Annotated in this window: 45 protein-coding genes (2 of these 45 running past the window's edge); 14 read left to right on the top strand and 31 right to left on the bottom strand. The window is 39.7% G+C overall.

Translation table 11 applies throughout. The features are described from left to right. A protein-coding gene (locus AAEU30_RS01175; RefSeq protein ID WP_421959035.1) for a TonB-dependent receptor domain-containing protein crosses the window boundary here: on the top strand, positions 1 to 471 show its final stretch. It extends 2232 nt beyond the left edge of the window; 471 of the gene's 2703 nt are visible here — the last part of the coding sequence; the start codon falls outside the window, past its left edge; it ends in the stop codon at positions 469 to 471. Between the two features lie 189 nt (positions 472 to 660). Here AAEU30_RS01175 and AAEU30_RS01170 read toward each other — a convergent pair whose 3' ends face one another. The 5 genes from AAEU30_RS01170 to AAEU30_RS01150 all read right to left on the bottom strand — a co-directional run bounded on the left by AAEU30_RS01170 (position 661) and on the right by AAEU30_RS01150 (position 6818). Beyond that, complete coding sequence (locus AAEU30_RS01170) at positions 661 to 2175, bottom strand: glycoside hydrolase family 10-like protein (RefSeq protein ID WP_421958916.1); 1515 nt, start codon at positions 2173 to 2175, stop codon at positions 661 to 663. Between the two features lie 72 nt (positions 2176 to 2247). Then, positions 2248 to 4902, bottom strand: a complete 2655-nt coding sequence (locus tag AAEU30_RS01165; RefSeq protein ID WP_421958915.1) for a TonB-dependent receptor — start codon at positions 4900 to 4902, stop codon at positions 2248 to 2250. A gap of 345 nt (positions 4903 to 5247) precedes the next feature. Then, positions 5248 to 5454: a YdeI/OmpD-associated family protein gene (locus AAEU30_RS01160; protein WP_421958914.1), complete on the bottom strand. Its 207-nt coding sequence runs from the start codon at positions 5452 to 5454 to the stop codon at positions 5248 to 5250. Positions 5455 to 5551: 97 nt separating this feature from the next. Next, positions 5552 to 6391 carry an SMP-30/gluconolactonase/LRE family protein gene (locus tag AAEU30_RS01155; RefSeq protein ID WP_421958913.1) on the bottom strand — a complete coding sequence of 280 codons (840 nt, stop codon included), beginning with the start codon at positions 6389 to 6391 and terminating at the stop codon, positions 5552 to 5554. Positions 6392 to 6398: 7 nt separating this feature from the next. After that, positions 6399 to 6818: a hypothetical protein gene (locus AAEU30_RS01150; protein ID WP_421958912.1), complete on the bottom strand. Its 420-nt coding sequence runs from the start codon at positions 6816 to 6818 to the stop codon at positions 6399 to 6401. Between the two features lie 210 nt (positions 6819 to 7028). Here AAEU30_RS01150 and curA point away from each other — a divergent pair, with 210 nt between their 5' ends. The 3 genes from curA (at position 7029) to AAEU30_RS01135 (ending at position 10559) form a co-directional block, all read left to right on the top strand. After that, positions 7029 to 8060, top strand: a complete 1032-nt coding sequence (curA, locus tag AAEU30_RS01145) for an NADPH-dependent curcumin/dihydrocurcumin reductase (protein WP_421958911.1) — start codon at positions 7029 to 7031, stop codon at positions 8058 to 8060. Positions 8061 to 8099: 39 nt separating this feature from the next. After that, entirely contained in the window at positions 8100 to 8717 is a 618-nt protein-coding gene (locus tag AAEU30_RS01140; protein WP_421958910.1) for a glutathione S-transferase family protein, read from the top strand. Between the two features lie 219 nt (positions 8718 to 8936). Then, the gene (locus AAEU30_RS01135; protein WP_421958909.1) at positions 8937 to 10559 is read left to right on the top strand and encodes a methyl-accepting chemotaxis protein; all 1623 of its coding nucleotides are present in this window, start codon (positions 8937 to 8939) and stop codon (positions 10557 to 10559) included. Positions 10560 to 10896: 337 nt separating this feature from the next. Here the strand turns inward: AAEU30_RS01135 and AAEU30_RS01130 are convergent, their stop codons facing one another. Together AAEU30_RS01130 and AAEU30_RS01125 are read right to left on the bottom strand one after the other, a co-directional pair. Beyond that, positions 10897 to 11217, bottom strand: coding sequence for a YkgJ family cysteine cluster protein (locus AAEU30_RS01130; RefSeq protein ID WP_087534574.1), 321 nt, complete (start codon positions 11215 to 11217; stop codon positions 10897 to 10899). 45 nt (positions 11218 to 11262) lie between these two features. Then, on the bottom strand, positions 11263 to 13209 hold the full coding sequence (locus tag AAEU30_RS01125) for a RecQ family ATP-dependent DNA helicase (protein WP_421958908.1): 1947 nt from the start codon (positions 13207 to 13209) through the stop codon (positions 11263 to 11265). 223 nt (positions 13210 to 13432) lie between these two features. On the opposite strand from AAEU30_RS01125, the gene AAEU30_RS01120 reads away from it, so the two are divergent. Next, positions 13433 to 14737, top strand: a complete 1305-nt coding sequence (locus tag AAEU30_RS01120; protein WP_421958907.1) for an NAD(P)/FAD-dependent oxidoreductase — start codon at positions 13433 to 13435, stop codon at positions 14735 to 14737. A gap of 314 nt (positions 14738 to 15051) precedes the next feature. On the opposite strand, the gene AAEU30_RS01115 is transcribed toward AAEU30_RS01120, so the two are convergent. Then, a complete protein-coding gene (locus AAEU30_RS01115) occupies positions 15052 to 16026 on the bottom strand; it encodes a transposase (RefSeq protein WP_421958906.1) in 975 nt (324 codons plus the stop codon). Between the two features lie 445 nt (positions 16027 to 16471). On the opposite strand from AAEU30_RS01115, the gene AAEU30_RS01110 reads away from it, so the two are divergent. Next, positions 16472 to 17977, top strand: a complete 1506-nt coding sequence (locus AAEU30_RS01110) for a phospholipase effector Tle1 domain-containing protein (RefSeq protein ID WP_421958905.1) — start codon at positions 16472 to 16474, stop codon at positions 17975 to 17977. 16 nt (positions 17978 to 17993) lie between these two features. On the opposite strand, the gene AAEU30_RS01105 is transcribed toward AAEU30_RS01110, so the two are convergent. The 11 genes from AAEU30_RS01105 to AAEU30_RS01055 all read right to left on the bottom strand — a co-directional run bounded on the left by AAEU30_RS01105 (position 17994) and on the right by AAEU30_RS01055 (position 33895). Then, entirely contained in the window at positions 17994 to 18719 is a 726-nt protein-coding gene (locus AAEU30_RS01105) for a substrate-binding periplasmic protein (protein WP_421958904.1), read from the bottom strand. A gap of 156 nt (positions 18720 to 18875) precedes the next feature. Beyond that, positions 18876 to 21503 (bottom strand): glycosyl hydrolase family 18 protein, encoded by a 2628-nt coding sequence (locus tag AAEU30_RS01100; RefSeq protein ID WP_421958903.1) that lies wholly within the window; start codon positions 21501 to 21503, stop codon positions 18876 to 18878. A 67-nt stretch (positions 21504 to 21570) separates the two neighbouring features. Further along, positions 21571 to 23184, bottom strand: a complete 1614-nt coding sequence (locus AAEU30_RS01095) for a lytic polysaccharide monooxygenase (protein WP_421958902.1) — start codon at positions 23182 to 23184, stop codon at positions 21571 to 21573. Positions 23185 to 23245: 61 nt separating this feature from the next. Continuing rightward, entirely contained in the window at positions 23246 to 26422 is a 3177-nt protein-coding gene (locus AAEU30_RS01090) for a glycosyl hydrolase family 18 protein (protein WP_421958901.1), read from the bottom strand. Positions 26423 to 26846: 424 nt separating this feature from the next. Further along, on the bottom strand, positions 26847 to 27047 hold the full coding sequence (locus AAEU30_RS01085; protein ID WP_421958900.1) for an alternative ribosome-rescue factor A: 201 nt from the start codon (positions 27045 to 27047) through the stop codon (positions 26847 to 26849). A 121-nt stretch (positions 27048 to 27168) separates the two neighbouring features. Continuing rightward, positions 27169 to 27609: an azurin gene (gene azu / locus AAEU30_RS01080; RefSeq protein ID WP_421958899.1), complete on the bottom strand. Its 441-nt coding sequence runs from the start codon at positions 27607 to 27609 to the stop codon at positions 27169 to 27171. Positions 27610 to 27693: 84 nt separating this feature from the next. After that, positions 27694 to 30231, bottom strand: a complete 2538-nt coding sequence (locus AAEU30_RS01075; RefSeq protein WP_421958898.1) for a TonB-dependent receptor plug domain-containing protein — start codon at positions 30229 to 30231, stop codon at positions 27694 to 27696. 296 nt (positions 30232 to 30527) lie between these two features. Continuing rightward, the gene (locus AAEU30_RS01070) at positions 30528 to 31178 is read right to left on the bottom strand and encodes a UPF0149 family protein (protein ID WP_421958897.1); all 651 of its coding nucleotides are present in this window, start codon (positions 31176 to 31178) and stop codon (positions 30528 to 30530) included. Between the two features lie 104 nt (positions 31179 to 31282). Further along, positions 31283 to 32236 (bottom strand): sensor histidine kinase, encoded by a 954-nt coding sequence (locus AAEU30_RS01065; protein WP_421958896.1) that lies wholly within the window; start codon positions 32234 to 32236, stop codon positions 31283 to 31285. Beyond that, the gene (locus AAEU30_RS01060; protein ID WP_421958895.1) at positions 32229 to 32786 is read right to left on the bottom strand and encodes a heme NO-binding domain-containing protein; all 558 of its coding nucleotides are present in this window, start codon (positions 32784 to 32786) and stop codon (positions 32229 to 32231) included. Before AAEU30_RS01060 ends, AAEU30_RS01065 begins: the two co-directional genes overlap by 8 nt. Further along, complete coding sequence (locus AAEU30_RS01055) at positions 32786 to 33895, bottom strand: HDOD domain-containing protein (protein ID WP_421958894.1); 1110 nt, start codon at positions 33893 to 33895, stop codon at positions 32786 to 32788. The genes AAEU30_RS01060 and AAEU30_RS01055 overlap by 1 nt, the downstream gene beginning before the upstream one ends. A 110-nt stretch (positions 33896 to 34005) precedes the next feature. On the opposite strand from AAEU30_RS01055, the gene nosR reads away from it, so the two are divergent. Then, a complete protein-coding gene (nosR, locus tag AAEU30_RS01050; protein WP_421958893.1) occupies positions 34006 to 35307 on the top strand; it encodes a response regulator c-di-GMP phosphodiesterase, NosR family in 1302 nt (433 codons plus the stop codon). Positions 35308 to 35405: 98 nt separating this feature from the next. After that, positions 35406 to 36425 (top strand): ferrochelatase, encoded by a 1020-nt coding sequence (hemH, locus tag AAEU30_RS01045; protein WP_421958892.1) that lies wholly within the window; start codon positions 35406 to 35408, stop codon positions 36423 to 36425. 1 nt (position 36426) lies between these two features. On the opposite strand, the gene arfB is transcribed toward hemH, so the two are convergent. Then, positions 36427 to 36840 (bottom strand): alternative ribosome rescue aminoacyl-tRNA hydrolase ArfB, encoded by a 414-nt coding sequence (gene arfB, locus AAEU30_RS01040; protein WP_421958891.1) that lies wholly within the window; start codon positions 36838 to 36840, stop codon positions 36427 to 36429. A 123-nt stretch (positions 36841 to 36963) separates the two neighbouring features. On the opposite strand from arfB, the gene AAEU30_RS01035 reads away from it, so the two are divergent. Then, positions 36964 to 37518 carry a short-chain dehydrogenase gene (locus AAEU30_RS01035; RefSeq protein ID WP_421958890.1) on the top strand — a complete coding sequence of 185 codons (555 nt, stop codon included), beginning with the start codon at positions 36964 to 36966 and terminating at the stop codon, positions 37516 to 37518. A 105-nt stretch (positions 37519 to 37623) separates the two neighbouring features. Then, on the top strand, positions 37624 to 41670 hold the full coding sequence (locus AAEU30_RS01030) for a DEAD/DEAH box helicase (RefSeq protein WP_421958889.1): 4047 nt from the start codon (positions 37624 to 37626) through the stop codon (positions 41668 to 41670). A 14-nt stretch (positions 41671 to 41684) separates the two neighbouring features. Here the strand turns inward: AAEU30_RS01030 and AAEU30_RS01025 are convergent, their stop codons facing one another. The 7 genes from AAEU30_RS01025 to AAEU30_RS00995 all read right to left on the bottom strand — a co-directional run bounded on the left by AAEU30_RS01025 (position 41685) and on the right by AAEU30_RS00995 (position 48237). Continuing rightward, positions 41685 to 42437 carry a phytanoyl-CoA dioxygenase family protein gene (locus AAEU30_RS01025; protein ID WP_421958888.1) on the bottom strand — a complete coding sequence of 251 codons (753 nt, stop codon included), beginning with the start codon at positions 42435 to 42437 and terminating at the stop codon, positions 41685 to 41687. Positions 42438 to 42440: 3 nt separating this feature from the next. After that, complete coding sequence (locus tag AAEU30_RS01020; protein ID WP_421958887.1) at positions 42441 to 43031, bottom strand: uracil-DNA glycosylase family protein; 591 nt, start codon at positions 43029 to 43031, stop codon at positions 42441 to 42443. Beyond that, positions 43018 to 43392, bottom strand: coding sequence for a VOC family protein (locus AAEU30_RS01015; RefSeq protein ID WP_421958886.1), 375 nt, complete (start codon positions 43390 to 43392; stop codon positions 43018 to 43020). The genes AAEU30_RS01020 and AAEU30_RS01015 overlap by 14 nt, the downstream gene beginning before the upstream one ends. Before the next feature lie 122 nt (positions 43393 to 43514). Then, positions 43515 to 44441, bottom strand: a complete 927-nt coding sequence (gene yddG, locus AAEU30_RS01010; RefSeq protein ID WP_421958885.1) for an aromatic amino acid DMT transporter YddG — start codon at positions 44439 to 44441, stop codon at positions 43515 to 43517. A gap of 704 nt (positions 44442 to 45145) precedes the next feature. Then, the gene (locus AAEU30_RS01005; RefSeq protein ID WP_421958884.1) at positions 45146 to 46534 is read right to left on the bottom strand and encodes a HipA domain-containing protein; all 1389 of its coding nucleotides are present in this window, start codon (positions 46532 to 46534) and stop codon (positions 45146 to 45148) included. Beyond that, on the bottom strand, positions 46518 to 46838 hold the full coding sequence (locus AAEU30_RS01000) for a helix-turn-helix domain-containing protein (protein ID WP_421958883.1): 321 nt from the start codon (positions 46836 to 46838) through the stop codon (positions 46518 to 46520). The genes AAEU30_RS01005 and AAEU30_RS01000 overlap by 17 nt, the downstream gene beginning before the upstream one ends. Positions 46839 to 47529: 691 nt before the next feature. Beyond that, complete coding sequence (locus AAEU30_RS00995) at positions 47530 to 48237, bottom strand: hypothetical protein (protein WP_421958882.1); 708 nt, start codon at positions 48235 to 48237, stop codon at positions 47530 to 47532. A 366-nt stretch (positions 48238 to 48603) separates the two neighbouring features. Here AAEU30_RS00995 and AAEU30_RS00990 point away from each other — a divergent pair, with 366 nt between their 5' ends. The 4 genes from AAEU30_RS00990 (at position 48604) to AAEU30_RS00975 (ending at position 52061) form a co-directional block, all read left to right on the top strand. Next, positions 48604 to 48882 (top strand): helix-turn-helix transcriptional regulator, encoded by a 279-nt coding sequence (locus AAEU30_RS00990; protein WP_421958881.1) that lies wholly within the window; start codon positions 48604 to 48606, stop codon positions 48880 to 48882. Between the two features lie 137 nt (positions 48883 to 49019). Beyond that, positions 49020 to 49184, top strand: a complete 165-nt coding sequence (locus AAEU30_RS00985; RefSeq protein ID WP_421958880.1) for a hypothetical protein — start codon at positions 49020 to 49022, stop codon at positions 49182 to 49184. Further along, on the top strand, positions 49185 to 50021 hold the full coding sequence (locus AAEU30_RS00980) for a DUF6997 domain-containing protein (protein ID WP_421958879.1): 837 nt from the start codon (positions 49185 to 49187) through the stop codon (positions 50019 to 50021). A 3-nt stretch (positions 50022 to 50024) separates the two neighbouring features. Then, a complete protein-coding gene (locus AAEU30_RS00975) occupies positions 50025 to 52061 on the top strand; it encodes a DNA phosphorothioation-associated putative methyltransferase (RefSeq protein WP_421958878.1) in 2037 nt (678 codons plus the stop codon). Positions 52062 to 52086: 25 nt separating this feature from the next. Here AAEU30_RS00975 and AAEU30_RS00970 read toward each other — a convergent pair whose 3' ends face one another. The 4 genes in view from AAEU30_RS00970 to AAEU30_RS00955 are tightly spaced (each overlapping or abutting the next) and all read right to left on the bottom strand, a layout consistent with a single transcriptional unit that may run on beyond the window. Next, entirely contained in the window at positions 52087 to 54471 is a 2385-nt protein-coding gene (locus tag AAEU30_RS00970) for a GmrSD restriction endonuclease domain-containing protein (protein ID WP_421958877.1), read from the bottom strand. Continuing rightward, positions 54458 to 55396: a phospholipase D-like domain-containing protein gene (locus AAEU30_RS00965; RefSeq protein ID WP_421958876.1), complete on the bottom strand. Its 939-nt coding sequence runs from the start codon at positions 55394 to 55396 to the stop codon at positions 54458 to 54460. The genes AAEU30_RS00970 and AAEU30_RS00965 overlap by 14 nt, the downstream gene beginning before the upstream one ends. Beyond that, entirely contained in the window at positions 55396 to 57204 is a 1809-nt protein-coding gene (locus AAEU30_RS00960; protein WP_421958875.1) for an ATP-binding protein, read from the bottom strand. Before AAEU30_RS00960 ends, AAEU30_RS00965 begins: the two co-directional genes overlap by 1 nt. Further along, positions 57204 to 57671, bottom strand: the 3' end of a protein-coding gene (locus AAEU30_RS00955; RefSeq protein WP_421958874.1) for a DEAD/DEAH box helicase. 1179 nt of this gene lie beyond the right edge of the window; 468 of the gene's 1647 nt are visible here — the last part of the coding sequence; its start codon lies off the right edge, out of view — the gene reads right to left on this strand; it ends in the stop codon at positions 57204 to 57206. Before AAEU30_RS00955 ends, AAEU30_RS00960 begins: the two co-directional genes overlap by 1 nt.

The raw sequence follows: 57671 nt of genomic DNA, 5'->3' as shown, positions 1-57671 counted from the left end.
TTTGATGCACCAATGGACTTAGGTGGCCGCTTTAGGTTGTCGTATCAAGCAAACTTTGTTACAAAACAAACTCGCCAAAATAACAGCACCGTAGCAACGATGGATTGTAAAGGTACATACGGCAGTGCTTGTTCTGGCGATTTTGCCAGTATATTACAGGCTGATTATAAACATCGTGCCACATTTGATTGGCAGTTAGATACCATGAATTTCCAATTAGGCTGGCGCAGAATTGGTGAAGTAGACTACGCTGTAGATAGAAGTGAAACAATTGATGCACAAGATTACATGGACTTTGCCGCATCATGGCAAGCAACCGACACTATTGCACTCAACTTTGGTATTGATAACCTATTTGATAAAGCTCCACCAACACCAGAAATCGGCGCAAATCACTTTAACGCAGTGAGTGATTATAGCGTTATTGGTCGTACCTTAGGTGTTGCAGTGCGTTATTCACCTGAGTTCTGATCCAGTTGCACATGCTGCACAGGATACCCCAAGCGCGCCCTGCCCGGCGCGCTTTTTCTTGGTTTAATATTTATCAAGCTTATGCTGCGATAGAAATTTTTAATTTAACTGCTAACTAAGACAGCTCATTGCTAGGACAAGGTTTACACTAGTCATTGTTATCTGTCACTTAGCTTGTTAAACACGGCATTACTCAAGTTGTATTTCCATTGCTTCACTAAGCACTTCATCACGGCTTACTGCAACAACTCGGACATGGGTAAGTGGATGTCCGTTGTTATTATTTGCCACTGTGATTGAACGCATCATTGATGGGTAAATTTTATATTGCCAATCATCACCATATTTAAGGTAGACAAGAGTTTTAAATACCAGCTTAGATTGTGCGTGATGCCAACTCAATTTTGTGTCCTGTGCATACTGGTTATAGCTCACTGTCGGTTTACTAACTTCCTTAGCCGGCAGCCAACTTGATAGCGGCAATAATGCTTGATGTTGAAACACGCCTTTTTCTATCACCTGTGAGAAATCAGCGTTATCGAGTGATTTTACATTCCAAAATACAACGCCTGGCGAGTTATTAAGCATTGCTCGATTGATCATAATTTGGTTAACGACTTCGTCTACTCCAGCATCCGTATTTGCTATCAATGTATTGATACCAGGCCATAAGTGACGATGTTGAGTATTTTGCGATTGCCACCACGCAACGAGTAATGGATAGCTTTGCGAGTATTGGTTGATCGGCCAATATAATTGCGGGGTAAAATAATCAAGCCAGCCTTCATTTAGCCACAGCTTGGCATCTGCAAAGAGCTTTTCATACTGATCTAAACCACGGATAGTGGCCGGTTGTTTAGGACGATAGATACCAAAAGGACTAATACCCACTTGTACATGTGGCTTGAGTTGTTTTACCTGCTCGTAGAGCGTTTTAGTAAATTGATTTACCGCTGCTCGGCGCCAATCGCCTTTACTTAATTTGCCTCCTTGCCTTTGGTAATCTAGATATTGGCTTTGATCTGGAAAGTCTTCACCTTCGTTGTATGACGGATAAGGATAAAAATAATCATCATAATGAAGCCCGTCAATGTCATAGTTTTCTACCAATTCTAATAACGTCGCAATACTATAATCAATAACAGACTGATTAGTTGGAATAAACCAGTGCATACCATTTTTAAGTTGTACGACATCTTCAGCCATTTGCACACTCATTGACTGCTCACTGACACTTCCACCCGATGGGTGATGAACGCGATAAGGGTTGAACCACGCATGCAGCTTTAAACCCCGTTTGTGCGCTTGTTCAATCCAAAATTGCAACGGATCATAAAAAGGTTCCGGAGCTTGCCCTTGCCTCCCCATTAAATAGTAAGACCATGGCTCAGTAGAGCTTTGATAAAGTGCATCAGCTTGTGGCCGAACTTGAAAGATAACTGTATTAAAATTATTCGTTTGCAGCGTATCTAATATTTTTATTGCTTGACGTTTTTGCTCTTCAATTGGCATGCCTGGTTGCTGCGGCCAGTTAATATTCGCAACAGTCGCAACCCATGCGGCGCGAAATTCACGAACAACATCTTCGGTATGAATAGTTGCAAGCAGCGGGTTAGGTTGTTGTTTAGTAGGTGTTAAAGGAGCTGACTGACAAGCGATTAAAGTAACAGATATGAGCACAGAGAAAATTACTCGGATCATCATTGATTTCCTAACAAGTGAAAAAATATAGCCGATAGTGAGGACTCTCGGCTATTTATATCGTATATGGGGGAATTAAAATTTATACTGGGCGCCGAGTAAGAATCTACGGCCATAATTATGAATAGCAAGTGGACGATTGCCATCTGACATACCAGTGCTGTTACTTGACATTGAACGCTGGTCTTCATCGGTTAAATTAATGGCTTGAAATACCACATTCAGATTATCGGTAACATTGTAGCTAAGATTCAAATCATACTGACCAAAGTCATCAATGTACTGGTTGAGCCCTAAATAAGTTGTATAAAAGTATTCAGAACGATAAGTATATGAAACCCTTGCACTAAAGCCCATATTCTCGTAATACACTGTGGCATTAAAGGTATCTTCTGAATTATTAGGCAGAACGGCTTCTTCTCCTGCTGCGACCTGCTCAGCTGTTTGATCTAACTCGGCATCTGAGTAAGTATAATTAGTTTGAATGCCAAATCCATAACCTAGCTTTTGCGTATAATTAACTTCGAAGCCTGAGTTTTCGCCACCTAAACCATTTAATGGCTGAGTGATTAAGAAAGTCCGTAGCTCTTCAACGCCGGTATCTGGATCTGTCCACAGCCACTCTTTATCAACGGTGCTATTTGTAATGTATGAATCGATATCTTTATAAAAATAAGCTAACGATAAAATAGATGATTCATTAAAATACCATTCCGCTGATAAATCATATTGCGAAGCGCGATATGGTTTTAAATCAGGATTTCCTTCATTGCCCTTACAACCCGTTGCCTCGGTACAGTAACCACTTTTACGCGCTGATAAAAAGTCATAATCTGGACGTGACATCACTTTTGCTGCTGCAAAACGCAGGATGATTTCATCACTGTAATCATAAGCGATATTTAAACTCGGTAAGAAGTCGTTATAACTAGTAGAAAAGTCAACTTCTTCGATATTTTGCGGATCAAAACTACGTCCAGTGTATTGCATAGACTGCGAATCAACATTGGTTTTGACAGCTCGAACACCTAAGTTACCGCGAAAATCACTAAATGAAAACAATGCTTTAACGTAACCTGCAGTAATGCTTTCTTGTAGGTCGTAGGTGTAATCTAGATGTTCATAAGGCGCTGTTGATGGCTCGGTAGAAGCAATCCAATTACTATAAGCCGCATTATCAAATTGCCATAGAATGGCGTTCTCACCGCCCATAAAATCATTAACGGTGGTAGTTGCAAACTGACCTAAATTATTCGTACTGCCATCAGCTCCCTTTTTAGGATAATTTGCTTTAATTAAGTTTGCGGCTTTACTGTGTTCACGGTATTTAACCCCGGTTTTTATCGCCGTAAAGTAATCATTATCGAGTTGGTACTCAAAATCAAATTGCACATATTTCTCATCGGAATCATTCGCTATATCATTTTTATGATTGTAGTCTAAGCGATAATCGGCAGGCGTAAGAGAATCTGATAATACAACTTCAGGCATACCATTTTCGATGCTGTACGAAGCGTCAGTGTTTGCATAGTACTCTGAATATACGTCACTTACAGCGCCTTCAGCTTTACTATAGCCAAACTGTGTTGTCAGAGTGTAGTTATCTTTTGAATAGGTAATTTTAATATCGTGAGCTTGAGTTTTAAATTCACCTTGGTATCCGGCATTTCCGTAATAGCCTAAATTATTATGGGCAGGTAAAGTTCCAGCGACCACTGTCCCATCAACAATATCGGCTTGCTCAATATTGCCAATATTTTGTAATATAAAGCCACTGGAATAAGTACCGTATGACTCATGCTCAGATTTTGAATACAAGTTATTAAATACGATATCTAAGTTTGCTGAAGGCGCGTATTGCAAGGTAGCCGTCACTGTATTTAAATCAGAATCACTGGCATAGCGATTATAACCTACCGCCCCAGGGTAATACTCATTATTGCCATCACCATTGGCATCTGTACTACGGTAACCAAATCTTACCTCTTTACTGTCTCTTTGGGTTGCGAGCTCTTTGCGCACAAAGCCCACATTAAAACCAAAGTCTTCTGCTTCATTTTTCCAAGAATATAAACCTGAAATATAAGGTTTAGTTTCATCGGCATTTTCAAAATGAAATGCTTTCACTGACAATGCGGCATAATTAGATTCACTGTCTAAAGGCTTACGTGTTCTGACCACTACGGTGCCACCAATAGAACCTTCATCAACATCAGCCTCAGCTGACTTAAACACTTCTAAAGTATCAACTAATTCTGCAGGCAAAAGTGAGTAGTTAAAACCACGTGATGGACGAGTAATAGATGCCGATGCTGTCGCTGAAGCAACACTTTGGCCATTTAATAAGGTAATGTTTAAATGAGGCGCTGTACCACGAATACTTACTCGATCACTCTCTCCGCCTAAATCTTTTTCAACTTGTACACCCGGAATGCGCTGCAATGCATCGGCTACGGTTTGATCCGGAAATTTACCTATATCTTCTGCAGATACAGCATCAACAACACTGTTTGCAAATCGTTTCATATTAAGACTCTTTTCAACAGACGCTGCGTAGCCTTTTACTTCTATGCGTTCGATATCTTCTTTCGTTAATTTTTCTTTTGCTAGTTGTTCTTTGCCTAGCTGCTCAGCATCATTAGCAAAAGCCGTACTAGAAGCTGAAATAACTAAAGTGGTGAGTAATGATTTTTTGAATTGAGTTGTAATTGTGTGGAATTTATTATTCATAGTATAAGCATTTAACCTTTTTTATATTTCAAATTACTTGTACAGCGACTACTGGTTTAAAGCTGTCAAACCAAGACCTAAGTTATAATTTATCTTTACAGAGTGTTAACTTAGTCATAAAAACATATCAAGTCAATATAAATTATTCTTGAATAAAAAATACAGGGGAATTTATAATTCCTTTGAATATTGTTTTTTTTGCACGAAAGTAAAATATGAAATCATTTAAAATAGGCAAAACAATCACCTGCGGTTAGCAATAGCAGCGCATTACTCCACCTCTGGCGCACAATAGCGTTGTAAGACTTAACGAACGAAGTTTGTATTGAAAAGAATAAAGCAGTCTTAAGCTGCTTTTACTACGATGGTTTTTGCTGGTTGTCGGGCATCAGTAAATACTTGGCAAGCCGGCGCTCGCGGGTATCTGTTTTTTTTAGCTGAACTCAACGCATAGTAGATAATAAGTTTGTTTGATTTGCTTAATGAGTCAAAAAACATTTGTGTGTCTGGCTTGGAAACTAATGTCTGTAAAAAATCGTCAGGGAATTGCATATCAACTGATAATGAAGGTGACTTTCTTCAAGCCAACTATAAAAGCTCTCTGGAGTTACAAAACACTTAATATTAGAGGGTTTAATATTTGCCATTTTTACAGCTCAATCACCTCTATCGCCCCACGTTTTTGCATGGTGACAAACAGCTTTGTTTGCTCATCGTTAAGCGCCACATTTGTTGGGTGCTGCCCTTTTAAGGTGTAAGTTTGTAATATTTTACCTGTTGGGCTGATTTTTAATACCGCACCTGCGCCGTAACGGGCCACAAACAGGTTGCCCTGATTATCAATGCGCATGCCGTCCATACCATGATCGTCAAATTTAATTAATGGCTGTTTATTAATGATGTTTAGTTCACTATCTAAATCATATTGCCAAATAACTCGCTGCACACTTTCATTCACGTAGAGCTTACTATTATCGCTATTGACCGCCACACCATTGGTAGTACCCATATTGTCTTCGAGTAATTGTGTACTGCCATCAGCATTGATACGCCATAATTTACCTGTGTTGTTTGCCCAGTTTGGGTCGCTTGCAAATAAAGTACCGCGTTTGGTTATAGCAATATCGTTAGGTTGATTCATATCGCTATTATGCGCAAAAACCTCAACACTTTGACTATTCGCTGGCACTTTTAAGATGTTGTGATTGACGTAATCAGCTATATATAAATTACCTTGGCTATCAAACTGCAAACCATTACCAACGCTGTCATTTGGCAGTTTTATAAACAAATTAGTTTTGCCTAGCTTATCTACCTTACCTATGGTGCCCTGTTTAGCAAAGTTAACGGCATATAAATAACCGTTATAAAAAACGGGGCCTTCAACACCTTTTGTAAACGTGTTATCAGTTACAAAATCAGTGCTATTTTTTGCAAGTATTGGCGTTGCGCTAAGACTTAATGCGACAGCTGCTATGAAGTATTTCATTATTATCCTACTTTAAGTTATTGCTAGTATACACAGCTAAAATCGGGTAATCCGACTCACCAAACGAAATGGTAAACGAGCGCTGCTCACCATCTTCTAATTTAACGCCATCAGGAAGTGATAAGGGTGACTTGCGGCCACCATTTGCAAATAACGCCATTAAGTGTTGGTTTTCAATGATACGTGATCCTGATGCATCGTTATGTATTGTTACGACAGCCACTCGATTCCCTTGCTCGCTACTCATTAATACCGTATTAATAACAGTAAAATCACTGTTTTTAGGTTCAATTTTTGCGTCATTATCAAACGCAAATTGCATCCCTTGCAAGGCAACCTGATCAACTGATAACACTTGATTATTTGCACTCAAATTAAAGCTTGCGAGTAAACAGCTTATTAAGCTCAGTGAAAAATAATCTCTCATTTTAAGCCTTAATATTTGTTAGATGCCTATTTTTAACACAATGCGTTCCTCTTTTCGACCTAAATTACTATTGCAGCTGTGCAATAGTAATTACCTGTACAGAAATAAACTTGCGATTGAATTAAAGCCTATGAGCCCTAACCTCTATTTTATACTCGATAAATCGGCTGAGCATTTAGATTTACAGCCACCTATAAACACGGAGATTTTATGCAAACAATTCAAAACAGACAACTCATCCTCGCATCTCGCCCACACGGTACGCCAACAGATGACAACTTTGAGCTAAAAACAGTTCAACTTCCTACCATTGAACAAGGTGAAGTATTATTACGCACTATTTACCTTTCACTTGACCCCTATATGCGTGGCCGTATGAGCGATGCAAAATCGTATGCTGAGCCGGTGGCGATTGATGATGTAATGGTAGGTGCAACAGTCTGTCAAATTGAGCAATCAAATAATGATGAATTCTCAGTAGGTGATTGGGTATTAGCTTATACTGGTTGGCAAGACTATGCCATATCAAATGGTGAAGGCCTAATGCCGTTAGGTAAAGACCCAAGCTTTCCTTCTTATGCACTAGGTATTATGGGTATGCCTGGTTTCACAGCTTATATGGGATTACTTGATATTGGTGCACCTAAAGAAGGTGAAACCGTCGTTGTAGCAGCCGCCACTGGCCCTGTTGGAGCAACTGTAGGCCAAATAGCTAAACTCAAAGGTTGTAAAGTCGTTGGCATTGCAGGCGGAAGCGATAAATGCAAATACGCTGTTGAAAAACTAGGTTTTGATGCATGTATTGATCACAAAGCTGATGATCTTGCAGAACAATTAGCCGCTGCGTGTGACGCTGGAATTGATGTTTATTATGAGAATGTGGGCGGAAAAGTCTTCGACGCCGTATTACCTTTACTAAACACAGCAGCTCGTGTACCGCTATGTGGTTTAGTATCACAATATAACGCGACTGAGTTACCACAAGGCCCAGATAGAATGGGCGCTTTAATGGGGCAAATTCTGACTAAGCGTATAAAAATGCAAGGCTTTATTATATTCGATGACTATGGCCACCGCTATGATGAATTTGCGACTGACATGCAGAAATGGCTCAGTGAAGGGAAAATTCAATATCGTGAGCATTTAGTAACAGGGCTTGAAAATGCGGTATCAGCCTTTAACGACATGCTCAATGGTAAAAACTTCGGTAAAACCGTTGTTCAGGTTAATCAACCACTTTAAATTTACAACGCGCAGCACTTGCTGCGCTTAAGGACAATCATGATTAAATTACACCATCTAAATAAATCGCGTTCAAAACGAATTATTTGGTTACTTGAAGAACTCGATATTGATTATGAAATTATTGCCTATCAACGTGATAGAGAAACATTTTTAGCTCCTGACGAACTTAAACAAATTCATCCTTTAGGCAAAGCCCCTGTTATAGAAGATAACGGCCAAGTTATTGCTGAATCAGGTGCTATTACTGACTACTTAATTACTCAATATGGTAAAGGTAAATTTGCGCCAAGCCCTGATAGTAAAGAACATATCGAGTATCAGCAATGGCTTCATTTTGCTGAGAGCTCAGCAATTTTGCCACTACTTCTGAAAATGTTTGTACAAAAAGATAGCGCAAAAACTCAATTTTTAGAAAATTACGCAGATTCAGAAGCAGCAAAAATACTCGCTTATTTTAACAGCCAGCTAGAAGGTAAACGTTATTTAATTAATGATACTTTGACTGGCGCTGATTTTATGATGTCGTTTATCGTTGAAATTGTAAAAAATGCAGGTCAGCTCAGTCACTTTAAGAATTTAGTAGAATATGATTCGCAACTACAAAGCCATGAAAAATGGCACACTGCTAAAGAACTGGAAGAAAAATACGATTAACTTCATTGAATATAAATTAATAAGGGGCTAATTAGCCCCTACTTTAGATACTCAGAAAAAATTTCATAATCTTTTTAAATTACATATGTAAATTAGATTGGCAATAAATGAAAAAACTATGCGCTTTTTAAAACTAATGAAGCATAATGTAGCTAGGACACCTTTTTATATTTCTAACCTTAGGCTGCTTACAGCTAATCTTGCTCACTGGAATTAATAATGACAATAAACATGCGTTTAGCTACCGGCTTTGGTCTAATACTATCTATGATGTTGATTTTAACTGTCATTGGGATATCTAGAGTAAGTCTTATCAATTCTAATATTACTCATATTACTGATGTAAATTCAGTAAAACAACGTTACGCAATTAACTTTAGAGGCAGTGTTCACGACAGGGCTATAGCTGTGCGCGACGTGGTTTTGATTAATAATCAAAACGACTTAATAGGCGTACTTAATACTATCCGAGAACTTGATTCTTTTTATCAAACTTCAAGTCTTGCGATGGCAAAATTAACGCCTCAGATGAGTAATAAAGAACGAGATTTAATAGAAAAAATCAATCAAATAGAACAGCGTACATTACCTTACATTGAGAAAATCATTGATGCTAAAAGTGCCGGCAATATAAACGAAGCCTCTCGTGTATTACTAAGCGATGCAAGACCTGCATTTACTCAGTGGTTGGATGTAATAAACCAATTTATAAACTTGCAAGAGCAAACAAACCAAATAACCACACAAGAAACTCGCGATGTAGCCAGTTCCTTTGAATTATGGATGATTATACTCACAGCACTAGCAGTGATCATCGGGGCAAGTGTAGCGTATGTGATTAGTTTACGTATCCGCGATTCTGTTGGTGGGGAACCACAAGAAGCAGCACAGTTAATTGCAAAGATTGCGCAGGGGGATCTCACCACAACAATAGACTCATGTTGTCCAAATAGTATGATGGCATCTGTCGCGCTAATGCAAACTAAACTAAAATCTATTGTTGATAGTATTATTGATTCATCAGATGAGTTATCAACTCACTCAGCAAGTGTGGCATCAGGGTCTCAACAAGCCCTAGAAGCTGCTGATGCGCAGGTTGATTATACTAATTCAGCGGTATCAAACCTTGAACAGATGAGTACCAGTATTCGGTCTGTTGCTGACTCAGTGAGACAAACAGAAGATAATTCAAAAGTAACAGCTCAATTATCACAACAAGGCAGCATTGCTGTTAATAAAGTCGCTACAGAAATAGAGCAAATATCAGTTACAGTTAAAGCAACGGTTAATCAAGTAAATGTACTTCAGGAGCATGTTAAACACATTGGCGATATTTTAAGTGTGATCCGCAGCATATCAGATCAAACTAACTTGTTAGCATTAAACGCTGCAATTGAAGCTGCAAGAGCTGGAGAGTCTGGTCGTGGGTTTGCCGTTGTTGCTGACGAGGTAAGGCAACTTGCGCAACGTACTGGAGATGCAACAGGCGATATAGAAAAAATGATTACGCAGGTACAAGAAAATACACAAGCATCTGTAAAAGCAATGGAAACAACTGTTCCGCAAGTTGAAAACGGTTTAACTTTAACGAATGAAGCAAACCAATTATTAAATGAAATTCAGCAACAAGCGAATGATTCTCTTAATAATGTCGTTGAAATAGTTGAAGCTACATCAAATCAAGTGGCAACCGTGACTGAGATTAGCAATGGCGTGGAAGAAATAGCAAAAATGTCTTTAGAGACCAGTGTGTCACTAAAAAATAATGCGCAAGAAGCCGTTGCACTAGCTGGACTTTCTAAAACATTAAAACAATTTATAAATTACTTTAAAGTTAATTAAAGTGTAAAGCTCCTGCTAACCCACATACTATAATTTATGGCACCTTAAACAGTGCCTTTTTTAGCCCTCAACAACGAAGACACCCAATTATTTAATTCAGAAATTAAACTTTAAATGTAGGGCTTCGATCCTAGTAAGTTTAAACTTTGTGATACATTTACTAAATGCTATTTCAAATTCGCGGAATATAAAAAACAACGAAGACACCCATAAAAAATCAGCACCTGTGGTGGCTGTTATTTAAGGGGTTTTATCAATTCACGTTGAGTCTAGAGGCCATAGTAATAACACAGACACCCACTCCAATTAACAAAAGTGTACTTCGTACCGTATCAGCTTAAATCCCAGCGATATCTCGTTCGGTGATGCATTCGTCTGATGCCATTTCAAATTCGCGACAGATAAGCGGACGGTTTTCGTAAATTGAGCACATTAAAGTATTGCGATCGAGGGCTTGGCACCAACCGTCATCGGCACGTTTCATCACTTCGCTGCCCCATTTATCATAATCAATATAATGAAACGGCACGCCAGTATCAGTAAGTATTTGTACTTCTAACTGGCAGCAGCATGCTTGGCAATTGCTGCATGTAATTGCCTCAGTTGAAGCGGTGATCTCTGTGACAGGTATTTGTTCAGGATTAACAATGTGAGGCATAGAGGCTTACTTTTAAGAATAAGCCTCTAGGATACCTGAGTGAGTTTATCGTGCCAGTAATTTCGCTTTTATTTCACTGTAGCGCTGCAGTTCGCACAAGCCAAATCCACTAAGTTGGCGCACTTTATTACGCGCAAATAATGGCACACTCATCCCCGCTAAAAAACGGCACTGCGTTTCAACACCCACATTTTCAATACCTTTACTCATTAGGTGACTCTGTAATTCATCAACCTTTTGGTAGATAACCTCATCCGCTGCAAAATTATGAGTTTGTGAGTATTCAAGCTTAACAGCTTGCCCTCTACACACTGAGCAATGACCGCATTGCTCAGGAGCTTGGGCATCGTCAAAATAACGAGCAAGGTTATAGCTTAAGCAGCTATTTAGTTCAAAAAAGCGGATCAAGGCTGCAATACGTTTTATCTCAGCTTGCTCTTTATCTACAAAGTAATTATGGAGCTGCTGTGCTAGGTCTGATTTATTAATAACCTCGTTATGAACTTCATAAACTTGCGTGATACGTTTGGTTTCAAGGGCTATGAGATTTTTTTCTGCTAAGTAATCAAGCGCTGCAACCACGCGCTTTCTATCAACTTGAGCCGCTTGAGTAAGGGTATCAAAATTTAGTGTTCCCCATATTTTTTTAAATTGGGTATGGCTAAATACCAAGTTCAAAAATGCTTGTCTGTCAGCGTCAAAATGGCCAAGAAGCTGAGTTTTATCCACCAAAAACTTATATTTAAAATCAGCATAATATGCATATAAAGGCGTTATAGCACCTTGCATTTCAAGCTGTACTAATAAGGTTTTAAGTGCAAGCTGGCGAATATTACTATCGCTTGATAGGCTGTACTCTTGCATTTCCCATTGTCTGCTACCACTTTGGTGATCACTATTATGTTGGCGAATATCATTTATTACATGTGTTATCCCGCTGAGCTCTGGCGTATCACCATATACAAAGTTTTCAACAGTATTTAAACCATCTAGATTAGCTAAGGTATAGCAGTTTGATGGCTGACCATCACGCCCTGCTCGGCCAATCTCTTGGCTGTAATTTTCTATTGATTTTGGTAGATCGTAATGAATAACAAAGCGAATATTCGATTTATCAACCCCCATGCCAAAAGCAATGGTCGCCACAACTACATTAATTTTACCTGCCATAAAGTCATCTTGAATACCATAGCGTAAGGTATCTTCAAGCCCTGCATGATAGGCTACAGCTTGTAAGCCTTGGCGGCTTAGTGTGTCAGCAACTTGTTCAGCCGTGTGCTGTAGCGTCACATAAACAATACCAGGCCCTTGTTGTTCACGTACTATATTAGCTAAGGTGTTATCTTTTTCTGCACTTTTTACACTCAACACACTTAAATCTAAATTACTACGATAAAACCCAGTTTGGACAATACACTCAGGGCTAATTGCAAAACGCTCACTCATGTCACGCTTTACTTTTTTTGTAGCTGTGGCAGTTAATAATAAAACCAGCGGGATATTGAGCTCTTCCCGGTATCTAGGCAGCTTTAAATAGTCAGGTCTAAAATTATGGCCCCACTCTGAAATACAGTGCGCTTCGTCGACTACCAGCATTGAAATAGCTACTTGATTAATAAACTCACGAAATCGTTCGTTCTTAAACCGCTCTACAGACACCATTAAGATTTTCACTTTACCTGAGCGTACATCACTCATAATGGTATGACTTTGCTCACTGGTTTGGCTCGAATCAAGGCTCGCGGCGTAAATCCCTTTTTTATTCAGAAAGCTAATTTGATCTTTCATCAAAGCTAATAATGGCGAAACAACCAAGGTAAGATTAGGTAAATGAAGTGCTGTTAATTGATAACACAAAGACTTACCTGAGCCTGTAGGAAAAATGGCCAGTGATGATTGGTTATCTAACAATTGCTCTATGGTTTGTTGTTGACCTGGCCGAAATTGATTAAAGCCAAAATGTTGCTCAAGCGAAGTAATTAAAGCCGTCATGTTATTCCTTTGCATTAAATTCCCTAATAAAGGAAATAATAGCCGTAAATTTAATAAACTGCCATGTTACCTTTTTTGCAGCTTGATTTCTTTGTCTTTATTACTGACAAATAAGGATAAAAGGCGCACAATAAAGTTGTTGCCAAGGTATTGCCCTGATGGGCGCTATACCTAAGTAGTTTGCCCAGACTATTTAGGTATTCTACTTTTTGAGGGCAACGTAATGATAACAACACATCCTAAAATCGTGATTATCGGTGGTGGCGCTGGCGGCTTAGAGCTAGCAACACAATTAGGACACAAACTAGGGAAGAAAAAACACGCAGATATTTTACTAATTGATAAAAACCGCACTCATATTTGGAAACCACTACTTCATGAAGTGGCTACAGGTTCTATTGACGCTGATTTAGATGGTGTTGTTTACTCTGCTCATGCTGCAAAGCATCATTATAATTTTCAACTCGGCACTTTTTGTGGCCTAAATAATACCAATAAAACCATTACCCTAAGCGCGTTCAATGATGAGCTTGGTCATCAGATATTACCTCAGCGCACAGTGCATTATGATTACTTAGTCATTGCAATAGGCAGTGTAAGTAATGATTTCAATACTCCAGGTATTAAAGATCATTGTTTTTATCTTGATTCAAACCAACAAGCAGAGCGCTTTCAACACGCATTACTTGATAACTTTACTCGCCTACATCAAGATGATGACCCACAGCATGCATTAGATATAGCCATAGTTGGCGGTGGAGCAACAGGGGTCGAACTCTCTGCTGAGCTATATCATGTATCTGATCTACTCAAGCTTTACGGGCTTACTAATATGTCTGCAAAACGCTTGCATATCCACTTAATTGAAGCTGGACCAAGAATATTACCAGCCCTACCTGAACGAATAGCCATCTCAGCTAAGCGTGAATTATTAAAATTAGGTGTCACTGTGCGCGAAGAAACCCAGGTAAAACAAGCGGCAGCAACAGGGTTTATAACACAAGACGATGAACACATTGATGCCGATATTATGGTGTGGGCCGCCGGTGTTAAAGCCCCTGATTTTGTAAAAGAGCTAGGTAGTTTTGACCTTACTCGTAGTAACCAAATCAAGGTTAATGATTACCTACAAAGCAGTACTGATGAAAGCATTTATGTGCTTGGCGATTGCTGTGCATTTACCCAAGAAGATGGAAAACTTGTACCTCCGCGCGCGCAATCAGCACACCAAATGGCGCAATGTGTTGAAAAGAACATCATCGCGACACTACGCCAACAACCACTCAATAAATTTGAGTATAACGATCATGGCTCATTAGTTAATTTGTCGCGCTATAGCACTGTAGGCAGCTTGATGGGTAATCTGACTAGCAGCAGCTTTTTTATTGAGGGGCGAATAGCACGTTTTATGTATATTTCGTTGTATAGAATGCACCAACGCGCCATACATGGTAGTGCTAAAACGTTTGCGCTATGGATAAGCGAAAAAGTACTACGTGTCGTAAGGCCAAAAATGAAACTGCATTAATAAGTAACTATTTTTAAGTGAAGCATTCGCTTCACTTTTCAAGCTAACGTTGTAAATTAGCAGCAATTTATATTTTAAATAATAAATGGACATCCACTTTAAACTGGATACGAAAGAAGAAAGACGAAAATAAAAAAACACCCACTTAAAAAATATGACGATTACCTCTCCAAATAAGAATATCACAAGCTCAACATATTTATAATTTTCGATAAAATTTAGTAACGTGATTATAGGTAAGACAGAAGTAAACTTTAGAGGCTTCTTTAACCAATGTAGATAAAACAGACATTATTAGGGGAAAGCAACAAAAGTTACGCCAATAACTTTTCACAATTAGTAAGATTGGAACGGCGTTTAAAATGCTGGTGTTCACAAAATAAACTCAACGATTCAGCTCTTCCAACAGGCCCATGGAAAACGGTTGTAAACTTACTTGTGAGTTTTAACCAATTTTCAGCCGTTAAATTTAATCGTTCAAGTATTGGAGTAAGATTATTAGATATATAGCCTTTTTTATCAGCTCGTAAACATCGGCCTGTCGCTTCAACTAAAGTTAAATATGAAGTCAATTCAAAAGGCAACCCTTTAGCCACCTGTGCCGAGGTCATTCCTGAAAAGCGTAATAAAAACTGAGGCTGCTTACCATTTGAGGCTGAGAAAATTCGACTTTTTACACTGGTAAAATCCGAGGTTTCCGGAGAATTTGCAACACCAGCACGCACAGGGTTTAAATCTACATATGCCATGCACGCGATTAATGCTGGTTCATCAAGTAGGGCTTGTGATTTAAAACGACCTTCCCAAAACCTTCCTTTGCAGTTGTCTTCTTTATTAGCCTTGCGTGCAATAAACTCGTTCAACGAACGCATGAACCAGCTAATATCCATTAATCTTGCTCGATACTGCTTTGTAAATCCTAGAGTAATCTCTAATTCACTAGGTGACAATGTATCTCCTTTCGCAAAACGCCGGGTAAGCTCTGATCCTTTAAAAATTTTATGCCAGCGTATGGCGATTGCTCTGTCATTTAAGCGCTCAGCCTTTTTATTATCAACATGCAATACCATATGCGTGTGGTTACTCATGACTGCATATGCACAAACGTCAATAAAAAACATAGAGGCCAACGAAATCAATTTATCTTCGACCCACTTTCTACGATGTTCATATGATTGCCCAGTGTATTTATCTATGCCACATAGGTAAGCTCTTCTCACACAGCGAGAAACACAGTGGTAATAGCGAGTGTCAACTAAACTTATTTGTCGGTGCCTTGCTGTAGCCATAAATACCTCGAAATATCGTTCCCTTATTAATACTAGACATTAATACCGATACTGCAAATGTAATGTGCCATTATCCAAGCTGCACATTAGTGTATATCTAATGCATCAATATATGATTTGAATTCTAATTTAGGATGGGTGTCAATTAAGTTCAATTAACTTGGCTGGGTGTCTTCATAAAAATTCTAGACATTAATACCGATACTACAAATGTAATGTGCCATTATCCAAGCTGCACATTAGTGTATATATAATGCATCAATATATGATTTGAATTCTAATTTAGGATGGGTGTCAATTAAGTTGATTCAGGCAGTAAACTTGGTTGGGTGTCTTCATAATAAAAATTCCTGAAAACGCGGCTTATAAGTTAAACTTTAAAGGCTGTCTTTAATTTTTAATATTTACTGTGTAAAGTGATATAAACCACATAAGGAATGATGCTATGACGGCTAAAACGCTGATTTTCAACTTTGATGGCACGGGCAACGAGCCTCGTGATGCAGAGCAATTTAGTTCTGATCACTTTAAAGAAGACGCCAGTATTTCAAATATCCTTAAGCTACACCTTTTCCTCGGTGGCACTTTAAATAACGAACCCACTACCCGCTTTGGCAACCAGCTCAGTTTCTACTTTCAAGGCATTGGTACTAAGGGAAGCCGTTTAAAGCGTTTATTGAATCAATCCCTTGCACCACGAGATGATGATGTAGCCAGTATTTTAAATCATGCCTTCAGAGATTTTAAAGCGTATTACCAAGCTGGAGATACTATTTTACTAACAGGGTTTAGCCGTGGAGCGGCCCTTGCCAGGCGGTTTGCAAAATGTTTAGAGCCTTTTGTAAGTGACAGTGTTTACCTGTGTGTGTTTGATACGGTTGCATCCATTGGTCTGTCAAAAGTAACCAAAGCAACCCGTGGGGCCGAGCATGTTATTTTCGAAAACCATACTATTTCGAGTAACGTAGAAAACGCTTTGCATTGTGTTGCCTTAGATGAAAAGCGACGTGCCTTTGAACCGACTTTAATGAATCACCAGTCTAATGTATTAGAGCTTTGGTTTGCTGGCGCTCACTCGGATATTGGAGGTGGGTATTACCGTGATGGCTTAGCCGATATATGCCTGCGCTTTGCAATTGAATGGCTACTGGAGCAGCCTTTCTCTATCTCCTTTGTCACAAGTGCACAGATTGATTACCAATCACTATTCCCAAGTGATCACCAAGCGCTTATTGCGCAAGATGATATGACAGTCACCCCAGATCCACTTGCATTAAGCCACCAGCAAAATTACTTTTGGTTTAATCCTTTTTTCAAACTGGTTGATCGTCAGTGCTGTGTGTTAGTTGATGAAGAACAAAGTGATATTAAGCCTCTAATACATCATAGTGTTGCCACACGAGTTCATAACCTTACCAGCTATCGACCTGAATCATTAAAAAGCCTGACTTATCAATTAATCTATGCTGATAAGAGTACGCTCGACTTTACTGGCCTCAGTGCTCATATCGCGCTGCTAAATCAGAACATGTCGGTCTTACAAATTGGAAAAAGCCAAGACGTGGTTATATTTGCAGCTGAGCAATATAACTCAACAGGGCTTATGCTTGAGCAAGGTGCGACTTATCGTTTTACTCCTTACCCTGAACAATACTGGTACGATGATGGCGTAAAGTGCACCTCTTTTGGCTGGAATAGAGACGATGTGCAACTCGGAGTTAAAGAAATTCCAATGACGTTGTTAGAACCATTTCGCCGCCTCCCTCATGCTCAGTGGTTTGCACTTATTGGCGCCATAAATCGCAGTGATGATAACGCTTTTGAGATTGCCGATGGCGGTGAGTTTAAAATTGTACACTCCGGTGAGTTTACTCCTTTTGCTAATGATCTAATGCGATTTTACGGTGCAAATGCAGGGAAAATTAAAGTGCAAGTCACGCGACTCGGTTAGTCGCTAAACAACCGAGTCAATGAGTATAGTCACTGACGATATGAGTTATTTCCCCTTGAAGTTTTACTATTGCATCATCTATTTTCTGACTTTGTGCTGTACTGACCGTTTTATTGCTATACATAAAATGAATCGGATTATCATGCACAACATAAGGGTGTAATGTAATACCTTTAATTTGCTCTTTAGCTATCATATATAAGCCAGACAACTCGTCGTCTATCATAAAATCAACCCGCTTGGCTTGCAGCATATATAGGCGTTGGTTAATCATTTTTACAGGCACAATTAAATCACGGAGATTTGGTTGGTTACTTAGCTGCTCAAACTCCTCACCATAAAAGCCGCCGCTATTGATCACAAAGGTTTTTTTATCAGCCATCAAGTTAGCTAAATCCAACTCAGCCAGCTCACTGTCTTCATACCAAAATAATCGCATTCGCTCTTTTCGATACGCCAACGAAAAGTGGCTATACTGCGCTCTTTGCTTACTAAAGCTTGCCGCAGGTAACACATCAACGGTGCCTTTTTCAAGCTCTGCTAAGCCACGAATTGACGAGGGAAGTGCTATAAATTCAGCGCAATACCCAGCTTCAGCTAATACTTTACGCGTTATTTCTATATCAATACCGCTAAAGTTACTGTTATTAATAACGACAAAAGGCGGCCATGGTTGACCTACCCCTACTTTGAGAGTTTTATCACAAGCAACATTCAGTGCGCTAAATAGTATTAACAGCAAGTACACGTATTTAATAATGCTTATCCATTACTTTTATCTAATAACTACAGTATGGAACATACTGCTTGAAACACAAAAAAAGCAGCTAAAAAGCTGCTTTGAATGGGTAAAGGTACTTTAAATAGCTGCCTAGAAGTAGGCTAAGCAGCATTTACATTAAAGTAATTTCCATACGTCAGCTGAGCCAGGCACATTTCCTTGAGTCCACCACTTAGCTTGGTATTTATTGCCATTATGAGAAACTTCATCACCACTGTTATAAACAGCTGATGATTGCCATACAACACTGCCAGTATCATCTACAGGCTGAGTTGCTGCTTCCCACACACCGCCTAAATCAGGACGGTTACCTTGAGTCCACCATTTCGCTTTGTACTCAACACCATTATAAGTAACTACATCGCCACTTACGTATACAGCGTTTTCATCCCAGCTACCAGTCGGCGGCACAGTTGTATCTGTGTTTGTTACTGTGACTGTAAAACTTTGAGTGGTTGTAAACTCATCATCGCTTACTGCTACAGATACCGTCAGGCTTGTATCTGCATCAACATTACCAGCTTCTAGGCTAACGTTAGCCCCCGTTCCGACCAGTGTTAAACCAGCAGGCACAGTCCAAGTGTATGTTAGTGCATCATCTTGCGCATCGCTCGCTACAACTGTAACAGCGGCAGTGGCGCCTTCTTCAACCGTAACATCAGCAATAGCGTCGACGCTTGGTGCTGTGTTACCACCTGTCGTTGGTGCAATTACATTCACCACAACATCACGGCTAACTGTAGCCTCACCATCCGATACTGCAACCGTTGCTACATATTGCGTATCTACAGTCACTGCCGGTGCTGTAATAGCAACTGAAGCTGTATTTTGACCTGAAAGAGTAAGCGCGCTGTCGGCAGTCCAGCTAAAGCTTAACGGGTCGTTGTCAGCATCCGTTGCCGATGCTGTAACGGTAACACTTTCACCCGAGTTAACCGATACTGTGCTTGAAACTGAAAGCACAGGCTTTTTATTACTTGGCGGGTTAACCACGCCACCTAAACCGTCATGCATCGCATTTAAAATATCACCGTTATCAGCATCAATTTCCCATGCAAACAAGCCGCCTAGGTTATGCTGTTTTACATAAGCACCTTTAGCAATAACTGACTCTGGGCTATCGTAAGTAATCAATTTACCAGTAGAGCGGTTCCAAACATAAGCAGCTTGAGCTTGGCTGTCGTAACCCACTTCAAAACCATTGATACCTGTGCCAGCAGCACCAATCATGTGGGCTTTAACGCCTTTATAATCGATAACACCGTCTTCCCACACACCTTGTGCAGTTGAACCTGTTAATTTGCCATTACCCGGCGCTGTCATTGGGTTACCATCAATTGTGGCATTTTGTGGATAAACACCTTCCCAACCACGGCCATACATAGCGGCACCAACAACAATTTTCTTCGACGGTACATTTTGCGCTAGTAATAGCTGTACTGCGTTATCAGTCGTGTAAGCTGGCCCTTTACGCGGCTCGCCATTTTCGTCAAGGCCAGTACCATTACATTGACCCGCGCTCATGTGCTCACCACAGTAAAGTGCGGTTTGGTGACCTGTTACGTTACTCCATGCGCCATAAAAATCATAAGTCATGGCGAAAATGTAATCCATATACTGACTAGCAGCTTGATAATCAACATCTTCAATTTTGTCGTAACCAGCACCAATTGCTGAGGTTAACTCATACGTACGGCCAGTTTCAGCTTCAAGCTTATCTAGCATGGCACGTAGCTCTTGCATTAGCGCAACATACGCAGGGCCATCATTAATTGGGTCGCCGATATCTGGGTTAGGGCCGTCACCACCTGGGAATTCCCAGTCAATATCAACACCGTCATAAAACTTCCACGTTCTTAAAAACTCTTCCATTGACGCAACAAACGTATCGCGGTTTGCTTTATTGGTAAAACCACCAAATGGGTCTGATAATGTCCAACCACCTACTGAAGGTAGGATTTTTAGATCTGGATAACGCTGTTTGAGAGCCATTAACTGCGAGTAAGTACCACGGATTGGGTCTTTTGCATCAACACCAGGCAGTGCCTTTTGCACAGCAGCCCATGGGTCGTGAATAACCACTTCATAATCAGCAGAGCCTGCACACGCAGTTTCTAATGCACGTTTAGGGCCACCTGTTAACGATGCGTTCTCACCACAAATTGGAATAAAGCCGTATAAAATATGGCTCAGGTTTTGAGCAGGCATATTCGTTACATCGTAATCACGATCGTAAATACCCCACTCAACAAAATAAGCACCCGTTACTAAGCCTTCTTTAGTACCAATATCGCGGTTATTAGGATCAACATCCATAGGGAGTGGCGCTAAATGTCCGCCATCCGTATCGGCAATTACAATTGGTTTACCTGCACTACGTGCACACGTTGTACCGCCTTCACATAATTCAACATACATAGTGTGACGACCCGCTTTATCATACGGGAATGAAATAGTGCCAGTCTTAGAACCTGTACTCAGTGCACCTTCATTAACAAGCATGTCATCAAAGTAAACTTTGTAGCTGTCGCCACCGTCACCACTCCACGCACTCCATTTTATGCTTATGTTTACTTGCTCTACACGGGTAACGAGTTGCTTATATGAACCATTCCCTTCAAGGTCCACTTCAACAAATGAATATTGTTGTGGCTCCCAGCTAATGCTAGGGGTTGAAGGCGCTGCCGTTGCAGCACCTGCAAATAAAGCAACACCAATAGCTGCACTTAATTGTTTAATATTCATATTTCTCTCTTATCCATTATTAATGTAATTATTTAATAAGTTTGAACTACAAAACTTAGGTTTTTAGTTAAAGCTGAGTCCATACATTGGCTTGTCCAGGCGTATCACCCTGAGTCCACCATTTAGCGCGATAGCGCTGTCCTTGATACGTTACTTCTGCATCACCTTGATAGGCTTTACCGCTATTCCAAGTAACCGATGTTTCTGGTTGTGATTGAGACTCCCACGCATTAGAACTGTCAGGTTGCTGATCTTGGTTCCACCATTTAGCGATATACACAATGCCAGCAAAACTTACTTTGTCATTGGCGTTGTAAACTGTTGTGCTGTCCCATGCAGGCACTGTCGGATCAACAGGATCGACTGGATCTACCACGCTAGTATCATTAACGGTAACCTTAAAGCTGATTTGAGTAATTAATTGACCATCAGATACCGACACCGAAACGGTGTAGTCAGTAGTTGCTGATACCTCAGGCGAGGTTAAGTTGATGTTTGCATCGCCACCGGTAAAACTCAATGGTGCAGGCACTGACCAGGTGTAAGTTAATTCACTTTGCTCATCATCAAACGCATGTAGGTGCACCGCTGTATTGGTGTTTTCATCTACAATTAAATCGTCAGGTGTATGAACAATAGGTGCAGTGTTACTAGGCGCACTCTGTACGCTTAAGGTATAACTGTAATTTTCATTACTGCTGTACACTTGATTAGTGAGCACATCACTGGCATTAAAGTGCACATCACCGGCTTGGTTTTGTACCCCAACTTGCACTAAATGGGCATAATCAAGGTTTAGCTTATCAGCCAGTACTTGTTGCCAATTCGCTTGGTTATCGGCACTAATTCTAAGCTGCTGATTTATAACCTCTTGGCCGGTTTCATCAAATAAACGTGCCCAAACAGTATCACCCGCAATAGCATCTTGTCCTTGGCGAACAAAGTAGCCAACACTGGTCCATACATTAGGGTCGGTTGGTCCGGCATCACTGACGATATTGATATCACTACAATTATAAAAGCCTTCTCCCACTATATCATCGCGTTGCCAGCGACTATATAAAATAGCATCACCACTTCTACCTTGAGGAATAGCGACACTCATTTTGTAATAACGTTTACCATCGGTGTCTTTAATAACCTCGATATTACTGTGCTCTTGCACTAACTCAAGATCAGCCCAAGTTAATACGTCTGTTGCCGCATTAAAGCTAGGTTTGGTTAAGTAAAACTGCCAAAAGCTTGGGTTATGTGGCGTTGCTGCAAGGTAACGAATTTGAATATCACCATTGGCATTGGGCACTACATCACTGCGCTGCCAATGAGCTGACGGTAAATCCATACCCCGTTTCGCATTGTCACCACCGGCACATAACGATCCATTTGGCACTGTAGTTTCTACCGCCGTTTGATTGAGGTAGTCAGGAACATTAGCCGAAAACTCAATGTCTTGTACAAACTGCACAGTACCTGATTCTAAAAATGCTGCACGGCACGCTAAATTAGGAATATTCGTGCCATCTTCTGGCCACCAGTAGCCGCCATCCGCTTGGCAAAACGCTTGGCGCGCTTTTGGACTATCCATATAACCATGCGCTTGCACGTTGGTTGGCATAATAACTAGCAACACAGTGCTTGCTACTGCCGATAATGAAAGTGTGTTTAATTTAATTGATGTCATTGTTTTGTCCTTTAAAGACGCAATGTGGGGCAAGTACATGCTTACCCCTTATTGCTATAAATTACAGACTACAACTTTTAGTCCAATCAGCCGTTGTACCTGGCTCAGAACTTGTCCACCACTTGGCCTTATAAACGCCATTGTTATGAACCATTAAGTCACCGCCTGTAGCATGGCTTGGATTGCCCGCCCAATCTGTTTGCGGAAAGTTTGGATAAACCGCAATATCAGCGATTGCTACACCTTCACACGTACCAGAGGTATCTCCACCTGTACCGCCGCCGGTGTCACCACCGCCATTACCTAGCGTAGCATCTGGAAGCATTGGGTATTCCGCTTTGAAAGCGTACACTTTGCCATCTTTTTCAATAGTGAAGTTGCTTGGACCAGTAATTGGCATGTAGTACATCACTTGTGCATTAACCGTTGCACCTGCACTAAAGTCCTTCGGTTGACCACCCCACTCATTGTTCAGTGTGATAGAAAAACGGTGGAACTCGTTCTCGTAACCACCAATATTATTACCCGCTGCATTTGAACCATTTACTTCCACTGCCATGCCCAGTTTTTCTTGTGCATTCCAGTTAGATTTAAAAATAGCCGACGTTGAAACAGGCACATCAAACGAGATTTTCGCACCGCTTAAATCAAGGCTTGAGTTATTTGTAAACGCAAACGTTGGACTAATTGGATAGTTATCATCACCAACTGGGAAGTCTTTCGCTACAAACGTTACATCAACCGCTTCAGCCGGCACAGTAAAGTTAGGGTTACCGCCGTGTACGTCATACGCTACGCCACTTTGATTAAACTTGTCATACGCAAGTGAAGTCAAAGTCGAACCCATGAAGTATTCGCCTTTAGCTGAGTCATAATCAAAATCCCCTGCTAATTCCCAGAACATAATACCGCCAAGACCGTTGTTAATAACGTAATCAACCTTAGTCGCCATCGACTCTTCATCTTCAATTGATAAGAATACTTTTTTATCGGCATTCCATAACCAAGGAGCAACGGCAACGCTGTCATAATGACGTGTATAAGTACCTGTTAGCTGATCATTAACGTCTGTCTCTGGTGTTAAGCCATATACGCCTAGGTACGAACCTACAATGCCATTTTCAAGGTTCTTCACATGCCATAATGGGTTAGAACCTGCAGCCATTTCTTCACCAACATCATTTTTGTCATGCCATAAATTGTCGATACCTACAGCACCATTACCGCATTTGTTCTTTTCACCCACACCAGTGCCTTTAGCACAATCAGCTTGGTTAGGTAATGCAGCTTGGCCCCACAAACCATTCGTACCACCATTTACGTCTTTAAAGCCACGGGTATAATACGGTAAACCAATATTAATACGCCCTGCAGACATAGCACCGCGGAAATAACGTACCGCCCAATCAGTGTTCAGATAGCCAATACCTTCAAACTCTTTAGTACCGTATACATTCCACTGAGCAAGCTCTGAATCTAAGCCAGTATCAAACAAAGCGGCATTGTGGCCAACATGTGAGTTCCACGCACCGTGTAAGTCATAAGACATGATATTTACATAATCGAGGTATTTAACTGTTTGGAATGTTTCCATGCCACGGAGTAAATAACCTGATGACGGAGAAGCAATCGTGAGTAAATAGTGTTTACCAGCAGCTTCACCAGCAATATCTAATTCTTCACGCAACTTTTTCATCAATACTTGATACGATGCATTCAAACCTGCACGACGTGCATTTGAGATAGGAAAATCATCAGGGTGACCTGAATCATTCATTGAAGACGGGTACTCATAATCGATATCAACACCGTCAAAGCCATACTTTTCTATAAACTCAACCGAGCTCTTGGCAAATGCATTAATACCAGCGTGGTTTACTGAGCCATCAGCATTGGTTGTCATGGTATAAAAGCCACCACTTTCTACACGGCCAGTATCATCAAAATAACCACCGGTTTCAGCCCAACCGCCCACAGATACCAAGGTTTTTACATGCGGATGTTGTTTTTTATACTTATTTAATAGATTGAAGTGACCTTTATAGGCAAATTCAGGGTCCATTTCTGCGCCAACCACACCAGGCCATTCCATATTGGTCGCCGGGTTATTTGCAGAATTTGGGTCGCCAATTGACACTTTGTTGTTGGCATCAACATGAGCAAATGCATAGTTGATATGGGTAATTTTATCCCATGGGATATCATTTACTAAGTAGCTTGGTTGACCATTTGCGCCATTTCTCCAGCTAGTGAAGTAACCAATAACACGACGCGGATGATCAACACCCATGATCTCACGACCATCAGCATCATACACTGTACAGTAAGGAGTATTCACACCCGGTGTTTGATACAACCCCTGCGGGCGACAGTCAGTGCCAGTAATAGGGCCAGCATTTTCTTCAACAACAGTCAATACTTTGGTCGTTTGCGCTGTCGCACCTTCATTATCAGTTACCGTCAACGTAAACGTTGCTTGGCCTAACGCCGTTGCTTGCCATGCATAACTACTTGATGCAGAGCTCGCTTGATGAACATCCACCCCATTTGCAGCAAAGTTTAATGCTGTTACTTGTCCATCGCTATCACTCCCTGACAGTGCAAATACCACTTGGGAGCCAACAATAAGTTGATCAGGTAATGTGCTAAATGAAATTGATGCCACAGGCGCTTGATTAACAGGATCAACAATCACCGCATCAGTCACACTTACCGTGTTAATAAACTCAACAGACTGTGCACCTTTGTCATCAGTCGCCACCGCACTGATTTGATGAGTTCCAGCAACAGCGTCCCAGCTTGTGCTAAACGGTGCAGTATTATCAACAGCAATCGAAGTGCCATCTACAAAAAATTCAACACTGATAACTGATCCATCAAGGTCTGTTGCTTGCGCCGATATGACAACGCTGTCTTTATCAGTAAATTGAGAACCATCTGCCGGTGCTAAAGCACTAACTGTTGGGATTCCATTGTCTGTGACAGCGCTGTCACAAACGCCCAATTTTTTCCATTCTTGCCATTGACCAGCATTTTCAACAGGATTTGATTGTGTCCACCACTTTGCTTCATACGCATTACCTTGCGCTTGAACTTGGCTTCCTCCTGTATGGGTTTGACCTGCTTGCCAGGTTGTTAATGCACTACAATCTACAGCTGCATGTGCACTTAAGCCTATCGCACTAAGTGATAAGGCACTTAGTTTGAAGGCATTTTTTATTATATTACGTGAGCTCATTTGCTCCTCCGCCCAGGGGTTAATAAATAACATTTGATTTACAACTATCACCAAAACTAACACAACTTACATATACGTCAACAAAAACGATAAAATAATAAGGTCAATAACGGCAAACAAATAACACAAAAAGACTATTAAAAATAAAAATAGAGGTACTTTAATACTATTTAAAAATCATCTTGTATAAAGAACAGGTAATTTCGCACATTAAAAATGAACGCGCAGTTAACAAGGTGTTAACCCTGAAGAGCGGGTATTTTCAAGGTGTGTAGCCACCTTTACGGGGACGTAAAGTGAGTTAGCTGAACAAAAAGAAGAATTATTGTAGGATATATAACCAAAAAAACCGGCTTAGAAAAAGATTGTCTAAGCCGATTTCAATTTTTGTTATTGTTGAAAGTACTATTTGATCACAACTATTTTAAGCGGCGATTAAATAGGACTCTCGTCCTACATGTTTATTGTTACGTTGATATGACCCTTTGCCTTTTTTAGCTTTAACAATTTGTGGTTTAAATATTTTAGAGGTAACTAATGCCGCTAATGCATTATCACGGATAACACCACGACCGATATCTACCGAGTTATTTTGAGGCTGTTTGCCTCGTTGTTGTTTCTTCATAACGCTTCCAGTTTTATAAATAAAAAATAATAAATAGATAACAAGCACGCTCATCGTGCTTGCTGCGGATTGTAGGGGTAAATAGCTTATTTGCAACTAACTTTTACTAATTTTTTTCAGCTTAAATTAGTTTGAAGTCTCCTTGCATCACAGCAAAATGGCCAGGAAAAGAACAAAAGAATTTATAAGATTGCTCAGCACTTAATTGCTCAATTGAAAACTCAATCGTCGTTGACTCACCGCCGCCCACAACGTTTGTTACGGCTAAAACTCTTGGGTCGTTTGTTGGAACATAACTGTTATCAACACCGGCTTGCATGCCTGCAATGGCAACATCCTTAACGTCTGCACTGGCACTTAATACCCAGTTATGGCCCATAATATTAATTGGTAATTGGCCTGTATGAGTGAGCGTTAATTTAACGCTTTTACAACTTTTATCTACTTCGAGTGATTTACTCGAAAATTGCATTGCATCATTTGCAGAAATGCTCAGATCACAACTCGCACTCGCAGCATACGAGAACACTAAAGAGCCAAATAAGAAGAGAGATTTAAACATAAGCAAACCTTAAATAAGAATAATTACCAATAGACTATACTGATATTAATTCTCATTCAAGGTTTGCGATGTGAAAGTTAATGATTAAAAGCTAAAACTTACTTTTGCATAATAAGTCATACCATCAAAACCATACGGTAGTGCTCTTACAGGGTATTTAAATGCTTGATTAGTTATAAAATCAAGTGCTTCATCTTGGCCTAACTCATCAGGCGTTACATCAAATAAATTATCTACGCCCACGTTCAAGGTAAGGGATTCACTTAATTCATAACCAAAGTTCACATCAACTAATACAGCCGATTCAACAACGCTCGTATCTTTAAACTCTCCCGTTGGCGATAACTCATCAGGTAAACCAATGTGATCATTACCAAAGTACTTCACATCTGTTTTGCCAAAGTAGTTAAAGCGCAGCATGGCACTCATTGCATCACGATCATAATCAAACGTTAACGTACCACGCTCCCCTGGTTGACCATCAGTTAAAAAACTACGTTGGATATCATCAAGGGCAATACTTTCGGGGATACCTTTAGGGGCATTTACATTATCAATTTCAGTTTTGTTTAAGTTACCCGCAAAGGTCGCTGAAAAATTACCGTCATATAAATCGGTGCGGTATGAAGCAATAATGTCCACGCCTTTGGTGGTTGAATCCACAGAGTTTGAAAAATACGCCGCTTGATCAGCACCCGTTTGCTCAAGTGCTATAACAGCTTCAGGGCTAAACGCCACATCACTGGCTGATAAGAAGCTGCCAAGTGTAATACGGTCTTTAATCGCAGTATGATAAAAATCAACAGTAAGTGATAACTCACTACTAACATCATAAACAAAGCCAAAACTTATATTTTCAGAACTTTCTAGCTCTAAGCTTTCAACACCCAATGCTGCGGGAAAATCAGAGCCAGCAGTCGCAATAAATGATTGCTCAAGTACGCCACCTGCACCTAAGTTTGTGGTGTAAGCCGTATAAGCACTTTGTTGTAGTGACGGAGCTCTAAAGCCTGTAGATACTGCTCCCCGAATTGAGAAGTCATCGGTAAACTCAAAACGAGAAGCTAATTTACCAATTAAATCATCTCCCGCATCCGAAAAATCTTCGTAGCGAATTGCTGCGCTAATATTCCACGCATCGGTGATCATGGTTTCTGCATCAGCATAAAAAGCAAAGCTATCGCGGCTTTGTTTATTAGACGCCTCAGGGCGTAAACCGTTGTAAGCTTGAAAGCCGCACTCAGCAAATTGACTCGCATCATTTACTGCTGGATATGATGTATCCATATTCGCTAAACCGCACGCATAAGATGCTTCATCACCCGGCACGATTTGGTAATTTTCTTCACGGTATTCAGCGCCGAATGACAAATAAATAGGTTCACTGCGACCAATATCAATAATGCCATTAATATCGGCATTGACTGTGGTTTGATCAAAACGGAAACCACCTGAATATCCACCATTAGGGCCAGAGTTAGCCGCAATGTCGGCGTCACTGGCATCAGGATTATTAAATACATACTCAGCGGCATAAGAGGCATTTAACGTATTACGTGAAGTAAAGTCATATTGGTTTTCACCATAAACTGTGGATACATCGTATCCCCAATCAGGATTGATCTCCCCTTTAACTCCTACTGCTAATGAAATATCCTCAGCTTCATTATAAATACGCGGTAAAAAACCATCACTGTATATTTGCGTTACATTTTTTGCCGCAGCATCAAAATTACGGTAAAAGCCATTACCCAGTGCCGTTCGCTCAGAATAACCACCAAACGAGTACAACTCGGTGTCACCTATCGGCAAAGACATATTATAAAATAATGAGGTAAATTCACTAGCTGAGTTACCTTGGCCCCAACGCACATCCTCAGATAAGGTGCCAAATGGCACATCTAATGAACCACCAATATCTCGTTCTGCTCGGTTAGTACCATCGGCATCGCGATATTCAAGGGATAAATTAATAAACCCGCCCTCATCGCCTAAATCAAAACCGCGATTTAAACCCATTGATACCGTATCACCATCCCCTTCTGCCGTGCTGCCCATTTGCACATAGCCTGTGGTAATGCCAGTTGAGTCATTTAATGAAAGGTTGATCACACCCGCAATTGCATCTGAACCATAACGCGCAGCGGCACCATCACGTAATACTTCAACACCATTTAATGCAGATAATGGAATGGCATTCATATCAGTACCTGCAGCCCCTGCTCCCACGGTGCCCACAAGGCCAAAAATTGATTGATTATGGCGGCGTTTTCCATTTACTAAAACCAAGGTTTGATCGGGTTGTAACCCTCGTAATGTCGCAGGGCGGAACAGATCCGAGCCATCTGATACTTGAGTGCGAGAAAAGTTAAACGAAGGTGCTGTCGCTTGCAAACTTTGGCCAAGCTCAGTAAAGCCGCCTTTATTTAATGTATCGGCATCAATTAAATCTATGGGTGAAGATGATTCTGTCACGGTACGGTTTGATACCCGAGATCCTAAAACTGATATTTGTTCAATATTTTTATCGGCTTGTATTTGCGCCTCTTGCGCCAATATTGATGGTGCAGTAAACGCGAAGCCAACGGCTACTGCGATAGAGCTAAAACGAAGTGTTGTCATGTGTGTTCGACCCTGTAATTCATCCTTGCTAGTGGATTGCAGCACTGGCAAGTTGATTTAAAATTATTGTTTGGTTCGTTATTTAAAAATTTGCACTTTAAAGTTAAATAACGCCTTGGGAACATCCTAGCAACATCTGTATATAAAAAGAAACACATTTAGCTACGACGATGGTCGAAATATGCATTTTTTATCTAAATATTTCATTAAGGCATCATTTTGATTGAAATTCAGACAAAAAAAAGCATGATTATTCAAATCATGCTTAAGTAAAATTTTATTATAGAACTTAATTATTAACCTTCCTCTTCCCAAAGAGCGAGTTTTTCATCCTCAAGCATCAACGCCATTGATGCAATCGACACAAGGCTTTCATCTAAACCAGCATATAAAACATTAAAACCACTGTTTAATGTTTCTGGCTCAGGGTGTTCTTTTAGCGCGTCTGGCCACATTGCAAAAGTAGCAAGCAGATTTAAGGTCGCTTCAAAGTTATCAATAAATAACTGCCCATCGGTATCCGCTACATTTTGCTGTTTATCAACGTTGAGTAAAAAGTTAAAGTCTTGTTGCCATACTTCTTGGTTTACTAGATAAGCGGCCAAATAGCCACTGCACCATTGCTGTAATGGTTCACTCGGTGCTTGCGCATCAGCGCTATGAGGATATATTTGCTTAAGTATATGAGTTTGCTCAACCTGTGCTTCGGTGACATTGTCCAGCACGGTGATCAACGCTTCACGTTCCTTTGAGTCATTCATCAACAGGTTATATGCTTGCTCATTGTCATCAGCGATATAATTCGCAATTACTGATTCACCATAAAACTCTGAACATGCCAATAAACCACTCATAAAACCTAAAACATGATGAGTATTTACTTGGTTTAACTCAGTATGCTGGCGCAAAAAATCTTCAAGCACCAGAATGCTTTTTTCGTTGATCATAATTTAGTCCTAATTAATTTAACGTAAGCGCTAACTGCTTTACCACACTAATGGCTTAATGGTTTAAATTCAAACAATTTTAAAAATAGTTACCTTATAACGACTTAATTACTAATTACTGGAAATAAACAATTCACCTGAGTGCCTTCATCCTCAGTACTTTTTACCTCTATAGTGCCTTGATGGTCTGTAACCATAGTATAAACCATCGACATCCCCATACCAGTGCCTGTACCGACGGGCTTAGTAGTGAAAAAAGGATTAAAAATCTGCATTTTTACCTCTTCACTCATACCACAGCCAGTATCAGAAACCGTAATACTGATTTTTTCATCTACAAAGCCTACAGATACATGGATATGCCCTTTATCATGCGAAGCCATGTCACAGGCTTGTTTGGCATTAATTAGAAGATTTACCATCACTTGATTTATACTCGCCAAATTACACCAGGTAAGCGGTAAAGGCCGGATATCTGTGCTCACTTTGCAGCTACTCAACTGGTTTTTTAATAATTTAAGCGCATTTTTAACACTGTCACTCATATCCGCGAGCTGCTTTTCGTTATTACTAGGACGGGCAAAGTTAAGTAAGTTACGCACAATTGTATTAATTCGTCGCAGGCCCTCGCTGCTGTCCGCTATTAATTCTTGAACATCCTCACGTATCTGACTAAATGACTGCGGTGTTTGTATTTGTATTAGTGCTGTTTTAAGTTCAGTTTCAGTGAGTTCACCCGCTATAAACTCATGATTTAATTTAAGTAGCTTATCTAAGACTAAACGGGTGCCTTGTAAGCACTCAATATTACTCATTGCATAGGCTAGCGGGTTGTTTATTTCATGGGCGATGCCAGCAGATAGAGTCCCTAATGTGGCCATTTTTTCTGCTTGAATAAATAGCTGCTGTTGATGCTCTAGATCAGCAACTTTTTTCACCAACTCTTGATTCAACGCGTACAAAACACGGCTTTTGTCTTCAACAAGTTGCTCCGCTTGCATTCTCGCTGAGCGCTCTCGTAAGTATGCTTGTTGGTAGTCTTCGTTATTATCAGTCATTTTTTAGCACTGATTTATAAAAAATATCTAACACACACATCTCATCGCCTCGGTGTTGACAGTTAAGATGCTCTATTTTTATTTGCATATTAAAATGCTCACCTGCACCATAAATTAAACCTTCAGCTAAAATACAGAGCCTTCTCAGTGAACGGTAATGCAGTTGAATGTGGCCTGAAGAGATCATAATGCAACTTATCGTCGGTAAATTAGCACCGTAGTGAAGCTTATTCACTTCTTTATGAATCACATTATTAATATTTAAAATTAACGCCTCAAAATGCTGATATTGACTAACGACCACTTGATAGTGCTGCATTAAATAAGTAAACAAGTGCTTGCCAAAAACGCCTAATACAACGGCAGGCTCCATATCTAGCTCTACACAAATATCAGCTACTAAAGCATTTAATTCATTATCGGGGTAATTATTTACCGATATATAGCAGCGCCCTTGTGGTGAGTGTTTAACAAGTAATGCATTCCAAAAAGCCATATTTCGATGTTTTAATACTAAACTCTCTAACGCCTGAAAAATACAACCTTTCATTAGGGGACAAATTCTGGAATCAAATCTGACAAGCCCAATTCAGCCATAGCCTCTAATTCACTCGGTGTAAAATCGATTTTCTGCTCCTCCACATACATTTTTGCCAAAAAGTGCACCGCCATTTCAATACTCGTCACCTGATTTAAATGATCTGGCAGCAACATATTTTTTGTTATTGTTGGCGTAAATCCCCATAAATTAAGAATATATGCTGACACCAACTCTTGGTTTAAGAAGTGTGATTCACTAAACCCCTTTGCAAATACAGTCAATGCCATAGCACCAATGCCACTTAATAAGCCCAATATAAAAACAGTATCTTTTTGTTTCGCGGTTAAACCTAATTTAATGGCAAATTTACGGGCTTGATTTGCTTTAGCAAAAGCATCTAAGGTAATTTTAGCTAGTAGCTGCTCAGCTAATTGGTGTTGATAATGGTTATGTGCTTCAGTATGAATAACCAAAGCATGGCAAGCGGTAGTACCAATTCTTGCCAATGCCAGTTTAAGGTTAACGGTCTCACTAGAAAAACCTAAAAAAGCAGAATTAGCTGTTTGAATCACTCTGCCGCTTAAAACAGGGTCATTGGAAATTAACTCGGCAATAATAGGAATTTCAACAGGGTTCGCTGCAAACGCCTCCATAATTGCTGTTATTTGCTGGCGCATAACTGGCAAGTTTTTCATTTTACCAAGCAGCATTTTTGCTGGTGTATCAATCGGCAATGCTTTGACTTGCGCTGTACAATTTATTACATGTCTTAAATCTGCATGACTATATGGTTTAGCTAAACAAAAATGTATATTGTCATCCAGCTGCCAATTCAACTCTTTTGACGTCACACCTTTTAATAAGCAACGAACAGTCAATGGACTCTGCTGTTGTAAAAAAACGAGCAATGCATGTGTGAATTGTTCATTTTCAACACTTACACTAATAAATGCGACATCAAAATATTTCTCTTTAAATAGTTGCTCATCCAGTTGTTGTTCGCTTATGAGAGTAATCTGCATTGATGAATCAACATTTTGTAATGCTTTACGCAACGCCCTTTGTAATAAAGGGTCGCTTTCAACAACAACAACGGCAATACTGTTTAAGTCCTGCATCTAACTCTTATAAATGATTACTTTTTATAAAATTAGCACACTTTAATTTTTTTTCACGTTTATAAAAACGTTTTCACGCGCTATGTTTAAATAATAGTCTGGAGGTTTATGTGGATAATTCAGCAATTCAAATATTATGTGTAGACGATGACGAAATAGTGCTTCGGGCGCTATCACGACTACTCAAAAGTCAGCATTACAGTGTTCTAACCTTCTCGGAGCCAATAATGGCACTAAAACAAGTTGAACAACACGAGTTTGCCGTCATTATTAGTGATATGCGTATGCCACTAATGAACGGCGCTGAATTTTTTCATCAAGCAAAAACTCTATCACCTGACTCTCAACGAATTTTAGTTACCGGCTTTGCTGACATAGACACCACCCTAGACGCCATTAACAAAGGCCAAATACATGGCTTTATACAAAAGCCTTGGCAAAATAACCTATTATTAAGCACAATTAGTGACAGTGTCGAAAAGTACCAATTAAAAAAGCAAAATCAGCAATTGCAGCTAAAAGTAACCAAGCAGAACAAAGAACTAAAAGAGCTCAATAACTCTTTAGAGCAGCGTGTTGAAAAACGTACCAAACAAATAAAACAAGTACTTAAACAGTTAGAAATTGCTAATGCACATGAAGTAAACGAGCATAGAAGCACTGTAGAGCTGCTATACAACTTTATTAATGCCAATCCCTACCTTGATGGCAATAAAGCACAGAATATTGCCAATACGTGTACCCAAATAGCTAAAGAATTGAATCTACCAGATAAAAATGTCGAAATGGCTTCCATGGCAGGCTACTTAGCGCAAATTGGCTTATTAGCTATGGATCCTGAACTATATAAAAAATCAGTTCATGAACTAAATGAGCAACAAAGAAAAACATTTTACACTCATCCAAGTACCGCCCAGTTAATGCTCATGCCAGCGACCCACTTACACGATGTTTCAGAGGCAATTTACCATCAGTATGAACACTACAACGGCAACGGTATACCAAAAGGCATTAAGGGCAATGAGATCCCATTAAGTGCGATGATTTTGGCGATTTCACGTGATTACTGGGATCACTATGAACACAGTCATTTAGAGAAAAACCAACGCCATCAATACGCGCTTGAGTGTGTAGTAAGATACAGCGGTAATTATTATCACCCTAGAATAGTTGCCGCGCTGCAGCAGTGTCATACCAATTTCATTAAGCAACAGGCTCAAGTAGGCTCAATGCAAATAATCAACGCGCAAAAACTTAAACCTAATATGTTGCTAGGTCATGCACTGCATAGCCATGCTGGCATTATGCTACTACCCAAAGGGCATAAGTTCAGCACTAAATCAATTGAGAAACTACAGCAATTAGAAGCTAAAAAACCGACCCCCTTTAGGATCATGATCAAATCAATGTGATTTAGTGATCTTAATTAGTCTTTCATTCGTTATAATACCCTTATAAAATTAAAGGAATTTATTCCTCATTGACTCAATTTTGCTTGAAGGAGCAGTGCGTGTCACGATTTTCAGCTATTACTGATAACCCACATGATGAACGTTTTAATCAAAAAACAGGCATTCTGTTGACCAACTTAGGCAGCCCGGATGCGCCAACGGCAAGTGCCTTGCGTACTTATTTACGTGAATTTTTATCTGATCCACGCATCGTTGAAATACCACGCCTAATTTGGATGATCATTCTACACGGTATTATTTTACGTGTGAGACCCAAGCGTTCAGCTAAACTCTATGAAAGTATTTGGACTGAAAATGGCTCACCATTAACTCATATCACTTCCCTGCAACGAGACAAACTCGATGCTTTTATAAAAAGCCAAGGTTATACCGATACCGAAGTTGTTATGGCAATGCGTTATGGTAACCCATCGATTGAAGCTGGTTTAGAACAGTTAAGAGACAAAGGCCTTACCCGTATTGTTATCATGCCGTTGTACCCACAATACTCAAGCCCCACTACAGGCTCAACTTTCGATGCTGTATCAAAAGTATTACGTAAATGGCGCTGGGTACCTGAACTGCATTTTATTAATGGTTACCACAAAAATGAGTCATACATTGAATCATTAGCCAATAGCATAAGTGAAGACTTACAAACACACGGAACCCCACAAAAACTTGTTTTTTCATACCATGGTATGCCAAAACGCTTTTTGGAAAGTGGTGATCCCTATTATTGTTTATGTATGCAAACCACCCGCCTTGTAGTCGAAAAACTAGGCCTTAATAAAGATTTAGTTATCAGCACCTTTCAAAGTCGTTTTGGTAAAGCTGAATGGCTAAAGCCCTATACTGACGCAACACTTGAAGCCCTACCAAGCGAAGGCATTAAAGATATTGCAATAATCAGCCCAGCCTTCAGCGCCGATTGTTTAGAAACACTTGAGGAGCTCGAAAGTGAAAACCGCGAAATATTCGAACATGCCGGCGGCGAAAAGTACCGTTACATTGCAGCATTAAATGACCGAGACGATCATATCAATGCCATCTTCGATGTTATAAAACCAATGCTGTAGGCTAGAGTTTTATATTCCCGCGCAGCGCTTTGGTTTGACCATGTTTGGTTTTTTTATCCATGCGTTTGCGCTGAGAGCTGCGGCTAGGCTTGGTTGCACGCCGCGATTTTTGTACCTTTGTTGCACCAACAATCAACTCCTTCAAGCGCCCTAAAGCATCTTCTCTATTAAGTTCTTGCGTTCGGTGGCTTTGTGCTTTGAGTACAATGACACCGTCTTTAGTGATGCGACTATCATTAAGTTTTAACAAGCGTTCTTTATAAAAATCTGGTAACTTAGAGCGCTTTATATCAAAACGAAGATGGATTGCACTAGCCACTTTATTAACGTTTTGTCCACCAGCACCTTGGGAACGAATAGCGGTTAATTCGACTTCCCATTCATCGATCGTTACGGTATTTGAAATAATTAACATTAGGTTCAGCTAGTTTTGTTCAAAATTAGATTGTAACATTTGTTATTAAATCAGCCTATGCATTGGCAAATTATTGATTTTTACACTTCAATTTAACAGAAATATTTAATAAGGAATTTCAACATGAAAAAATTACTAGCTGCAATTGGGTTAATGGCAATGAGCTTTTCTAGCTTAGCACAGGATATTACTGAAAATGATTTACAAAGTTACATCAAAGCACTTCCTGCTGTTGTTGACTGGTCACAAGATCAAAGCGCATTAAATAGCCTTGATTTAGGTAGTATGCTAGGTGGCTCAGAAGCGGGATCAGGTGCGATGGCACTAAGCGCGCTAGGTATGATCAAAGATAATGATTTATACAAAGAGTTTGCTGCTCTGACCAATCAATATGGTTTTACGCCAGAGCAACTAATTTCTGTGGGCTCTGAAGTGTCAATGGCTTACCTTGAAAACATCAAAGGTAATTTATCGCCAGAAAACAAAGAAAAAGTGAATCAACTTATGGGCGGCTTACAAAGCCTGAGCGGCTCTCAAGATAAAAGTGCAACCTCTATGTTAGGTAGCTTAGGTAAGACAGCAAGTGCTGCTGATGCGCCTCAAGTAAGTTCAAACAACTTAGAACTTGTACAAGAATACATGCCACAGCTACAAAAGCTGTTTGCAATGGTGCAATAATTTAAAATCACACTTTTTAAAAGCGACTTTCGGGTCGCTTTTTTATTGCTTGTTATAAACACCTCTTTATACTAAAGCCATTGTGGTACTAACTTTAGCCGTTTTATGTCATTGAATACCCTGCCAAGAGTCCAAACTAAAGATCAACAAAAACAACTCTGCGTGCTACTGGCACAGCTTTTGAGTGCATCATCTTATGGCTATCAAAATTCAACACAGCAAATAGCACAGCGAGTTTATCGCCACCTAAAACCTGGCTACTCATTCTCAAAATCAGATGTAACTAGTTACACTGAGCTATTAGAACAGATGGGGTTACTGTACAAGCTCCCTTACGGCCCACACTATAAAGTATCCGTTGATGCGGTTAGTTATATAGTTATCAACTTACTTGAACAGCTCAAAGACTTAATTCGCCCAATTTTGATTGAAATTAGCAACGTCTACCATCAACAAGACCGAGCGCTTAATTTTATTACCGTATTGCTGCATCACTACGACAATGTAGATAGGGGTTTTGCTAACAGACCAATCAATGCAAGCCAAGAGTTAGACGACCATTTTTTAAATTTAATTGCTCAATCACTCTACGCACAACAACTTTGGCAAGTACTCCCTAAGCAGTGGCAACAAGAGTGCTTGGCGTATTTTATTCGTGGTCAATTTTTTAATTTAACAGTCCAACCTGGGTGGCCTGAGTTAGTAAAATCCTCGCCTTTGCTCGAGCGGGATTTTCGACTTTATTACAATGAAAACTTGGGCGTTTTATTACAAAAGCACAAGTTTGATCAGTTACTTAAAGATAAAACCGACTGGCTGCTAGGCTACTTTTTAGAAGCAAATAATACCGCGATAAATGGCAGTTGCCCTGATGTTGCCATCATGCAATACAAAAGCGCACTGACTCGTTTTAGAAAGTCATTTGGTAAAGGTCGTTATCCAAGCGAAATCACCGGTTTATTGTATACGTTAAGCTTATTTACGAGCGGCGAACCTGCCGACTTAAAGCAGCTCGAAACATGTAAAAAGTGGTATCACAAACATTTGGGCGAGCACAGTTATACCAGTATCGCACTCGACTACTTACTCGATAGTGATCCCATAGCACAGTTTCAAAGCTACCGACTGGTTAAGCGGCTTGAGAATTTAATTGCTAACCCAAGCGCCATTGCTGCGTTATTTTGCTTTTTAATAGCACTGGTGAAATACGCAGAAGATGAACAAATTAATGAATTGAGATCGCAACCAACATTGCTTAAGCAATTGCTCGACGCCACCGCACTTCATCAACATTGGCTTGGTGAACAATGTATGCACTTAGCGAACTGGTTAAATGATGACACTCCATTGCCTACTACAGGTATTTTGCAGCACTTTAAACGCGTACCGCAGTGGCAACGTTGGCTCGAAGAGGTAAGCCAAATAGAGCAGCCACAAACATCTCAGCGGGTAATTTGGCAACTTGATACGACCCATCTCGACCTGCCGTTAATACAAGCAAAAGTGCAACAACTCAATGCCAAAGGTGAGTGGACTAAAGGCCGTAAGGTTGCCGTGCACGACCTAGATGCAAGCCAATATAATGCGGCGCTAACAGCAGCCGATAAAAGCCTCGTACAGGTTCTTTATAATCACGCAGGGTTTGGCTATAAAGAGGTTCAAGCAACGGCAGCTGTATTGCATACGTTAATCGACTATCCCAATTTAGAAGATCACCGAGGCGAGCCACTCACCTTAATAAAAGGTGAGTTTGTTATTGAAATAGCCAAAAATAAGAACGATTGCTACAAGCTAGTATTACAACCCAGTATTGATGATTTTGACGGTGACTTTTTACTCACTCACAGCCATGGCCATACGTATCAAGTATTTGCTGTTGATGAAAAACAACGAAAATTACAACACTTATTTGATCAACAACCCAATAACCTTACACAAGAGCGACTACCACAGCTCAATGCGGCACTAAAAACGTTAGCAAACGAGCACCACATAAGTAGCCAACGCAGCGAATTTGCAGAAGTAAATAACGTACGCCTAGGCGACTTTGAATTTAGTGCTGTGATCAAACTGACTCAACTAGGTATTGACGTTAACTTTTATGTCATGCCCTACACGGTAGATGGCCCATGGTTAGAGCCCGGTGAAGGTGCAACCAACTTAGTCTATAACGACGACACTGATAGCAACAGTGTTGTGATCAAGCGCGATCTAAAAGCTGAAACCCGCCATTTTAAAAAATTACTAAAAAAGCTCAATGGTGTATTTGTAGAGAAAACTCATCAACTCAACTCATCGCTGCAACAATTTTTTATCCCACAAGATATAAGCCAAGCAATCGAAACACTCGAAGAGGCAAACAAAAACAAAGCGCTCATACTAAGCTGGGACGAAAACAGCCAAGGTATGAAACTTGCGAGCAGTAAACACCTGTCACTTAACTTAAACGACGATAATGATTGGCTAAGTATCAGTGGTGATATCTCCCTGCCAAGTGGTGATATTTATGCACTACAAACTCTACTAAAAGCCCCGCGCCGTGGCAGTATTATTAGTTTAGATGAAGACAAATCGTTAGTCCTAGATCAACGTTTAACTAACTTACTTAACCGCCTAGAAGGCATGCAACAAGATAGTGAAGAGTCTGAGCAACTTCGGATAGCCAATGCTCGAGCTTTGCCACTTTATCAAACGGTTGCTGATTTGGGCGATGTGACCTTTGGTGAAAGCTGGCAACAGCGTCTAGCCAAATTTAACCAAACCATTGAGCCGACCATCCCTGCTCATTTAGTTAATACACTACGTGACTATCAAATAGTCGGGGTTAAATGGTTAATGCAATTAGCAAATTGGGGCTTAAATGCCTGTTTGGCTGATGACATGGGACTGGGTAAAACCTTGCAAACGCTCACTGCATTGCAAATTCGCAGCAGCCTAGGTGCCAGCCTAGTCATTGCGCCAAAATCGGTGTGTCATAACTGGGTCGTTGAAGCACAACGCTTTGCTCCTACATTAAACATAAAAACCATTGATAACGCCGGTATGTGTGATGAAATACTTAATAGTGCAACAACCCATGATTTAGTTATTGTCAGCTATGGGCTATTACCTCTAATTGGTGAGCAATTAGCGAGTCACGAATTTGCAAATATTGTGCTCGATGAAGCACAAGCCATTAAAAATCCACTGAGCTTAAGAGCCAAAGCCGCCTTTGCTTTAAATGGTCAGTTTAAAGTTGCGCTCTCAGGCACGCCAATTGAAAATCACTTAGGGGAACTCTGGAGCCTGTTTAACTTTTTAATGCCTGGCTTTTTACACACCCTACCCGTATTTAAAAAACGTTTTAGTAATGCCGACAAAAACCAGCAACAGGCCGATACCTTAAAAACCTTGATCGCCCCATTTATATTGCGTCGTAATAAGCAAACGGTACTCACTGAATTACCTGAAAAAACAGAAATAAATCTAACCTTTGCGCTTAGTGATAAAGAGCAAGCCTTATACCAAGCAACTCGCTTAAATGCACTTGAGCAGGCCAATCAAGAAGACAGCCAATACATCACCATTTTGGCATCACTAACCAAACTACGCCGCGCATGTATTGCCCCACAGCTATTACTTGAAAACAGTAAAATGCCTTCAAGTAAACTTGATACCGCAGAGGCAATAATCGAAGAGCTGCTAGAGAATAATCACCAAGCGCTTATTTTTAGTCAGTTTGTCGATGTGTTAAAACTGGTAGAACAACGCCTGCAAAAACGCGGCATTGATTACTGTTATCTCGATGGCAGCATGAGCACCAACAAGCGTAAGCAGCAAGTTGAAAAGTTTCAAGCAGGTGATGCGCCGCTATTTTTAATTAGCTTAAAAGCTGGCGGAACGGGCCTAAACTTAACCGCTGCAGATTACGTATTACACCTAGATCCATGGTGGAACCCCGCGGTTGAGCAACAAGCCTCAGACAGAGCACATAGATTAGGGCAAACGCGCCCCGTTACTGTATATCGTCTGATCGCACAAAACACCATAGAAGAAAAGATTCTGCAATTACACGAGCACAAACAAGCGCTGGCCGATAAAGTACTCTCTGGCAGTGGAGATGCAGGGCAATTGTCAAAAGACCAACTACTTGCGTTATTACAGCATCAATAACCGTAAAAAAGGCTTTATTGATGCTCAAGCGTTGTCTTAAACGCGCTAGGATCTTCTAAACTTGCCATCATCGTTGGCGTTGGTAGGCAAGTTTTTTGCACAAAATGAAGTACTTCGGGCTGCGGATCAGAAAATAAAATATCAAGAGCTAAACGCTCTTTACCATATAAACCACGGTGGATCATATTAGCCGAAAAAATAAGTAAGTCGCCGGCTTTCATTGCTATTTTATGGCCCGACGCTAAATCATCGCTCGACTTATGCGGCTCACACGCTAAGCGGGTATCCAACTCAACTTGTGTATCCCAGCGTCGGTGTGTGCCTGGCACCAGCTCTATTCCAGGCTCATCTTCAAGTGCAACACGACAATGCAGCACCTCTGGGCCTGTTAACGCCGCTTGTTGTTCGCTTAAATCTAAATGATATTGCATATCACGGTGCCAATAATTAGCCTGCTTTGGGTTCACTGGATTAAAAAATAACTGCGTATTAATAAACGCTGTACCAGATAAAATAGAATCAACTTGAGCCATTAATTTATGACTGGCAATAAACTTAAAAAGCACTAAACGCTGAGCATCATCTAAATAGGTATTGGCCGTTAAATAAGCGCTATTCACCGCTTTACTATTATAAAACTGCTGATTATCGGCTATCCACTGCTGATGAAAACAATCTATGACTTCACGTATTTGGCAAAGCTCCGCAGCACTATAAAACTCCGGCACATGAAAATAACCGGTTTGCTCAAATTGTGTGTTGATCATCAATTACTCTTCCTCATCTGCTAATACAGTTGCAACCCGCTGCGCTAATGCTGGTAATACATCAGTTTCAAACCAAGGGTTTTTACTCAACCAAATATTATTACGTGGACTCGGATGAGGTAGTGGAAGTATAGCAGGCCAGTAGTCACGCCACGATTTTACTAACTCAGTTAACGGTTTATTTTTACTTTGTGGTATATGGTAGACCTGTGCATATTTGCCTACCACGAGCGTTAACTCTATGTTTGGCAATGCATTTAATAACTGTTCTCGCCACGCTGGGGCACACTCTTTACGCGGTGGTAAATCACCTGATTTTCCTTTGCCGGGGTAGCAAAAGCCCATGGGTAAAATAGCTATTTTGCGCTCATCGTAAAACACTTGCTCAGTTAAGCCTAACCAGTCTCGCAGCCGCTTACCGCTGGCATCATCAAACGGTTTACCACTTTGATGAACCTTCAGCCCGGGTGCTTGCCCTGCAATTAAAATGCGAGCATTGGGGTTAAACTGAATAACCGGGCGGGCTCCTAAAGGTAAATGTGGCTCACAGATCACACATTTACTAACTTGCTGTGCTAAATCATGCTGATTCACTATTTTGCCCAATTCGCCACAATACTCCCGATGGGTCATAAATTACAAAATCGGTCATATTCCAAGGCTGTACGCAGGGCTCACTCAGTTCTACTTGGTATTTATCTGCCAACCCCTGCACGGTTAAATGTTGATGCCAAGCAGTCACATCTTCAATTAAAAGGTGCATCATAAAATTATCAGCATGTGCTTTGTTATAAAATTTTTGTAGTAAGAAGCTACAATCACCATGATAAAAGTAAGTCATATCAGCACTTTGCCAGGCAAGCTCAAAACCCATATCAGTATAAAACTCACAACTGCGCGCAAAGTCTTTTGCTGGCACAAACGCTTTTATTTCTTCACATGTTAAATTGGCCAATCAACGCCTCATCTTAGTTAGTAAAATAACGATCTAAATAATTCAATATGTTCAGACCACTGCACATTCATTATCGCTAGGCTCGCATCAATCTAGCCCCCCTTCCAAGCCTAGCTTGTTTTTCAGCCAGCGCCAGAGCACTTTGTACTACGTGCTTTTGGTTTATCTTTTGTCACTAAATAACACATTAACGAACCAAACGTAACCAATGCGACCCCCTGCCAAAACGATACTGGTAACGTGATAGTCAAATAAAACGATGAAAAAATTGCAGAAAACACCGGAATGAAATACGACAATGTTCCTAATAAAATCAAATTCCCGCCCATAAGAGCTTGATTCCATAATGCATAACCGGCTCCCATCACAATACCAGCAAGTAACAGTGTAAAAGTAGAATCAACTGAAAACTCAAAGCCCGTCTCACCACTTAGGGCATATTTAACCCATAAAGCGACGGCTGTAGCTATAAAGAACAAGGTAATTGCATTTTTACCATTACTCAACTGCTTGGTAGTTAGGCAATAAAGAGCCCAAATAAACGCAGCTGAAAAAGCCATAAAATAAGTCGCCGGGTTCTCGGTCATATTTGTAGCTAATACACTAAGAGACAAGCCGCTGTCTCCTGCAATACACCAAGCAACTCCCATAAAAGCAATCGCCACGCTAGGGTAAACCAACCGATTTACTTTTTTCTTACTCAGCATAACGCTTAGTAATATAGTAATTGCAGGCCAGAGATAATTAATTACAGCCATTTCCATTGCTTGATGACGGCTAGTAGACATACCTAAAGATAAAGCTAAACAAATTTCATATAAAACAAATAGTGAACCACCAATTATTAAATAACGTTTAGGGAAGTCGCTGAGTTTCGGCAACCCCATTACCAAAGTTAAAAATAGTGCACTAATGGTATACATCATCGCAGCCCCACCTATAGGGCCAAATAACTCTGAAACATCTCGGATCAAAGCAACAATACAACTCCACAGTATTATTGCAGCCACACCAAAAAGTGTGTATTTGTTCTCACTCAAAAAAGCCATTAAATCTCTTGTTATATAAATAAATTGCACACCCGCAAAGTAACAGTGATTATAATATTAAACAATAACATACATGGAATTTATGGCATCAAGCGACAGGCTTAACGCCTTTAGCTGTGATTGTTTTAAAGCCTATTTCACCACCGAGAACACAGATGCGCTGCACTACACCGAGAAGAAAGGTTATGGCTTCGTGCGGTGGGCGACGAGCTGCGGGCTACGAATCACAGCTTAATATTCCACGTAGGAACAAGCTTTAGCTGTGATTGTTTTAAAACCAAATTTACCACCGAGCACACAGAGGCGCTGCGCTACACCGAGAAGAAAAGTTATGGCTTCGTGCGGTGGGCGACGAGCTACGGGGGTCGAATCACAGCTTAATATCCCACGTAGGAACAAGCTTTAGCTGTGATTGTTTTAAACCAAATTTACCACCGAGGGCACCGAGACGCTTCGCTACACAGGTTTGAGCTACGAGCGACGGGCTGCGGGCTACGAATCACAGCTTAATATTCCACGTAGGAACAAGCTTTAGCTGTGATTGCTTTAAAACCAAATTTACCACCGAGGGCACCGAGACGCTTCGCTATACAGAGAAGACAAAAAAGTCACGGGGTTTGAGCTACGAGCGACGGGCTACGAATTAACCCTAGCACCTAGTCACTTCCCTAAAACCTAGCGTCTTTTACTTACAATGAAGAAGCCTAAATAAACGCTTTCATACTTGGTAACAGCTCAACCTGCTCATCCAGTTCGACAGCTGCTTTTTTAATAATATTAATACATAAACCAATGTGTTCTAGTTCACTATTAGACAAGTTATTTGCAATAGCAGTCGTTTTGGCCATATTTATTGCCCCTAATACGGATTGAATTGTTTGACTCATCAGTAGCTGCATACGCGCAAGAGAAATATCAAACTCATCAGCAAAATCAGCTAACATATAAGCCGTTATTTCATTACTAAAATTACCCGCGCCTTGTGAATTATAGTCACCTAGCGACATTGCATAATTCCTTGAAATAGCTGACTGTGAACCACTTTTTGCACAATCAATGCTCGTCTGTTCGATAATCGCTTCAATGTTTACCAAATCGTAAAACGGTGTGAGCTCTAAACCATTTTTACCAACAAAAAAACTAATATTTTTACCGTGAGCATCATAATTACGCACTAAAATATTAAATGTCATCCAACGAATAAGTTGCGCCTGATACGCTTGCTCATTCGCTGGTTCAATATTAAACAGCTTAGGAAAAGAAACACCATCTCGAATATAAATACCATCACCTTCATCACCGTGCTGACGCTCGTATTTGTAAGAAGGCGGCAAATTAGTCGCTTGGCACCCATCAATAACATGACGACGTAAAACTCGGTTTTGCTCTTTAACAACACGCCTATCAAAACGATCGATAACAAAGGCCCGAATTTCACCATAGCTACGCAATTCAACATCAGGCACATCAAGTCCTGCGCCTTTTGCCAATAACATAGTAAATAGTTCATTCACTGCAATAAAAGGCGCAGCACCCGTTTCAAATTTAAAGATTTTATTAGAGCATAGCTGGCCTTCACCAAACCCTAATCTTCCATCTATTTCGAGTAGATTAAGCTTATCTTGAACCCCAGCAACAGAGAGTCTCGTTCGTCCATCCCACAGTGTAATAGCCTCGCCTGCTTGCTTAAAACGGCTAAGCTTTTGACTTAACTCCTCATTAGTTATTTCGCGAAAAGAGGTTTGCTTTACAGCACTATTACTTGCCTTAAACGACAAAGCACCTGACGTCTCTTCCCCAATTACCTTTATTAAACCAAAAGTATTATTCTTCGAAATGGTCGTGCTACTAATGATCTCTTCAAGCCCTTTTCCTTCAGGTAATAAATTTTGTAGGTAATTGCGCACTGCACGAGAGTCAAAATCGCCATTGAGTGGCAAGTGTGGTGAAACTGCAAAACCCTCGTTGACCCAATTAGCCTCATAAGTAAATGAAATTTCACTTTCAGAGCCTACTGCTAATGTAATCTCAGCCACCTTTTGTGATTGACCAATAAACACATCTAAGCGGTTGGTATTAGTACCACTGTTCATCGCTCACCTCTTCATTGCTGTGAGTTATATCATCGCTAACAAGGCTAAACGACAACCCTAAGTATTCCATCACTTTAAGTACATTATGCAGTTGAACAGTTACATCGCCTTTTTCTATTTTGATTAGTGTAGGCTTAGAAATAGCAAGTGCTTGTGATACATCCATTAATGTCAACTTCATTCCTGTTCGTTTTGCTGTTATGGCTTTAGCCAGTTGCACGGGCGAAAATGGCTTAGAAAGCTCAGGCATTTCAGTACGTTTAACAACTCTTCCGAGTGTTTTTTTGCCAAGTGTATCACTCATATTTGGTCAACTATAATTTACTTATACAACTGATTTTAGGACACCTAAAGCAAAAGTCAACAATACTTTACTTTTAGACTGAAGAATAAATCAATCATCCATAAGAAAGTTATATTTTACTTATGGTGAGTTAAAGTTTAATTAAACCCCATAAGTAAATTTAAATTTACTAGATAAAAATAAAGCTGGGGAGTTGAAATAGCGACGAGCCGCGAGCTATGGGCTACGAGCTGCGGAATAATCCTGGCATTTCCTTATAGGTCGTCATTTATGGCGACAATGTCTAATGTTGAAAATTGACGCGCTAAAGCACGACCTACATTAGCGCCCTTGTGTTTTTCCTCATCAGCGCAGCGCCTCTTTACCTCTTTGTGAATAAATCACTTAAAACCATTTTGCACGAAGAGAAGTGAATGAGGGTAAATGAGAAGGCAAAAACTACGGGGTTTGAGCCACGGCTTAATATTCCACGTAGGAACAAGCTTTAGCTGTGATTGTTTTAAAACCAAATTTACCACCGAGAGAACCGAGACGCTTCGCTACACAGAGAAAAAAAAGTCACGGGGTTTGATCGACAAGCTACGGATTAACCTAGGCCCTAGTCACTTCCCTAGAACCTTTATACCTTCACCCCGTAGGCGTTAAGCTTGCTGACGCTTTTTTCTAGAACCTAGTTCCTACTCACTTTTTACTAATCTTTAAACCAGCGATAAAACCCAAACACACCAATAAGTGCTAAACAGCCAACAACCACTAACTGCCAAACTTTCTGGCTAGACACTTCCTCTTCATTAACTGTGGACGTCAAACGAGTTTGCGCTTTTGACACCGGGGTTAATGTCATCGAATGAGTAATTGATGGAGTTTCTGCTGATTTTATTTGCGACTTTACAACCCCAGAATTATTCATACGGTTACTGACTTTATTAGATGGCTGCCACTGCGCTTCAAACCTAGCTCGCTGCTCAGCTCGATTTTCACTACACCAAACAAAGTCAGTTTTCTGCATGTCTTTAGTTCTACAACGCTCAGGATGCTGGTAAAACTCGTTCCATTGCAAACGCTTACTATCACTGTCGTATGTTTTACTGTAAACCGTGAAGTCATACACCTTTTTATTTAATAAATCATTTGCCGACGAACGCATGTAAGTTCGCGAACCCGAACGGCTGCTCGTCTTCGTTGGGCTTTTACAATGACGGCCTAACTGCTCAAATAATGCAGTAGAGCGCTTACGCAAACGCTCCCCGAGAGCTGCGGTATAACTCGACCTCATTCGCTCTCTGATGTTTTCTCGTTCAGCTTCAATGCGGTCACAATGCGCTTGTGAGTATTGTTCAGCAGCCAATGTACCACTACTTAAAATCAAGCTGATAGCTAATAAAATCCTTTTAATCATATCTATATCGCTGTAGCTAAATTAGGGTTATCGTACCATTTTTTATACTAACGGCAAGGTTTTCAATCAAAGAAGCCGATGCTTATTATTTGCCTCATGCAATGAAGCGAATAATAGCTTTAATTGCCTCATTCTGGACTTTGCGTGTATCAAGCTGCGGGCTACTGATTAACCCTAGCCCCTAGTCACGTCCCAAGAACCTAGCGCCTTTTACCACCGTAGGCGTTAAGCTTGCTGGCGCGAAAAGCGCTTTCATCTGTACCCATTTATTTAGTATGATTTATATTTAATAGTAAAGAGAATAACGACATGGGTTAAAAACCCTTGTTGATTAAGTTTCCAATATCTATAGAAAGGCATCATTACATGAATGTAAATACAGATTTAATAGGCGTAATTTCTGCACCAACGGGAGCCGCTTCGCTTGTAAAGCGTAAACTTAATAAAAAAGGCATAAACTCAAGCGCCGCTGCCCATAGATTGGGGGTTAATCCATCAACACTAAGTCGTTTTTTTAATGGTTCTGACTTAAGCATTAGCTTAGCGGCTAAATTGAGCCACCACTTTGACTTTGATGTAGAAACACTCTTCAACTTAGAAGCTCAAAAAAAAGTACATGCCGCAAGAAAATTAAACATCGATTAAAATTGCACGACTCAAAAAGCGTGAAGTAGCCGGGACTTCCCTGTAACCAAAAACGCTTTTTAACACAACTAAGGCAAAATTTGTCGATATACCAAGAGTTATGTATATTAAATTTATACTTAGTTTGAGTGACTTAAATGGCTAATCAAGATCAAAAAGGTAAATGGCTGTCGAGTAAAGAGGCTATGGCGCATCTCAGAATAACTGGCTGTGAGCTTATGCATCGCCGCGAGCGTGGCGAGCTTAAGTTTGAAAAGCGCGGTCGCGCGTATTTTTATTATATAGAAAGCAAGGGTGAATAAGTGATATTTCAAGATATCGTATTAGAGATGCAAACTAATGGGCAAAGTATTTCTACTCCACAAGGCTTCCAGCAATACGTTAACGCACATAATATAAAAGCAAATACCGCAGCTTCAATATCTATAGACTCAATCAAAAAACTGCCTAAGATTTTAAAAGACCAAAATACGATGGTGTTAAGGCTAGGTTCTCGCCCAAGAGATAATCAAACTTATTTTTCGCTTGTTAAAGCAAATAATGTGAGCGCTTTCTTCTTTGATGACTTATCACTATTTGGTCAATTACAGCCAGAATTATTTTTACCGAATGTATCAATAAGAAGTTTATTTGCCTTTCAACTATTACCAAAAGTGACTGAGACATCAGTTGTAAACCTAGCTATAGCATCTGGATTAATGGCTGAAGCGCTTAATCTCGAAGATGATAAAACAATAGTTGTGCCAGCAACAGGGCAAAGTACATTCACGTTTAACTTTAAGCCTCTCGCTAGCGAAAGCGCCACTCTTGAGCATATAAATGGCCAAGTTGAAATCGATGCTGTATTTGTTGCTAAGCGAAATGGTAAAGAACACTTATTTGTGATTGAAGCTAAGCATGGCGATAAATTTGACTCTTTAGCCAAACATAAATTGCTTTACCCAAGCTTGAGCCTTTTAGAAAAGCTACCTTCTTCGATGCCAATAGTGCCTGTTTATCTGCGGAGTATAAAAACGGCCAAAGGTATTGATTTTTATATCGCTGAATGCCCGTGCATTGTAAATCAACAAGATGAGTTATATAGTTTGGATACACTCAGCCCCTGTAAAGTGCAGGCACTTCACTTAGCAAATTATTAAGTTATGAACGCAGAGCAATTTAAACAACTTGTAAAAAAAGTAAAAATAGCAAAAAAGCTACCTGATGCCATTTATTTTCACAAAGATGCATTTACCGATGCCCCTGCTGAATTAGTCAAATTTATCAAAGTTGTTGCTCAAGCTCTTAAAGTAGATGAAGCCGATTACGATCTTATAAAGCTATTTAAAAACGACTTTAGGCTCTCGCTTTTAAGTTACCCTACTTTTTATACAGATTCATACCCTGCACTCAAGCAAAGCGTAACCGTCGATCTAGCAAAGCTATCGCATAAAATAACGAAATACGATAACAGTGAAAACCCGCCGATATTGCACCGAAAAGAAACAATGGTTTCGCCAACTAATAAATATTATCAATTATTTTGTGACCTAACAGCTGAAGGGGAGCAAGCTGGGCTATACGAAAACACGCGCATGATCGGCTTTAAAGGCTCGTGGGAGCGTTTAATTACAAAAAAAGGCTATGAGCTAGTTGATGGTCGTTTATTCCGAAGCTCTGCAGTACAAAGCCCTACTGATGACAAAACAATCGACAGGCATTTAACGGCAATTGTTCGCCATGAACTTTCTGCCCCTTTAAAAACATTAGCTAAAAACGGCTTTTTAAATGGTGATTACTCTATTTTTGATTACGGGTGCGGTAGAGGTGATGATTTACGAGAGCTCGAAGCGCACGGAATAGATGCCCTAGGCTGGGATCTAAACTACCGGCCTGATGCGGACAAAGTCATTTCTGACATTGTTAATATTGGTTTTGTAATAAATGTAATAGAAGATCGAGATGAGCGAATAGAAGCGTTACTTGGCGCGTGGGAGCTTTCACAAAAGTTATTGGTTGTGTCTGCAATGTTAGGTAACGAATCGCTTGTAAGTCAATTTCAGCCTTATAAAGACGGTGTAATTACAAGCCGTAATACCTTTCAAAAATACTATACGCAAGCTGAGCTTAAAGCGTTTATAGAAATGAGTGTTGACGAAAACGCGATTGCTGTAGCTCCTGGTATTTATTACATATTTAAAGATAAGCAGCTCGAACAACACTTTTTACAAAACCGCCATAAACGTGCTTATAAATGGCAGCATCTAACAGCGCCAGAACCTGTTAATGAAGAACAGGCGCGAATTTTATTTACACAGTACCAGCAACTTTTTGAATCGTTCTGGTTAACATGCTTAACGCTTGGCCGCTGCCCAGCAAATAATGAGTTTGCGCAAAGTGACAAAATAAAAGAGGTTATCGGCTCCAATAAAAAAGCACTGCAGCTCGTTTTAAAATGGTTTGAAGAAGACGAGCTAACAACCGCTGAAACAATGCGTAAAGAAGATTTACTTCTTTACTTTGCACTTGCCATGTTTGAAAAACGAAAGCCATACACACAACAGACAGAAGATTTAAAGCGTGATATAAAGGCATTTTTCGATACATACAAAATAGCGCAGCACCAAGCCACTGAGCTGCTTTTTCAAATAGCAGATAGCGCACTAATTGAATCGCTGTGTATAGAAGCCGAAAAACTACTACCCGCAGGTAAAATCGACTTTGAAAACGGGCGACCTCACGCGCTAACACTGCATAAAGACTTTATAACCCTACTACCGCTAGTACTTCGCGTATATATTGGCGCAGCACTGCAGATGTATGGTGAGCTTGATGATATTCAGCTTATTAAAATTCATATACATTCAGGTAAGGTAACACTACTTGGTTATGAAGGGTTTTATGATTCCCCTCTACCGCAGCTCAAGGAGCGCGTTAAAATAAAAATGGCAGATCAAGATGTAGATTTTTTTGATTACATTATTGAGGAAAAGCGGCCACTACTTCTTAATAAAATTGATTATATTGATGATACGTTTGAAGATTATAAAAAACAAAAGGCGTTTAATAAACGCCTTTTGAGAGAGCTTGGTAAAGTTGATATTAAACATGGAAACACCAACCTGATTCTACTTTCGATGACATTAAAAAAAATTAATTTAACATTAAAAAATTATACCTTTTATATAATTAATAGATGAAATTTCAAAAAGATAGATTCCCGACTCAACTTTGATTTACCATTTCGATACATTTATCGATATATAGGCTAGCAATATTTTCACTCCGCTTTTGGATAAAAGAGCTATCCCATGAGTATTTATTGCCTACATCGTTGGAAAGCCATTGGCATAACCTTAGTGAAACTGGCTTTAATAAATGCTGCTTATCAATTGCATCCACAACGGTTTGACAATAATGTGAAATATAAGTTTCCTTGTCTTGGTTAGGAAAGCTAAATTGATTATCAAATGATTTTGCAAATACTTCTGCTTTCTTATATGCATCTGTCTGCACCGATGAGTTCAATACCTGTCCCAATAAAGTTAGGTTACCAATTGAATTGATAATATCCGATGAGCCATTAAACTCAGGAGGCCAAACTGATATCTTTCCATTAATACATTCTTGCGGAGCGATATGCTCTATCGTACTAGTTTCCCTTGAAAGCCAATACTCTGGTGATATAAGCCTGCTACCTTTGTTATTAGCAAGGAGTAAGCCACACTCTTCACCTTCATAAGAGGCTGGAACTGTAGAGTCTGATGCAATTAATAATGTATACCTAATCAGTGAGTTAGCTCTGCCATTATAACGAATATTTTTTACTAAATTAGTAGTAACTAAATCTTTATCTAATTTATTTATGTCAAATTGAAATGCTCTATACGCTGCAGAGTTATAACTATCTTGAAAATTAGCTAGCAAACTTACAAAGTCATTACTTTCAAATATTTGTATATCAGAATAGAAAGACTTCCAAAAAGCATCAGGGTGTATATTTCCTACCAACCTAAATATAGAAAAAAACACAGCTGAATTATTTATTACTTTTTCAAACATTTTTTTATTTTCAAGCGAAGGGTTTACTCTATACCCATGGTAAAAATGTACTAGTAGGGCATTACAAACACTATGCTTAGATTTAAGTAAAAATAAAAAGTTAAAGGCCGCTGTATTAGTGAAAACATCTCTACTATCATTGCTTAAATATAAGTTTTCTCCTCTTTTCTTATACTCACCAAAATCACTAAAGTTATAATTTAGTTTAAATGAATCAAGATATATCTGTATGCTCTCTAATCTCAAACAGAATTCATGTGCCTTTTCCGAAGTTGTCAATCCAACTAAATTATTTGCTTTAGAGTTGATAAAATTACTAAAGCCCTCAGTTATAATTTTCCTCTGCCCACCTAAATCATAAGGTGATGGGGATTGAACTGAAAAGTAATGCATTGCAATTTCGAAAAACTCATTAGTTCTAGTATTACACCTCTTTCGCTGCCCACCTATAGCATCATTCTTCTTCAACCAATCAGCAACTTTATTAAAGATTTTAAATGCTGGCATTTCATTAAATAGTTTATTTTCATTTCTAAAACATAGAGATATTCTAGGCTTAACTAAATCAAAGGCAGATAACTGCTGACCTGTTGAATTTATTTGCTGAAATATATCTAAAGATTTTTCTTCTGAAGGTGAAGAAATAATTGTTATAAAACAAAAGTCTAATAAGTACTTTGTAAATGCAGCTAATGCTATTATTTCTTGAATCACTCCTTTATTTTCTGGGGAACGTTCCATATATTCAATCAAGTCGAATTTATTAAACCCCGAGTAAACCCCTTTAAATAACTCCTTACCGACGAACTTATCACCTAAGAATTTTATAGATGATAAATTATCTAAAGTACTACTAATCTCTTCATCACAAGACTTTAAAGCATCAGCTAAGTTTCTATCAGTTGACGATGGAAAATTTCTAAGATCAAAGAAAATCTCATCTGGGCGACTCGAAGTATAATCTATAAAATCTGATAGGTATTTTGATACTGGTGACTCATAAGTATTTGAATCTGAAATACTCCACTTATCTACACCCTCTCTTATTAAAAATGGTCTAAATTTCTCCTGTCGACCATCTGTGCGAGAGAAACACGATAATAATTCGGTACAATATTCATCAATTATAACTTCCGCTAAAATCTTTGATTCACTATCACTTTCTACGTTTAGCTTTTGAATCAGTATTTCAAATTGATAAAACAAACGAGAACATAAAATAGCAAATGTTGAAGTCCTTTGTTGCCCGTCAATTAATTCGCGTACCTTATCAATGTATGTTTCATTTTGATATTCAGCTTTTTTATCACTATTTTTTGAATTGCGGACCCAATCAATAATACATCCAAGGTATGAGCTGAAATTCTCTTGCCTATGTGAATCTGTTCCAATCTCAAAACTTGTTAAACCTTTCGTTATTGAAGATAGTAAATCACTAACATTATCTCCACTCCAAGAGTAAGCTCTTTGATACTCAGGAATGTAAAAGTAAAAGTCATTTTTTAAATATGATTTAATCGATTTAGCTTCACCTTTATAAACGTCCATCTTGTCCTCTTTTAATTCTTATAATCTCGCTTCGTCTACCTGGCATATAAACTTCTACTTCATCACTTGCATAGAGCTTGAGATACGAATATAAATTTACCTGGAGATCTTTTATTTCTTGTCGGTAAGGTGCTGGATCATCAGCTAAGGCGTCATGCAACAACCTTGAGATTTGCCCAAAACCTAAGTCTCTTTTTGACTGATTTTCAGTAATTTGCTTTTTTAACCAACCGTATGCTTTTGTTTGCTTGAACAAGGTTGATGCTAATGTAAAATCATCCTTAGTGTACTCAATTTGAGCAAAGGGTAATGATGGATTGAGTTGGTATTCATTCAAACTAACGCCAGGTTTACTTAACGGAAAATCTGATACGAACAATTCTGATGTTTGTGGCAGTATCTCTTCAGGCCATACAGCAGGTAACTCTGCTTCAGGCGTATTATCAAGTTGTTCTAAAAACGCTTGCATTTTATCAAGCATACTTAGTGATAAATCAGTGGCTGATTCAACTATTTTATTAATAAATGCTTTTGATTGTTCACAGGCATTTACTCTGCTACACGACTCTAAATTACCATTATTAACTAACGCTAAACCTTTGCCCGTTAAATTAGCGCTACCATTGAAAATAGTATCGTGATCTATTTGATAAATTTTTGCGTGCAGATTTACGAGTGCTTTGACTTGGTAGCCATTATTAATACAATCTCGCAGTGCATTTAAGTCACTTGCACCCTTTGCAAAATCAATCGGTGTAAAACGACCTACCAATTGAACTTTAGGTTTGTTATTAGAAGTTAATTGACCCAACCAGCGAGTCGCTGGTTGGGTCATAAAAGCAGATATGATAGTTAAATCATTGCAACTAGGTAATAACTCCTCAAGCTGAAGTGTCAGCTCAGTATTTGAGATTAAGCTCGACATTAAAAATCATCCAACTCGTCATCTTCAGGGCCTTGCAGGAACTCACTAATGACTAAGCCCCATTCTCGACGAATAGTATTTAAATAGGCTAAACGTCGTTCGTCTGTAGTTTCATTCATCACACGGGCAAAGCCAGCTATTGTGGTTTGCATTATTTCAAGCTCATCACCACCTAGTTTGCTTACAAGCTTTTGATAGAAAACATGGTTTGTATTGAATAAAACTAATGTTAAGCCTTTACTAGTTGATACATCAAAAAATGCTTCAGAATCTCGTGCTACGTCTTCAATTAAAAAACGGTTCCCTGTAAGGATGAGTCGCTCGGCCTTTTCTTCTGCTTCTTCATCACTCATTCCACCTGCTTTTTTGAGGTGGTCAACAACATCTTCTTTCTTTAGCTGTTTTGGTGTTTCTTCTTTAGTCTTATGACCATGAGTTTCACGATGTGCAGAGCCTTGCGTTGCTTTAGATGCCGCACCTTCAGACACGGTTTTTGGCTCATCACCTTTTACGGCTTTTCCTTCAACATTTATTGTATCTAATGCTTTAGTTAAAGCTGATACATGTTTTTTAATTACTGCCACTACTTTAAGTACTTGAAGTAGTGAGTCAGAGTTTTCTTCTAAATCTCTTAAATATTCTTGCTCAGAATCAAACCCTGCTTGAGTAAAAATTGTTTTCATCTCGTAAGGAATTAAACGAATTGCATCTTGTTTGTTATTCGTTACGCCAAAGACAGCATCAAGTGTTGGTGGGAAGGATACTTCAATACCAATAAAGCGTCCTTTACTCTCTCTCAAAGCAGAAGTTAAGAATGAATCTCGTAAAACTAACTCCCTATTGGCTCGAACAATTGAAACACCGACATTTTTGCTACAATGTTTACCCCAGGTTGTACCACCTAATTTACCAACAGTGTCTTTTAAAATACGATTTGATATATTCTTTTTAACCATTGAGGTAGTAACGGTTACATCATCTCGTTTAGGCTCACCGTTTTCATCAATGTATTCAACAGAAATGACTTCTTCATCCATTTTTTCAAAAAACGCTTCTTTCTTATAGCTGCCAGGTAATTCTGGTAGTGAAGTGTTCTTTTTGAGGTACATTGGATCATTAGCTTTAAAAGTTTCTTTATCGTAAACATCAAGCCTGTCATCCGCTGATTTACGATAAGTAATGCTGTCTATTTTTATGTTGTCATCACTAATAAAGTTACGATACATTCTACCGACAAGGTGCTCGCAGTGGCGATAAATAGATTTGCCCGTTTTCCAACTTAAACGGTCAAGTTTAGACCAAATAATTAAAGTGCCAGATTCCGGTTTTTTAGTAAAAAATGCTTTCTCGTACTTAGAAGGGATTGCCTTTTCTGTAGGTATTGGGACTTCTTCCAGCGCACCACTTTTCATTTCATCAACATCTAAGTAAGTATGGTGAGGCTCCCCACCGGCCTGCCAACTCCATACATCAACACGTTTACACTGTGAGATAGAGGAATTTGGTAATCCCATACCAAATTTACCCATACCGCCTGTATCTTTACGATGTGTTCCACCACCAAATTGCATAGCAACTCGCAGCGTCTCAATATCCATACCCACGCCATTATCCCAAAGGGAAATTTCTGATACGGTATAATTTTTACGGGCTTTTAGTTGCTCTTCTATAAAACCAACTTCTACACGGGTAGCTGTTGCTTGCAAGCTATTATCGATAAGTTCAGCTAGAGCATATGCGGTATTGTTGTAACCATTATCTCTTAACGACTCAATAACAGTTTCAGCACTTAAAAATCTATTACTCATTATTTTATATCCTTTTCTGCCCACATATCATTCCAATAACCAAATGCGAGGCTAATACTTTGAAACTCAGGTATGTTATCCATAACTGTATAAATATTACACTCTTTGTTACCACCGCTTTTATAGCCTCTCATAGCACGACCCGCCATTTGCAAGTACTGTACTAAGGAGTTCATTGGTTTAGCTATTACGGTAACGTTAGTTTTAGGTGCATCAAAGCCCGCTGTTAATACATTAAAATTAACAAGAACTTGTAGCTCACCATTTTTATATTGCGCAATTTTGGCTCTTCGGCTCTCTGCTGTATCATTTTTACTATCAATTGATGCTGCTTTTATACCTTGGTAGGCAAGCGCTGTAGCCAAATTAATGCCGTGTTCTACGGTACATGCAAAAACAATAATTTGTGACTCAAGTTTACATTCATCAATAATAGTATTGAGGATCTGACGATTTCGCTCAATGTT

This window comes from Pseudoalteromonas mucoides, assembly GCF_049257175.1.
Classification (GTDB): domain Bacteria; phylum Pseudomonadota; class Gammaproteobacteria; order Enterobacterales; family Alteromonadaceae; genus Pseudoalteromonas.
Note: the sequence above shows the minus strand (reverse complement) of the source record. Positions and strands in the feature narration are given on the sequence as shown.

Excerpts from the sequence above, each read along its gene's own strand:
- AAEU30_RS01170 (WP_421958916.1), bottom strand. The coding sequence starts at position 2,175 with ATGATGATCCGAGTAATTTTCTCTGTGCTCATATCTGTTACTTTAATC.
- AAEU30_RS01165 (WP_421958915.1), bottom strand. The coding sequence starts at position 4,902 with ATGAATAATAAATTCCACACAATTACAACTCAATTCAAAAAATCATTA.
- AAEU30_RS01160 (WP_421958914.1), bottom strand. The coding sequence starts at position 5,454 with ATGCAATTCCCTGACGATTTTTTACAGACATTAGTTTCCAAGCCAGAC.
- AAEU30_RS01155 (WP_421958913.1), bottom strand. The coding sequence starts at position 6,391 with ATGAAATACTTCATAGCAGCTGTCGCATTAAGTCTTAGCGCAACGCCA.
- AAEU30_RS01150 (WP_421958912.1), bottom strand. The coding sequence starts at position 6,818 with ATGAGAGATTATTTTTCACTGAGCTTAATAAGCTGTTTACTCGCAAGC.
- curA (WP_421958911.1), top strand. The coding sequence starts at position 7,029 with ATGCAAACAATTCAAAACAGACAACTCATCCTCGCATCTCGCCCACAC.
- AAEU30_RS01140 (WP_421958910.1), top strand. The coding sequence starts at position 8,100 with ATGATTAAATTACACCATCTAAATAAATCGCGTTCAAAACGAATTATT.
- AAEU30_RS01135 (WP_421958909.1), top strand. The coding sequence starts at position 8,937 with ATGACAATAAACATGCGTTTAGCTACCGGCTTTGGTCTAATACTATCT.
- AAEU30_RS01130 (WP_087534574.1), bottom strand. The coding sequence starts at position 11,217 with ATGCCTCACATTGTTAATCCTGAACAAATACCTGTCACAGAGATCACC.
- AAEU30_RS01125 (WP_421958908.1), bottom strand. The coding sequence starts at position 13,209 with ATGACGGCTTTAATTACTTCGCTTGAGCAACATTTTGGCTTTAATCAA.
- AAEU30_RS01120 (WP_421958907.1), top strand. The coding sequence starts at position 13,433 with ATGATAACAACACATCCTAAAATCGTGATTATCGGTGGTGGCGCTGGC.
- AAEU30_RS01115 (WP_421958906.1), bottom strand. The coding sequence starts at position 16,026 with ATGGCTACAGCAAGGCACCGACAAATAAGTTTAGTTGACACTCGCTAT.
- AAEU30_RS01110 (WP_421958905.1), top strand. The coding sequence starts at position 16,472 with ATGACGGCTAAAACGCTGATTTTCAACTTTGATGGCACGGGCAACGAG.
- AAEU30_RS01100 (WP_421958903.1), bottom strand. The coding sequence starts at position 21,503 with ATGAATATTAAACAATTAAGTGCAGCTATTGGTGTTGCTTTATTTGCA.
- AAEU30_RS01095 (WP_421958902.1), bottom strand. The coding sequence starts at position 23,184 with ATGACATCAATTAAATTAAACACACTTTCATTATCGGCAGTAGCAAGC.
- AAEU30_RS01090 (WP_421958901.1), bottom strand. The coding sequence starts at position 26,422 with ATGAGCTCACGTAATATAATAAAAAATGCCTTCAAACTAAGTGCCTTA.
- AAEU30_RS01085 (WP_421958900.1), bottom strand. The coding sequence starts at position 27,047 with ATGAAGAAACAACAACGAGGCAAACAGCCTCAAAATAACTCGGTAGAT.
- azu (WP_421958899.1), bottom strand. The coding sequence starts at position 27,609 with ATGTTTAAATCTCTCTTCTTATTTGGCTCTTTAGTGTTCTCGTATGCT.
- AAEU30_RS01075 (WP_421958898.1), bottom strand. The coding sequence starts at position 30,231 with ATGACAACACTTCGTTTTAGCTCTATCGCAGTAGCCGTTGGCTTCGCG.
- AAEU30_RS01070 (WP_421958897.1), bottom strand. The coding sequence starts at position 31,178 with ATGATCAACGAAAAAAGCATTCTGGTGCTTGAAGATTTTTTGCGCCAG.
- AAEU30_RS01065 (WP_421958896.1), bottom strand. The coding sequence starts at position 32,236 with ATGACTGATAATAACGAAGACTACCAACAAGCATACTTACGAGAGCGC.
- AAEU30_RS01060 (WP_421958895.1), bottom strand. The coding sequence starts at position 32,786 with ATGAAAGGTTGTATTTTTCAGGCGTTAGAGAGTTTAGTATTAAAACAT.
- AAEU30_RS01055 (WP_421958894.1), bottom strand. The coding sequence starts at position 33,895 with ATGCAGGACTTAAACAGTATTGCCGTTGTTGTTGTTGAAAGCGACCCT.
- arfB (WP_421958891.1), bottom strand. The coding sequence starts at position 36,840 with ATGTTAATTATTTCAAATACCGTAACGATCGATGAATGGGAAGTCGAA.
- AAEU30_RS01035 (WP_421958890.1), top strand. The coding sequence starts at position 36,964 with ATGAAAAAATTACTAGCTGCAATTGGGTTAATGGCAATGAGCTTTTCT.
- AAEU30_RS01030 (WP_421958889.1), top strand. The coding sequence starts at position 37,624 with ATGTCATTGAATACCCTGCCAAGAGTCCAAACTAAAGATCAACAAAAA.
- AAEU30_RS01025 (WP_421958888.1), bottom strand. The coding sequence starts at position 42,437 with ATGATCAACACACAATTTGAGCAAACCGGTTATTTTCATGTGCCGGAG.
- yddG (WP_421958885.1), bottom strand. The coding sequence starts at position 44,441 with ATGGCTTTTTTGAGTGAGAACAAATACACACTTTTTGGTGTGGCTGCA.
- AAEU30_RS01005 (WP_421958884.1), bottom strand. The coding sequence starts at position 46,534 with ATGAACAGTGGTACTAATACCAACCGCTTAGATGTGTTTATTGGTCAA.
- AAEU30_RS01000 (WP_421958883.1), bottom strand. The coding sequence starts at position 46,838 with ATGAGTGATACACTTGGCAAAAAAACACTCGGAAGAGTTGTTAAACGT.
- AAEU30_RS00995 (WP_421958882.1), bottom strand. The coding sequence starts at position 48,237 with ATGATTAAAAGGATTTTATTAGCTATCAGCTTGATTTTAAGTAGTGGT.
- AAEU30_RS00990 (WP_421958881.1), top strand. The coding sequence starts at position 48,604 with ATGAATGTAAATACAGATTTAATAGGCGTAATTTCTGCACCAACGGGA.
- AAEU30_RS00985 (WP_421958880.1), top strand. The coding sequence starts at position 49,020 with ATGGCTAATCAAGATCAAAAAGGTAAATGGCTGTCGAGTAAAGAGGCT.
- AAEU30_RS00975 (WP_421958878.1), top strand. The coding sequence starts at position 50,025 with ATGAACGCAGAGCAATTTAAACAACTTGTAAAAAAAGTAAAAATAGCA.
- AAEU30_RS00970 (WP_421958877.1), bottom strand. The coding sequence starts at position 54,471 with ATGGACGTTTATAAAGGTGAAGCTAAATCGATTAAATCATATTTAAAA.
- AAEU30_RS00965 (WP_421958876.1), bottom strand. The coding sequence starts at position 55,396 with ATGTCGAGCTTAATCTCAAATACTGAGCTGACACTTCAGCTTGAGGAG.
- AAEU30_RS00960 (WP_421958875.1), bottom strand. The coding sequence starts at position 57,204 with ATGAGTAATAGATTTTTAAGTGCTGAAACTGTTATTGAGTCGTTAAGA.